Consider the following 57,671-nt stretch of genomic DNA (forward strand, 5'->3'; position numbering starts at 1 on the left):
GCAGAACACCCTGTCCGCGCTGCAGACGAACCTCGCCGACCTCGCCCGCACCGTGACCGAGATCAACCAGCGGACCGGGGGCGGCCGGGGGGGGCCCCCCCCCCCCCCCCGCCCCCCCGGCGCCCCCCCCCCCCCCCCCGGCGCTGTGTCGTCGGAGGGCCTCGTCACCGCGTGTACCAGAATGGCCGGCATGGCCACGACACCGGCGTCGCCCAACCGGACCAGCCCGGCGCGCACCGACCCGGTGGTCGCGGGCGCGAGTGAGCTCATCGGGGGCCCACCCGGGCGGCACGCCCTGCTCGGCGCGAGCCGGAGCTGGTGGACGCCGCTGCGCGTGCTGATGCTCCTGGTGACGCTCACCTGCGTGCTCGGCTACGCGCAGAAGTCCGGCTGCCGCGACACCCGCAACTGGACGGACGAGTACCAGTACACCCGGATGTGCTACTCCGACGTGGTGGCCCTCTACAGCCAGGAGGGCCTGGTCGACGGCAAGATCCCCTACCTGGACTACCCGACCGAGTACCCGCCGGTGATCGGCGGCGCGATGCAGCTGGTCTCCTCGCTCGCCGGCCTCGGCTCGGCACCGGCCGCGGTGTTCCGCACCGACGAGGCGGGCGCCCAGGTCTTCGACCACTACTCGATGGACTCCCGCTCGGCGCTGTTCTACGACCTCACCGCGCTGCTGTTCCTGGTGGCCGCGTGTGTGGCGGTCTTCTGCACGGCGCTGACCATGGCGCCCTCCCGGATCTGGGACGCGGCCCTGCTCGCCCTGGCACCGACGCTCGCGCTGCACCTGCTGACCAACTGGGACGTCCTCGCCGTGGCCTTCGCGGCCGGTGGGCTGCTCGCCTGGTCGCGGCGGGCCCCACGGCTGGCCGGCATCCTGTTCGGGCTGGGGGTGGTCACCAAGCTCTACCCGGCGCTGTTCCTGCTGGGGCTCGCCGTGCTCTGCCTGCGGACCGGCCGGATGCGGGAATGGGCGCGCACCGTGGTCTACGCGGTGGGCGCCGCGGTCGCCGTGATGCTGCCCGTCTGGCTGACCGCCGGCTACTTCGACGGCACGACGAAGGTCAGCGACGGCATCTGGTCCACCTTCTGGGGCGGCGGCGACTGGGTCGCGCTGCTGGACGGGGAGCAGGCCGGCGCGCACAACGGCCTGCAACGCTTCTTCGAGCTCAACTCCGAGCGCGGCGCCGACTGGGATTCGCTGGCCTTCGCGACGACCTGGCTGGCCGGCAAGTACGACACCGGCTGGTTCGCGCCCCTGCACCTGGTCGTCCTCGCCATCGGGCTGACCGCCGCCGGCGCGGCCGCCGCGCTGGCGGTGCGGCGCTGGCCGTGGCTGCGCGCGCAGGTCATCGGCACCGCCGTCGCGTGCTGGCTGGTCCTGGCCGTGGCCACGCCGCTGGTCCTCGGCGCCGTGCGCGACCACGGCATCCCGGTCGGGACGCTGAACGTCCTGACCGCGGTCGGCCTCGTCCTGGCCGTGGTGGGCATCCTGGCGCTCGCCCTGCTGGCGCCGCGCCGGCCACGGGTGCCCCAGGTGGTGCTCCTCCTTGTGATCGCCTTCCTGCTGACCAACAAGGTCTTCTCACCGCAGTACACGATCTGGCTGCTGCCGCTGATGGCCCTGGCCCGGCCGCGTTGGCGGCTGTTCCTGGTCTGGCAGGCCTGCGAGATCTGGGTGCTGTTCACCCGGTTCATGCACTTCATCTACAACGACACCTCCGGCGCCGACGGGATCGACCGGGGCTGGTTCGTCGGCGCCGTGGTGCTCCGTGACCTGATGCTCTGCGTCGTCGCGGCCTTCGTGGTGCGCGAGATCCTCCGCCCCGAGCTGGACGTCGTCCGCGACGGCGGCGTGGACGACCCGGCCGGCGGGATCCTCGACGGCGCCCCCGACGTGCGCGGCGGGCGCCTGGGCCTGCGGCTGCCGTCCCGGCCCTGGGGCCGCGCGGTGCCCGCCTCGGCACCGTTGTCCGGCACCGAGGCAGGCACCGATCGGGACGAGCTTTCGTGGCCGGAGGGTCTGGCGGGCCCGGTGGGTGACGAGCCGCGCGTCGCGGCGCCGGAGGCGTCAACCGCACCCCACTCCCCGCGGCCCGTCGACGGGCGGGAGCAGGGATGACGGCGGACGCCCCGGCCGAGCCGCACGCCGGGCGTCCCGTCGAGTCGGCCGGACACGCCGCTCCCGGTGGCACCGATCCGGTGTGGCGGGTCTGGGCCCGGCTGCCTGACGCCGTGCAGGCCTCGCTCCCGGTGTGGTTCGCCAGCCGGGTGGCGGTGGTGATCGCGTCGCTGGCGGGGGCACGCGCCCTCTCGGACGGCCCGGCCGGCGACGCGCCCGGCCTCACCACACTCTGGGACCGCTGGGACGTCGGCCTGTTCACCAAGGTGGCCCGCTACGGCTACCTCTCGCCGTCCTACATCGACCGGACGGAGGTCGACTTCCCGGGGCTGCCGCTGGCCATCCGCCTCGTCCACGTGGTCGTCCCGGACTGGATCGCCGCCGGACTGGTGGTCTCGTTCCTCGCCGGCACGCTCGCCGCCGCCGCGTTGTGGCGGCTGGCCGCCGACGAGGTCGGGCGGGAGGACGCGCGGTTCGCGGTCGTCGCGCTCGTCTGCTTCCCGTACGCGGTCTTCCTGTTCGCCGCGTACTCCGAAGGTGTCTTCCTGGGCTTCGCGGTGGCCTCCTGGCTCGCCGCGCGGCGTGACCGGTGGCTGCTCGCCGGCCTGCTGGGCGCCGGCGCCGCCTCGGCGCGGGTGACCGGTATCCCGTTCTGCGCCGCCCTGGTCGTGCAGTACGTGCTCGTGCGCCGCGCCGCGGGCCGCCCGCTCTTCGCCCCGCCGGCGCTGGCGCTCGCCCTGCCACCGCTGCCGATCATCGGGTACGTCCTCTACCTGCGCGCCCGGACCGGGCGGTGGGACACCTACACGGAGGCGATGCGCGCCGGCTGGAACCGCGGCGTCGACTGGCCGTGGCGGGGGTGGTCGCGCACGTGGGAGTCCGCGTTCGACGGGAGCGGGGCGTCGACGTTCGTCTGGTTCTGGCGCGGGGAGCTGCTCGCCGTCGTGATCGGCGTGCTGCTGACGGGCGTGCTGCTGTGGAGCAGGCGCTGGGGCGAGGCGACCTTCGTCGGGCTGATGACCGTCCTGATGAGCTTCTCGAACTACTACGCCTCGGGGATCCGCGGGATCCTGGTCGCCTTCCCGCTGTACCTGCTGCTGGCGCGGGTGGCCGCGCGCCGGCCGTGGGTTCGCGGCGCCTACGTCTGGCTCTGCACACCGGTCATGGTGGTCTTCGTCGTTGCCTTCACCCAGGGCAACTGGGTCGACTGAGGACGGCGACACGACCATCGGGATCGGATGTCGGTCCGGGCGGCCGGCGCGTGCGCGAGAATGGGGCCGTGGCGGCAGACGACGTACGGGTGGACGGGCCGGGGCCCTCGTCGCGGCAGCCGCCGGGCGTGATGGCGTCCGCCGCCGTGGCGGGCCTGCTGGCGCTGGTGTTCCTGGTCCTCGCGGTCGTCGTGCCCGATCCGTCCCGGCACGCCCACGGGCTGCTGGTGGTCGTCGACCTGGTGGGCGTGGCCGGGGTCGGTGCCGTGTGGATCCGGGTGGTCCGCCTGGTCGGCCTCTCCGAGGACCGTCGCCGGGTCGAGTAATCTCGTCCAGACACACCGTGTGCCGACGTTCCAGCTCGCATCCACATGATCGTGTGGTCGAGCTCGCCCGGCGGGGAGCGCGCCCTGGAGGCGTGCCGTACCCGCGGGGCGGACATCCCCGGCATGCGGTCCCTCCTGCCACGGATGATCCGTGGCCGCTAGAGTCCACAGGAGGTGGGTTCAGCCTTGCCACGCCACTATGAACTGATGGTGATCCTCGATTCCGAGCTCGAGGAGCGCACGGTCGCACCCTCGCTCGACCAGTACCTCAACGTCGTCCGTCAGGGCGGCGGCGTGGTCGAGAAGGTCGACGTGTGGGGCCGCCGCCGGCTCTCCTACGAGATCGCCAAGAGCTTCGAGGGCATCTACGCCGTCATCGACCTGCACACGGAGCCGGCCGTCGTCGCCGAGCTGGACCGCCAGCTCGTCCTCAACGAGTCCGTGATCCGTACCAAGGTGATCCGGCTGCCCGAGCCCAAGGCGCCACGGCCGAACCGCCGGGCGGCGGCGTGACGTGCTCTGCCCGGCCGGCGCTGCGCGCGCTGACGCGGGCCCCTCGACCGGAGGAGCGTGATCATGGCCGGTGAAACGGTGATCACGGTCGTCGGCAATCTGACGAACGACCCCGAACTGCGTTTCACGCCGAACGGCGCCGCGGTCGCGAGCTTCACGGTCGCGTCCACCCCGCGCACGCTCGACCGCGGAACGAACGAGTGGAAGGACGGCGAGGCGCTCTTTCTTCGCTGTTCCATCTGGCGGCAGGCTGCCGAGCACGTCGCCGAGTCCCTCACCAAGGGTGCGCGCGTCATCATCCAGGGGCGTCTCAAGCAGCGCTCCTTCGAGACCCGCGAGGGTGAGAAGCGGACGGTGATTGAACTGGACGTCGACGAGATCGGCCCCTCGCTGCGTTACGCGACCACGAAGGTCACCAAGGCGGCCCGCGGTGGCGGCTTCGGTGGTGGCCAGGGTGGCGGCGGCTTCGGCGGCGGCCAGGGTGGCCCCGGCGGCCCGAGCGGGCCTGGTGGCCCCGGTGGCCAGCCCGGTGGCGGCTACAACGGCGGATCCCCACAAGGCGGTGGCTCCGGCTATGCCGGCGGCGCCGTCGACGACCCGTGGTCACAGCCCGCGGGTGGTTACTCCGACGAGCCGCCGTTCTGAGCGGCCGGGTGTCATCTTCGCGCGACCGGAACTCGGGCGCAAAACGAGGTAGGAGCTCATCCATGGCCAAGGCGGCCGTGCGCAAGCCCAAGAAGAAGGTTTGCGTCTTCTGTAAGGACAAGGTCCACTACATCGATTACAAGGACACTTCCCTGCTCCGGAAGTTCATCTCCGACCGGGGGAAGATCCGCGCCCGCCGGGTGACTGGCAACTGCAGCCAGCACCAGCGTGACGTCGCGACCGCGGTGAAGAACAGCCGCGAGATGGCGCTGCTGCCGTACACCTCGACGGCCCGCTGAGGAGGATGAGATGAAGCTCGTCCTCACCCAGGAGGTCCCGGGGCTCGGCAGCCCGGGGGACATCGTCGACGTGGCCGACGGCTACGGCCGGAACTACCTGGTGCCGCGCCGGTACGCGATTCTCGCGACCCGCGGCGCAGAGCGTCAGGTCGCCCAGATCAAGCGGGCGCGTGACGCCCGGGCGGTCCGCGACCTCGACCACGCCAAGGAGATCGCCGGCCAGCTCTCCGGTCTGTCCGTCCGGCTGGTCAGCCGCGCGGGCAAGGAGGGCCGGCTGTTCGGCTCGGTCACGGCCGCCGACGTGGTGTCCGCGGTGACCGACGCCGGAGGCCCCGCGCTGGACCGGCGCCGGGTCGAGCTGAGCACCCCGATCAAGTCGCTCGGCTCGCACACCGTCGCCGTGCACCTGCACCCCGAGGTCAGCGCGAAGCTGACCGTCCAGGTCACCTCGGCCTGACTGCGGACGCAGGCCAGGGTCGCGCCGTCCGTGGCGCGACCCTGGCCTGCTCTTGTTAGCAGCGCTCGGGATCCGGGACCGCAGGTCCGAGGGCTGGGATCTTGGGATCCAGCTCCGAGGTGTCGGGACTTGGGAACCCGGGTCCGAGGGATCGGAACCCGTCCTGGAGCGGGTCTCACGGACCGCACCCCCGCTGACGCCGGTTCCAGCACAACCGTGGCGGCTGATTGAGTCCATGGACACGCTCGTTCGCCACGCATCAGCCGGTGGCTTCCTGGCCGCGCGGAGCTTCGGGGTTCGGCGGCTTGGCGCCCGGTGACTTACTTGGACGACGCGACCACATCCAGATCACGTCTGTGTCCGCGTGTGAGTGGGTGGTGACGCTGCGGCTCGGGCAGAATGATCGTGGGCATATCGCGGGGAGATCAGATCCCCGGACGGTATAGCTCAAAATGATTAGTCAGACCGCGATCTCGGGGTTGCGCCAAAGATTTTTTTGTCCACAGGTGTCGTATCCCTGTAGCCCCTTCTGGCACTGCGGTTCCGGGCGCTCGCGGCGCCGTCATCCACAGCGTCGCCGCCGCTCGTCCCGAGGCGTTCCCCAGAATCCCGCTCGTTACCAACAGGTTGTCCACAGGTGGGTGTGGATAACTTTTTGGCGCCTCCCCGTGGGGGCCTCTACTGTCGAGCCCTCCACACTGGCCATGTACCCGTGGGAACGGGATAGTCCAGACGGGTGAGGTGGGCGTGATCTTCGGATCGGTGGGCGGGCGGGCGAGTTGACACCCTCCAAACTGCAGTCGAACATATGTTCGATAGTGTCGATGGGATCGGGTTCGATGAAATCGGGTCCGGTGGGATCGGGTCCGATGGGATCAGGTCGGGAGCTTCCGGCGCACGGCGCTGCTCCGATCGCCCGGTCGCGGCGGTGCGCCGGTGGGCCGGTCGACATCCGAGAGGGGGAGGCTTGAGCGTCGCCGACATCGCGCGCGGGCCTGGATCCGCGGTCGAGTTCGATCGCACCCCGCCCCACGATCTTCCTGCGGAGCAGAGCGTGCTGGGCGGCATGCTGCTCTCGAAGGACGCGATCGCGGACGTCGTCGAGGTCCTCCGGGCGAGCGACTTCTACCGGCCGGCGCACGCCACCGTCTACACCACGATCGGCGACCTCTACGGCCGTGGGGAGCCGGCCGACGTCATCAGCGTCGCGGCCGAGCTGGGCCGGCAGAACCTGCTGGAGCGGGTCGGCGGGCCGGCCTACATGCACACGCTGATCTCCAGCGTCCCGACCGCGGCGAACGCCGGCTACTACGCGCGCATCGTCGCGGAGAAGGCCGTGCTGCGCCGGCTGGCCGAGGCCGGCACGCGCATCGTGCAGCTCGCCTACGGCCCGGCGCCCGACGTCACCGACGTCGTCGACCGGGCCCAGGCGGCCGTCTACGAGGTGACCGAGCGGCGCACGAACGACGACTACACCCCGCTCGGCGAGTTGCTGAACCCGGCGCTGGAGGAGATCGAGGCGATCCAGGCCCACGACGGCGCCCTGACCGGGGTGCCGACGGGGTTCACCGACCTCGACGAGCTCACCAACGGCCTGCACGGCGGCCAGCTGTGGATCGTCGCGGCCCGGCCCGCGGTCGGCAAGTCGACCCTGGGCCTGGATTTCGCCCGCGCCGCGTCGATCAAGAATGGGATGACCTCGGTCGTCTTCTCGCTGGAGATGAGCCGCATGGAGATCACCATGCGGCTGCTCTCCGCCGAGGCCCGGGTGTCGCTGCAGAACATCCGCACCGGCCGGCTGACCGACGACGACTGGGGTCGGCTGGCCCGGCGGATGGGGGAGGTCGCCGAGGCACCGCTGTACATCGACGACAGCCCGCACCTGACGATGATGGAGATCCGGGCGAAGGCGCGGCGGCTCAAGCAGCGCAACGACCTGCGGCTGGTCATCCTCGACTACCTGCAGCTGATGTCCTCGCCGAAGAAGGTCGAGAGCCGCCAGCAGGAGGTCAGCGAGATCTCCCGGTCGCTGAAGCTGCTCGCGAAGGAGCTGGAGGTCCCCGTCGTGGCGATCTCGCAGCTCAACCGGGCCTCCGAGCAGCGGGCCGACAAACGGCCCCAGGTCTCCGACCTGCGCGAGTCCGGCAGCCTCGAACAGGACGCCGACGCGGTCATCCTGCTCTACCGGGAGGACACGGTGGAGAAGGAGTCCGCGCGGGCCGGCGAGGCCGATCTGATCATCGCCAAGCATCGTAACGGCCCCACGGGCACCGTCACGGTCGCCTTCCAGGGCCACTACTCCCGGTTCGTCGACATGGCCAACTGATCCACGCCGTGATCCGGTGGGAGGGCGGCCGCCCGCTGCGGTCGGGTCGACTGGCCCGATCGGACTGGTCGGCGGGCCGACCGGCCTGAAGAGCCGGCCCCGCGGTGACAGACTGGGCGACATGAGCGTTTCCGGTGTTCCCCCGCGCGACTCCGGGGTCGTCGAGGTCGCGCGGTTCGACGTGTTGCCAGGGTCCGAAGAGGAGTTCGCCGCGGCGTACCGAACCGTCCGGCACGAGCTGGTTGCCACGCCCGGGTGCCGCTCCGCCCGGATGACCAGGGGGGTCGAGTCCCCGTCCAGCTTCGTGCTTCTGGTCGACTGGGACAGCCTGGAAGCGCACACCGAGACCTTCCGCGGTTCCGACCGGTTCACCCGGTGGCGGGCGGCGCTCTCCCCGTTCTTCGCGGCCGCGCCGTCGGTGGAACACGTCGTGGCGATCACAGACCCCGTCGTGCCGGCACCGGCGTCGGCGGACCGGCCGGCCAGCTCCTGAGCCCGCCGGCCGTCGCGCGCCTCCGCCGCCATGATGACCTTCATCGGGTACCTTTTTCTGGCGCCCCTCTCGGCCGCGTTCTTCGGCTTTCTGGTGTGGCTGCTGCCCGCGATCGCGATGCGCGACGTGATCGGCCGAATGCGGATCCGGCCGTTCACGTTCTTCGTGACCGGCTACATCTTCATCGGCCTGATGAGCTTCTACCTGCTGGTCTTCTACGAGGACCATGAGGTCGCCCCGTTCCTCGGAACGGTCGCGTCGCTGGGCCTGGTGTGGGCGGTCCGGCGGTGGTGGCGGTCGCGGCGCGGCTCCCGCACGGTCGCCGGGTTCAACCGGCTGACGGGCCCCCAGCAGCGCCCGGGAGCGCCCGGGAGCGGGCCCGGCATCCCCCACCCTGACCAGCACGGCGTCCAGCCGGGCCAGTGGGGGGTCCAGTCGGGGCAGTACGGCGCCCAGCCTGGTCCGCACGGCACCCACCCCGGCCAGTGGGGCGTCCAGCCCGGTGAGCACCCCGGTCCGTACGGCGGGCCCGGGTATCCGGGCGTGCCCGGGCAGACCACTCCGCCGGGATATCCGGCCCCGCCCGGCCAGGGGGGACATCCCGGCCATCCGGGGGCCGCGGCCACGGGCGGTCCGCCTGGGTCCGTCGGCCAGCCGCCCGCGGATGGTGTCCAGCCGGGGGGTCCTGGCTGGACACCCGGCCAGGATGGCGAGCACCTGGATACGGCGGGCGCCGGCGAGCCACCCGCGCCGGGCAGGACCGGCCGGATCGCCGGCTATCCGCTCGCGGCGCCGCCGCCGGACTCGCCTTCCGGTCCGCCCGGATACCCGCCGCCGGAGCGCCCGGCATCCGGCGGACCGGCGGCGACGACACCGAAGGCATCGGGTGGACCTGTGCCGAATCCACCGGCGCCAGGCTCATCAGCGCCAGGCTCGCAGGTACCCGGTTCACCGATGTCGGGTGGTCCCACGCCGGATGGTCCGGTGTCAGGTGCGGGCGGACCGGTGTCGGGTGGACCGGGCGCGGGCCCGCCGGCCTGGAGCGACGAGCCGGACATCGACCCGACCTGGCTGGAGTTCTTTGCCAGCGAGCCCGGCGGCCTGGGCACTGACGGTCCGGGCGCCGGTGGCCCGGGGGGAGGCGCCGGTCCGGCCGGTCCGACCGGTCCGGCGGGTGCGACCGGGCGAGGTGGTCCGGGCGGTCCGGTGGATTCCGCGGGACCCGTCGATCCCGAGGAGCCGGACGGGCCGACCTCCGGTCCTCCCGGCGACCGGAGGCCCTGACCTCCGAGAGCGTCGCGTGGTCGGTTCTCCGAGTGGTCTGCTCGGGCCGCCAGGTGACGTGGTCGGTTCTCCGGGTGGTGTACTCGGGCTGGCGGGTGGCGTGGTCGGGCGGGTGCGGGCGAGGCGTAGCCTGATCGGTGGCGAAGCCTCCGGATCGGAGCGCGCCCGCGTGCCGCCTGTCGACTCGGGAACACCCGCCGACTCGGGAGCAACGACGTCGGAGACACCGATATCGGGAACACCGAGATATCGGAACACCGACGTCCGCTTCGTCGTACCGACGGCTGTTCGCCCGCCCGCGTCCGGCACCCCGACGCACCGCCCGTCTTCAACGCCCCACAGCCCAGCTCAGAGGTCGAGATGCCCGCTCTGCGTTCCCGCACCACCACCCACGGTCGCAACATGGCCGGTGCCCGCGCCCTGTGGCGGGCGACCGGCATGACCGACGACGACTTCGGCAAGCCGATCGTCGCGATCGCGAACAGCTTCACGCAGTTCGTTCCCGGCCATGTCCACCTGCGGGACGTCGGAAAGATCGTCGCGGAGGCGGTGGCCGGGTCGGGCGGGGTCTCCAAGGAGTTCAACACGATCGCCGTCGACGACGGCATCGCGATGGGCCACGGCGGCATGCTGTACTCCCTGCCGTCCAGAGAGATCATCGCGGACAGCGTCGAGTACATGGTGAACGCCCACTGCGCCGACGCGCTGGTGTGCATCTCGAACTGCGACAAGATCACCCCGGGGATGCTGCTCGCCGCGCTGCGGCTCAACATCCCGACCGTCTTCGTCTCCGGCGGGGCGATGGAGTCCGGTCAGGCCGTCGTCACCGGTGGCATCGCGCGCTCGCGGCTCGACCTGGTCGACGCGATGACCGCTGCGGTCAACCCCGACGTCAGCGACGCCGACCTCGACACCATCGAGCGGTCGGCCTGCCCGACCTGCGGCTCCTGCTCCGGGATGTTCACGGCCAACTCGATGAACTGCCTGACCGAGGCGCTCGGCCTGGCGCTGCCGGGCAACGGCACGACGCTGGCCACCGCGGCGGCCCGGCGCGGCCTGTTCGTCGAGGCCGGCCGCCTCGTCGTCGACCTGGCCCGCCGCTACTACGAGAAGGACGACGAGGCCGTCCTGCCCCGCTCGATCGCGAGCGCGGCGGCGTTCCGCAACGCGTTCGCGGTGGACGTCGCCATGGGCGGTTCGACGAACACCGTCCTGCACCTGCTCGCCGCCGCCGTCGAGGCCGAGGTCGAGGTGACCCTCGACGACATCGACCAGGTCTCCCGCTCGGTGGCCTGCCTGTGCAAGGTGGCGCCCAGTTCGACCGACTACTACATGGAAGACGTCCACCGGGCCGGCGGGATCCCGGCGATCCTCGGTGAGCTCGACCGCGGCGGCCTGGTGGACCCGAACGTGCACAGCGTGCACGCGGCGAGCCTGCGCGAGTTCCTCGACCGCTGGGACGTGCGCGGGGCGGACCCGTCCCCGGACGCGATCGAGCTGTTCCACGCCGCGCCTGGCGGCGTGCGCACCGTCGAGCCGTTCGGCTCGACGAACCGCTGGGACACCCTCGACACCGACGCGAAGAACGGCTGCATCCGCTCGGTCGAGCACGCCTACTCGGCCGACGGCGGCCTGGCCGTGCTGCGCGGCAACCTGGCCCCCGACGGCGCCGTGGTGAAGACGGCCGGCGTCGACGAGAGCCAGTGGACGTTCCGCGGGCCCGCGCTGGTCGTCGAGAGCCAGGAGGCCGCGGTCGACGCGATCCTGAACAAGGTCGTCAAGGCGGGCGATGTGATCATCGTCCGGTACGAGGGCCCCCGCGGTGGGCCCGGCATGCAGGAGATGCTCTACCCGACGGCGTTCCTCAAGGGCCGCGGCCTCGGGCCGAAGTGCGCGCTGATCACCGATGGCCGCTTCTCCGGTGGCAGCTCGGGCCTGTCGATCGGCCACGTCTCCCCGGAGGCGGCGCACGGTGGCCCGATCGCGCTCGTCCGGGACGGTGATCTCGTCGAGATCGACATCCCGCGGCGGCGGATCGACCTGCTGGTGCCGGACGCCGAGCTCGCCGCGCGGCGGGCCGAGATCGAGGCGAACGGCGGCTACCACCCGGCGAACCGGGAGCGTGTCGTGTCGGCCGCGCTGCGCGCCTACGCGGCCATGGCGACGTCCGCCTCGACCGGTGCCGCCCGTGACGTCCGGCTCATCACGGGATGAGATCTCGCTCGGTAGCTGAATCAATCGCGGTGTGTGTGCGAAGGTGGAGCTTGTTCGCTTGGCGCGACTCCAAGTAGTCACCTGATCGCCTAGTGGTTGGGTGGGCGCGGGTGGTCGTGGCCGGGGCCGCGGGGGGCGCGACCGTTCCAGGAGATCCGCCTCGCCATGGCTCGTCACAGACGTTCGGACCGCCGCTTCGCTCGCCGCGTCAATTCAGCTCGTCCTGCCGACAGTGGGATGAGGTTTCCCGTGAATCCTCGCGTCCACCGGCGGTCGTGCTCGCGTTCGCACCCGACCCGGCTGCTGCTGGCGGTGGTCGCCGTGACGGTGGTCGGGCTGGGAACCCTCGGCCTGGTCGCGGGCGTGGACGGCTCCGGGGGGTCCGGATCGAGTGACGGGCCGGCCCGTCTCGGCGTGGCGGAGATCCCTACCGGCCTGGACGGATCATCCGGTCCGCTGGCGGCTTCCGGCACGGCCGGTTCCAGCACCGCTGCGACCGGCACGGCCGGTTCCAGCACCGCTGCGCCAGGAGCCGCCGCGGGCGCCGCTGCGTCGGGTGCTGCCGGGGCGGACTCGGAGCAGGGCACGGCAGGTGGCACGGAGCAGGGCACGGCGGGAGGTGGCCAGGCCACGGGCGCCACGGGTGGGTGGGAGCCCCAGATCCCGGGATCAGGCGTGGCAGGCGCGGTGCCCGCGGCGCCGGGGAGCGCGGCCACCAGCACGCCCCAGCCCGCCGTCGAGCGGGCGATGACGCCCTCGAAGAGCGCCTCGACCAGCTCCGCACCGGTCTCCGGGGGCGACGACGGCGCGGGCCTGCTGTGGTCGGACGAGTTCGGCGGCGTGGCGGGCGCGGCCCCGGACCCGGACACCTGGATCACCCAGACCGGCTCCGGCTGGGGCGACCGGGAGATGCAGTGCTACACCCGCGACCCGCGGAACCTGGCGACCGACGGCCGCGGCCACCTCGTGATCACCGCGCGCAGGGAGCCGTCCTGCGACGGCACGCGCTTCTCCTCCGCGCGAATCGAGACGCTCGGCAAGCGAGCCATGCGCTACGGCTACCTGGAGACCCGGGCCGTGCTGCCGACCGGCCGCGGCGCCTTCCCGGCGGTGTGGCTCCTCGGCTCCGACATGCCGGCCGTCGGCTGGCCGGCGAGCGGCGAGCTGGACGTCGTCGAGGCGGTCTCGACGGCGCCCACGACCGTGCACACGAACGTCCACGGCGTGGACACCGCCGGCGCTCACTGGCAGGCCACCTGGGGCAACGGCGGGATGTACGACGCCGGGGCCGACCTCGCGGCGGCCTTCCACACCTACGGCCTGGAGTGGACGCCGTGCGCGCTGCGGTTCTACTTCGACGGCCGGCTCATCCGCACCGTCACCCGTGATCAGGTGCCGGTCTGGCTGTGGGACCGGGAGCACTACGTGATCCTCAACGTCGCGGTGAACTCGGAGGGCGCGAGTGCCACGGCCGCTGACTACCCGCAGCGGATGGCGGTCGACTACCTGCGGGTCTACGTCGCCAAGCCGTGATACGCCGACCGCCCTGGCACCCCAGCCGCCCTGATGCCACCGCGCAGGCCCCGGCCGCCGCGCCTCGGCGCGGTCGGCCCGGTCGGATCAGGAAGGGACGGCCAGGGTCAGGGCGAAGTCGCCGTCCGGGTCCGTCCACTGGTGGCTGACGGAGAGTCCGGCCGCGGCCAGCTCGGCGGCGATCGAGTCGAGGGTGAACTTGGCGCTGATCTCGGTGCGCATCTGCTCGTCGGCGTCGAAGCGGGCGACCAGATCCAGGGCGCGGACCCCGACCTCCTGCTCGCGGACGCTGCGCAGGCGCATCTCGATCCAGGAGTTCTCCGCGTCCCAGGCGGCGACGTGGGCGAACCCGCGCAGGTCGAAGTCGGCCCCCAGCTCCCGGTTGATCACCGAGAGAACGTTGCGGTTGAAGGCGGCTGTCACGCCGGCGCTGTCGTCGTAGGCCGCGACGAGACGTCGCGGGTCCTTCACCAGGTCGGCGCCGAGGAGCAGGGCGTCGCCGTCGGCGAACTGGTCGCTCAGGGCGCGCAGGAAGGCGGCGCGCGCCGCGGGCCGCAGGTTGCCGATGGTTCCGCCGAGGAAGGCCACAAGCCGCCGGTCGTCGCGGCCTCCACCGTGGCCGTCATCAGCACCGGCAGCACCGGCGGCCGCCGCCGCGCCCGTGTCCGCGGCGGGCCGGGCGCCAGGGAGAAGGCCGAGGTGGCGCTCGAAATCCCCGACCACCGCGTGCACCGAGATTCCCGGATACGCCCGCAGGATGTCCTGTCCGGCCTGGAGCAGGGTCTCCTCGTCCACGTCGAAGGGGACGAAGCGGCGTAGCACCCCGGTGGCGCGCAGCGCGTCGAGGAGCAGGCGGGTCTTCTCCGAGGTGCCGGAGCCGAGCTCGATGAGGGTGCCGGCCGGGCAGACGGCGGCGATCTCGGCGGCGTGCGCGGTGAGCACCGCGTGCTCGCGGCGGGTCGGGTAGTACTCGGGCAGGCGGGTGATCCGGTCGAACAGCAGGCTGCCGGTGGCGTCGTAGAACCACTTGGGTGGCAGCTCACGAGGGCGGGAGGTCAGGCCGGCGCGCACGTCCGCGGCGAGCGAGGCGTGCCGTTCGGTGGCGGCGAGGTGGCGGTCCACGGTGATCTGCGGGGCCTGGTCCGTTCGGGCGGGTTCGTCGGGCCTGCCCGACGGGGCGGACCCGCTGGTGGCTGTGGCGGGATGCGGCTGCCTGCCGGGCACGGGAATCGTCTCCGGGGCGGTAGCCGGTGTCCTCGATGTCATCGTGGTGCCCTCCGTCTGCCTCGTACGACTCACCGTAGTCGTTCTAAGAGATCAAACTACTAAGAGTAACTTTGTGTGTGTCGGCCACCAGGAGATATTGGTCCGGTACGTCGACCCAACCGGATTCGTCATCATCTGGCTCACTGGCGACGACGATCCCGTCCACCTCCTCGCGGTAGCTGAGGGTGTCCCGCCAGGTGCTCGCCACGAGCTGCGTGCCGTCGGTCACCAGCAGGTTCAGCCGGGACGGCGTCCCGTCCGGCTCGCGCAGCCCGCCCAGCGTCAGGACGACGTCCGCCACGGCCCGCGGCAGTGGCAACCGGGACGCGCTCTCCCACAGCAGGGCGGCCACGATGGCCGAGTCGCAGCGGGAGTCCGGCACCGGCGCGCCGGGCCGGGCCGCCAGCTCCCGCAGCGCGCCGTCGGTGTGCACCCGCCCGTTGTGGCTCAGCAGCAGCCGGCCTTCGGCGAAGGGGGCGGTCGCGGTCTCCTCGACGGGCATCCCGACGGTGGCGCTGCGCACCGCGGCAAGCACACATCCCGAGGTCACGGCGCCGGCGAACGAGCTGTAGGAGGCGTCCGTCCACATCGGCACCGCGCGCCGGTAGCGGGCGGGTTCGGGGCGCAGGCCGGGCGCGTACCAGCCGACACCGAAGCCGTCGGCGTTGACGGTCCCGTGCCGCATCCGGCGGGGCGCCCACGACTGGCGCAGCAGGCTGGACGGCCGGTCGAGGGTCAGCGCCGCGAGCGTGCGCGGGGCACCGAGCCAGGCCAGGTGACGGCACACGGGCAGGCGTGACCTTTCTGCACGCGGGCCTTGGCACCACGCTCCCGGCAACCCACCGCCCCGCCGCCGTCGCGGCGCCGGGCCACGGGTACAGGTGTGGACGCCGGTACCGGTACGGGCGGGTGCGGGTGCGGGTGCTGGTGCTGGTTCGGGTGCGGGCCTGGAGCGGCGGGGTCAGGGGGTCTCGGCGTCGCGGGCGAGCCGGAACCCGGCGAAGATCTGCCGTCGGATCGGAAAGTCCCAGTTGCGGAACGTGGAGCGGACGGCGCTGGGATCGGTCGCCCAGGAACCGCCGCGCAGCACCCGGAACCGGGCCGGGGCCGCATCGCGAGGATAGAAGACCTCGCTGTACTCCCGATACGGGAACGACGCGAAGCCCGGGTAAGGGGTGAACCCGCCGCCGGTCCATTCCCAGACGTCCCCGATCATCTGTTCGGCGCCGTACGGGCTCGCGCCGGCCGGCCTGCCGCCCACCGGCGCGGGCCGCGCAGTGCGGTGTCCCAGGTTCGCAAGCTCGGAAGTCGGGTCGGTGTCGCCCCATGGATACCGTCGTGAACGCCCGGTGACGGGGTCGTGCGCACACGCCTTCTCCCACTCGGCCTCCGTGGGCAGCCGTCGTCCGGCCCAGCGGGCGTGGGCCTCGGCTTCATACCAGCACACGTGTTGCACGGGCTCGTCGAGAGGCACCGGTTCGACCCGCCCGAATCGGCGGCGTGTCCAGACGTCGCCGTCGCGTGACCAGAAAAGCGGCGCCGTCAGGTCCTCCTGGCAGCGCCACGCCCAGCCCTCGGTGGACCAGAGCCGCTCGTCGGCGTAGCCGCCGTCCGCGATGAACGCCAGGTGGGCCCGGTTGGTGACCGGGTAGCGGCCGAGGCGGAAGGCGGGCAGGAACACCCGGTGCGCCGGCCGCTCGTTGTCGTACGCCCACGGCTCGGTCGACGTGCCCATGGTGAACTCGCCGGCCGGCACCAGGACCTCGGCCGCCTCGTCCACCGGCCCGGCCGGGGACGGCGGCGCCGGCCGCGGGTCGGCCAGGACGGGCGGGCCCGCGCGCAGCTGCAGCGTCGCGAGCATCGTCTCGTCGTGCTGGTGCTCGTGCTGGATCACCATGCCGTAGACGAACGACCCCGACAGCAGCCGAGCACGCCGGTGGACGGCCGCGCCGCCGTCCCGCTCACCGTCCCCGTTCGCGGCCTCGTTCCTGCTCTCGGCCTCGTTTCCGTTCCCGGCCTCGGGTCCGGCGACCTCGCCGGCCGTCTCCGGGGCGTGCAGCAGGTCGGGGTCCAGCCCGGTCAGGACGTCCATCGCCCGCCCGCGGACGTCCCGCAGGTACGCGCGGGCCTCGTCCGGGCCGAGCAGCGGCAGGGCGGTCCGGCTGGCCCGGCTGTGCCGGAAGGCGTCGTAGACGTCGTCCAGGCCGGGGCGCAGCTCGGCCGCGCCGGTCAGGGCGCGCAGCAGCCAGATCTCCTCGTAGTTGCCGATGTGCGCGAGATCCCAGACCAGCGGTGACATCAGTGGCGAGTGCTGGCGCAGGAGGTCGTCCTCGGTGAGGTCGGTGTAGGCGAGCGACCGGTCCCGGGCCGCCGCCAGCCCCGCCGCCAGCGCCTCCGCGTCGAGGGCGGGGGCGGCCGTCGGGCCGGCGGGGGCGGCCGGCCCGGGAGCGCCGGCCCGGCCGGCAGCGGCCGCCGCGGTGGCGGCGGCAGAGTCACGGGTGGTGGTCGGGTCGCCGGTCACGGCACCGGAACGCACTGGGACGCCTCCTCGCGCAGCAGCTCAGCCGGCCCGCGCGCCTCGAAACGCGCGTTCAGGTCGTCGGCCGGGGAGCGCCCCCGCCGCGTGTAACGGTTGGCGAAGGCCTCCACCGCGGCCCGCAGCCCGGGATCGGCGCCCGTCCGGGCGAGTGCGTCCAGGGCCAGGTCGACGCACCGCACCGCCGCACGGTGCAGTGCCGGGTCCCGCAGGCCGAGCTGGGCCGCCAGCCGCCCCTGCCGGGCGACCGGGAGGCACGCGGCGAGCGCGGCCCGGGCGGCGGCCGGCTCGTCGAGGAGCACCGCCGGCACGGCGACGGCCACCGGCCACAGGTCGGACGGCTGAGCGTCCAGGTAACGCAGCTCCAGCCAGCCACGTGGCCGGACGGGCGGGAACAGCGTCGTCGCGTGCCAGCCGAGGTCCTGGGCGGTCGGGGGGCGTGCCACCGGCCCCGCCCCGGCCATCCAGTCCCCGAAGGTCGTCCGGTTCCGGACCGGCTGGTACCGCCCGTCCGGCTCGCCGACCATCATGAGGTCCGCGTCGTGCAGGTAGCGGGCCCAGAGCCAGGCCAGCTGGGCGTCTCCGGTGGGCGGCGCGCCGGGGGCGTCGCCACGCCCGCCCGGGCCCGCCTGGGCGAGCCACGCCGTCGCCGGCGCCGCCGGGTCGGGCAGGACCGGCCCGGTGCGGCTCGCGTCGATACCGGCCCAGACCGCCTGGCGACCCGACTGCCAGGAGATCTGCCGGCCGTGGGCCATCGGCGACGCGGCGAACATGGCGATCAGCACCGGCTCGAGCGCGTGCGCGAGCCGGAAACGCTCGACGGCCTGCGCCGTGTCCGTGCCGATGTCCAGGTTGACCTGGACGGAGGCGGTCGAGCACATCATCGTCCGGCCGTCGTCGCAGTCCCGGGCCAGGAAGTGCTGCTCCATGGCCACGTACCGGGAGGCGGTGGTGTGGCGGACGGGCGTCCGCAGCGGGTCGACACCCATGCCGACCAGGCCGAGCCTGCGCCGGGCGAGGGCGCCGCGGACGAGCGTGAGGTCGGCGCGCATCGCGGCCACGGCGGCGGTCAGGTCCAGCGGAAGGCCCGAGAGCTCGAGCTGGCCGCCCGGCTCGAAGGTGAGCCGGCTGCCGCCGGGAAGCCGCGGGGCCGAGTCGGTGCCCGGCGGGCCGCCGTCGCGGGCCTGGCCGTTCTCCCGGCCTCGGTCCGGTTGCCGGCCCTGGTCACCGGGGGCGAGGACGCTCTCCAACGCCGCGGCGGTCTCGTCCGCGGGGACGGGCCGGCGCGGGTTCGCGACGTCGACGACGAACCACTCGGTCTCGATGCCGACCCGGTTCGTCGTGGCCGCGCCCGGAGCCGGTGAGCCCGGGATGGCGGGGGTCACGTCCCGGGCGGCGAGGCGCAGGAGATCGTCGAAGGTGGCGATGGGAGTCGCGGCTCCAACCGCGGTTGGAGCCGCAGTGGGAGTTGGAGCCGCAGTAGGAACAGTGGTCTCTGTGTGATCTGCTATGTGATCTGTCTCGCTGATCAACTCGGGTCGAGCGGCCGGTGCCTCCTCGCCGGTCGTGCCCCGTCGTCGGCGTCCAGAAGCCTCAGGTGTCACGCAGGGTGGCATCGAGTGGCTCCTCTCCCGGCGCCTCGATCCTCAGAAGGCGCCTGTCGTGAGGGCGTTCTCCCCACGGCGGCGGCCCGGCTACCCCTCGTGGGGCCACCGTGGGCTGATGCCCACCCGACACAACCCGTGGTGATGGCTTCCACTTCCCCAAAGGTAGGACGTGGGACCTCCGTGGTTCTTCCGGTTATTCCACGCTTCAGGGCTGTTGTGGTTGTGAATTGGATGGAAGTGTGACTCTGATGGGGGAGATTCCCGGTAGCGCGCGGTGACCAGGGCACGGCAGACTCGCAGTCACCCCCCTGCGGTCCGCCGAAGCGCGGCGGCGATATAGACCTGACGGGAGGTGGTGACCGCGGACACGTCCGATCGCGTGTCGGCCGGTAGGTCGGCCATGGCCGAATACCTGCGCCGAAGACAGTTGTACGCCGCCGAACGCGGCGACAGATCACGACGAGTGATGATCACTGCGGCGGCGGGCGCCATCGGTGCCGCCGTGCTCGTGGGGCTCGTGTGCGGTGCCGCCGGGCTCGCGGGCGGGACGGTCGCGCAGGTCGCGGTGCTCACCGGGCTGGCCGTGCTCGGTGTCCTGGCCGCCCGGCACTACCGCGTGCCGCCGGAGATCGAGGCCTGGCGGGTGGACGCGGAGGCCGAGCGCCGTACCGCCCGCTCGCTGGACCGCCTCACCCGCGCGGGCTACACCGTCCTGCACGACCGCCAGCTCGCCGACTCGGCGGGCAACATCGACCACCTGGTCATCGGGCCGTCAGGCGCCTGGGTGGTGGAGACCGACGCCCACCGCGGGCCGGTCCGGCAGAACGCGGCCGGGGTGTGGGCGGGCAAGGTGCCGCTACGCGCCATGCTCGGCCTGGTCGCCTGGATGGGCGAGGAGGCCACCGGCCAACTCGTCGCCGAGCTCCCCTCCGGATGGCAGCTCGAGGCACAGTCGGTCGTCGCCTTCGCCCGTACCGAGGTGCCGAACGGCCTGGCCCTGGTCGACGGTGTGCTGCTGCTGCCGATGGCCGGAGTCGCCGACTACATCCTCTCGGCCGGGGTGGTGCTGCGCCCGATCGATGTGGCGATGCTGGTCGACGTCGCCGAGCGGGTGTTCCCTCGCTACGAGGTCGCCGGGCCGCCCCCGTCGTGGCCGACCCGCTCGCGGCTGCGCGGCCTGCTGCGCCGGTAACGGCGCCAGGCCTCTGGCGCGGCGCGCCGGGCTCACCCGGTCGCGCCGCGACCGGGTCTGCCCTGGCCTTCGGCTGGCGCGTCGAGCCGGGTTCAGCCGGCGGTGTCGGGCCCGCTCGTGCGGCCGCCGCGGCCGTGGTGCGGCGGCGAGTCGATGATGTGCGGATCTCCCACCTGGATGTGGTGGAAGCCGTCCCCGGCGAGCGGGGGCGCGGACCAGCGCGGCTGCCCGGCGACGAGGTTCTCCTCGACCTCCTCCGCCGGGTCGTGCCCATACCCGTAGCCACTGTCGTGGTAGCCACTGTCGTGGTGACCGCCGTCGTGGTGGCCGCTGCCCGGGCCGGGCCGGTCGCCGGCGGGCGTGCCCGGCGGCGGGTCTCCCAGCGGATGTCCGGTCTCCAGCGCCGGGGCGGCGGCCCGCCGCACGAAGGCCGGTGGCCCCGGGGGGTCGGTCCACGCGCGGGGGGTGAGCTCGGGCGGGTCGAGCTCGCTGGGGTCCAGGTCGTCCGGCACGAGGTTGGTGTCGTCGACCTCACCGTGCATCTTCGAGCCGTTGAGGACGACCGGGATCTCCAGGTCGCCGACGACGTGCTCGACGTAGAAGGCGCGGTTCTGGATCAGCCACAGCGCGTAGCCCGGGTCCAGGCGGGGGAGCAGGTCGGCGGCCACGTCCGTGAGCCCGAGGGCCTCCTGCGTGTCCGCGATCTGGTCGGACGCCTGCTTGTACAGGATGCGGATCGCGGTCTCGGCGAGCAGGCCCTTGGCGATCTCCACCGAGTCGGGGGAGGCGGAGAGCAGGTCGGAGATGCGGTGCGCCACGATCGCGTTGGCACAGCCCCACTGACGCGCCAGCTTCTGCTGGGCCGACAGCCGGCGGACCAGCCCGGCGAAGCGCATCAGCCGCCAGCACTCGTCGTAGACCACGTAGCGCTGCACGCCGTCCTGGCGCATCAGCGCGGCTTCCATCCATGCCTGCGCACAGGTCATGATCAGCGCGATCATCTCGTCGCTGCCCTGGACCCGCTCCAGGTTCAGCACCGCGATCGGCCGGTCGAAGTCCAACGGGGACGTCGTCGGGCCGTCGAAGAGACCACCGAGAGCACCGTGCGTGAGCCGGCGCAGGGTCAGCGTCGCGTCCCTGGACGCGTCGCGCAGCTCGGTGGCCGTCATCGGCAGCGCCGAGCAGTCCTCCTCGCTCGGGTCGGTCATCGCCTCGAGGACGTGCGGGAGCAGAGGGGTGGCCCAGCGGTCCGGTGTCGCGCCGGTGATCTGCCGGGTGACGACGTCCAGCGCGAGATCGACGGCGGTGTGCTCGGCCGGGGTGAGCGGTACCCCCTTCGCGGTCTCGATCAGTGACGAGAGCAGGGACGAACGCGCCCGCTTCACCTCGCGCGCCCAGTCGGCGTCCGCGATGCCGCGCGGGCGCGGAGGGGCGTCCAGCGGGTTGAGCCGGGTGGACATGCCGGGCCCGATGTATGTCGGCTCGCAGCCGAGCCGGCGCGCGAGCCGGGTGTACTCACCCTTCGGGTCACAGGGGACAGCGGCCTGGTACCCGAAGGCCGAACCCCGCGAGATCAGCGTCTTCAGCAGCGCGGACTTGCGGGAGCCGACGGCCCCGAACACCGCGAAGTTCGGGTTCTCGATCACCTGCTGCCGGTAGAGCTCGAAGACATCGAAGTCGAACGAGTTGCCCGACCAGACATGCCGGCCGATGTACATGCCGGGCGCGTCGAGCCCGGAGTCGACGACGAACGGATAGATCCCGGCGATCTGGGCCGTGGTCTCCATATGGGCTGGCAGGCGCAGCTTGTGATACGCCCGTCCGGCGAACGGGCCGAGCAGCTTCGGGGGCTGCGCGCCGCGGCGCAGGGCGGCCTGCGCGCGGCGCATCGCGGCCCGTTCTGCGTTGGCCGCGGCCCGCTCGGCTCGCCGCGACCGGCGGTCGTGCGCCGCCGCGGCCTTCGCGCCCCGGCGGCGGGTGCGCGGGCTGCCGCCGAGGTCGACGAACCCGTCGGCGTCGCGGCCGGGATCATGGCCCGGGTCGATCTGGTCGGCGTCGGCGTCGTCGTAGTCGTAGTCCGCGTCGTAGTCGTCGCTCGCGCCGGCGCCGCTACCAGGGGCGTCGTAACGGATCGGGTCGCCCCAGGCGGCGCCGCCCCCCACCGCGGGCGGGCGGGAGGTCACGCAACCCCCACGGCGAGCGGCAGCGCGCCGACGCTGAAGCCCTGGTCCTGCTCGCCGACGAGACGGACCATTTCGAGGCGGCTGCGCGAGGCCAGGGTCTCGGCCTCACCGCAGGCGTCCGCGAGCGACTCGAGGTCGTCGGCGGAGACGGTGACGAACCCGTGGAACCGGAAGGCGCCGAAGCCCGCGATCAGCTCCTGCTCACGGCGTTCGACCTCGTCGGCCTCGGCCACATCCCGCTGGGTCGTGACCTTGCCGACCTTGTCCCGCATCTGCTGCTCACCGAGGTGCGCCATCCGGCGCCGGTTGACCGCCTTCTCCGCCTTCCGGCCGGGCAGCGGCTCCACGACGAGCGACACCGTGCGCCGGCACGTGGTCTCCATCAGTAGCGGCGCGAGGAAGGCGGCCGGCGAGGGAACCCGGGGCCAGCCGTTGATCCAGTACGTGGTGTGGAAGCCGGAGTCGGTGCGGTAGTGGTCCCAGGCGTTGACCGTCCGGACCGGGCCGGCGATCGCCGGGTCGATGCCGGACGGCAGGCCCTTCAGCCCACCCGCGAGGTCGGTGCTCGCCCCACCCCGGGCATCGATCATCTCGATCGAGTACGGGTCGTAGGTGGTGCGGATGACCGCGGCCAGCGCCCGCGGTGGCAGCCAGCCGACGGTGCTGATCGACGCCCTGGCGAGTGCCGCCTCCATCGTCCGCAGCTCACCGAGCAGGACGGCGCACGCGGCCTGGTCGCCACCGCCGGCGCGTTGGATCGCCCGGCGGGCGTCCTTCGCCCGGAGCTGGAAGGAAAGGTAGGTCTCGTGCCGCTGCGCCACCGGCCCGGCCGCGTCGATGACCTGCTCGTACGCCTGCGACGCCCACGAGTCGTCGTGATGACCGCGCACCCGCCAGTGCCGCTGGAGCTGGTCGCCCGAGTCCGGCAGCGTCCGCTCCAGCCACTGGATGCGGGACAGCTTGCCGCCACCACCGGTGAGACCGGCCAGCAGTTCGCCCCAGGCATCCACCCGGGCCTGCTGGTCCCCGGACTCGAGCAGCGCGAACTGGCTGCCCTTCACCTGGAGGACAGCGGTGTAGGTCTGCTTCTTCACGTCCTTGACGACAGCCACGTACCGGCTGCCACCGACCGGAACCGACAACATGACCAGGCTCGACAGCGGCCCTGGCAGGACCGTCCTGGTGATCCGGTCGTCGCCGGGACCGAGCCGGAAGAACCCTCCACGGAACACCGTCTCGCCCGTCACCTTCTGCATCGTGAAGCCGAACACGATCGGCACCCACTGGTCGAGGTTACGATCCTCCACCCGGACGAACGCGACGAAGGCGAACCCCGCGGCAAGCAGCAGCCACACGGGCACGAATACCAACGGCGAACGCAGCGCTCCCAGAACACAGAGCATCACGCCGATCAGGAGCGCGAGCTGAGGCCAGCGCATGCCGAGGAGCACACCGCCGCGCTCCAGCGGCCCGAAGCGGTAGCTGCGTTCAGCGGCCATGAGCTGCTCACCCACCCCCGGTACGCGCCGGCGGGGTGACCCGCGGCTGTGGTGACGGCGTCACCGGGGGCCTGCCGGCCGAGGCGCCCGCCGATCCGCTCGGCGCGGACGCGGTACTGCGCCCGCCGCCTGACGTGCCCGAACGGGGCGCGCCGCCGCCACCTGACGTGATCGCCCGTGCTGTCTGGGGCCGCGCGGTGGACGTAGCCCGGACCGAAGCGGTCGCCCGCGTGCCACTGGACGCCGCCTCGCGGCCGCCAGCCACAGCCGGGGCCGCGCCCGAGCGGGTGACCCTGGCACGAACGCCGCGGACCGCCGCGGTTCCGGCGGTTCCGCCAGCCGCTCCCGCGGCGGCCCGGGCCGGAACTCCGAGCGGGGAGCCGACGCCACCGCGACCCGGGCGAACACTCGGGCGGGCCGTCGGTACACCGGCGCCCGCGATGGCACCGGCGTCGCCGAGCATTCCCCGGTTCCGGGTCTGCAGACGCGAGCCGATCCCACGGAACGTCTCCCGGGACGAGGAACCGAGCAGAGCACCCGCTCCGTGCCCGAACGATGCGGCGCTGCGGCGCCCGGCCGATCCGACCGCGCGCATGAGCTGGACGTCGGCGAACCCGAGCAGGTGCATCAGCATGAACGGTGAGAACACCGCCGCGATCATCACAACGACACCACTGAGAATGCTCAGCGTCTGGTCAACGGCTGATCCACTGGGATCCTGGGCGATGCCCGCCCCGAGGGCGAATATTGCGTAGATCACCGGCTTCGCAAAAATCAGCGCCACCAGCATCTCGGTGGCCCGCTTCATCCAGGCACTCGTCGTCATCGTCGGTTGGCCCGCCAGGTACAGCGGGATGAACACAGCCACGACGATGATCGCGACCTTGCGGATGTAGAGCACCACGAACAGCGCGAACGAGAAGATCGCCACGAGCAGCGACAGCACCAGGTCGAGGGCGAAATTGCCCTGTTCGGGTAGTTGTCGCAGCTGCCCGACCAGGTCGGCGCCCAGCGCCTTGTTGTCGCCGAACGCATCCGCCATGCCGTCCGAGGCGGCGAGGACCATCTGCAGCAGCGTCAGGGCGATGAACGACCCGATGATCGCCGTGCCGGTCGTGGCGAGGGCCCGGAAGAAGACGTGCGGATCGCCCCGCAGGGCCGCCACGGTGCAGGAACAGAGGAAGAGCCCGGTGACGATCAGCACCGACATGCCGAAGACGATGTTGTAGTTGTCGACGACATACTGCGCGTTCAGGTCGACCGCTGTCTTCTGCGCCGCAAAGCTGAAGACAGACGACGACAGGTCGGCCGCCATGTTACAGAAGGCTTTACCAACCGAACTCAAAAACTCGTCAGCCGCACCACCAGCTAGGCCCGCGATTGCATCGCCAATGCCAGATACTGGATTTGGAACAGCCAGGATCTCCACTGTAGGAGTGGCAGTCATGATGTCACCCCCGAAAGAGCGAAGCGCTCGAAGGTCTCTGAGCTTCGCTCAGTCATAGCGTGTCCTTCTACTCCACCTGAGACGTCACGAAGCTTCCAATCCGAGCCGTCCCAGTTGATCGTACATATATCGGTGCCCCAATGCATGGCGGGTTGCAGATCGGGGCTTTCTCCGCTTACTCCAGCAGCAATAGCAGAAAGTACTTCGACTTTACTTTCGCCGCCATTGAAATTGCTGACACGATATCCAATGACTCGATGATTCAAGGTGAATTGTGGAGAGATTACCGAGGGAACACCAAAATTTTTTGCTGTCTCCGCGTCGATCCCGGAGAGCAGGTCGGAAAGCCTCTTTGCAGTCTCTTCGTCTGAGATCGAAAGAATCAAGTCATGTGATCTCGTGTGCTCGCGGTTGCGTGCCATGCTGGTCGCCGCGATGTAGTTTCCGCAGGCGCTTATTGCGCCGGCTTCTGTGTGGGGGTAGCCGACGGGTACGCCGAACTGGTTGACCCGGGTGGGTGCTCCGATCGGGCTGTCGCCGGCCGCGGGCGCCGCGGGCGCCTCGCTGCTCGGCGGCACCACCACGGCAGGCGTCCCGGTCGGGGGCGCCTCGGTGGGCACGTCGGAGACGGGCTCCGGGTCGGCCGAGGCCTTGGGACCGTCGTCCGATGAATTTCGTCCCATGAAGAAGCCGAGCGCTCCGGCCCCGATCGCGCTCACCGTGGCTGTCGCGACGATGACGATGATCAGGCGCCTGATCGCCCACTCTGCCAGGCTCACCAACGCCTACTCCCCTCCCGTGCCGGCAGGGTCATCATCGCAATGTCGGGGCCCAGATACCCCCGGAACCGCTTAGAAGCCTGTGGACGGCAGCTCATGGACCACGTCGGGGTCATCGACGACGTCTTCGGCGGGCTGGGGGGTAACAGTCTGGACCACGGCGGGTGGGCGCATGCCGTTCGTATCGTCGGTGCTGTTGGATGCCGAGGCGCCCGTCGCCAGGAAAAAGTTGACGAAGGCAGCGGCGGCGCCCACCAGGAACGCCAGGCCGAAGCCGGCCAGTACGCCGCTCTTGCCCACCATCGAGGCGCGGTCGAGGCCCATGCGCTCGCCGAGCGCCCACGCGATTCCGCCGAGGAGCACGGCGGCCACGGCGGCGATCACGGCGTAGGCCGCAAGTCCGTTGACCAGGTCTTTCAAGGCATTGATGCCGGGCGCCTTCGAGTCGTCCGGGTTGACCTCCACGGCCAGAATGGCCGCTGCCGAGGCCGCGGCTGCATCGACGATCATCGTGGTTCCCTTCCTGCGGGCGGTTGGCCGCCCGGACGATCCGGCCCGGACACCCGCGTGGGTGTGCTTCCGTGCCGCAGGTCGCCAAATGATACGCCTGACACCTCTGCGTGATCAGTATCGGCGTTGCGTGGCAACACCGGAGCGGTGCGTATCGGTCGTTCGAACTGCGGTTGAAAGGAGGGATGTTCTCCGCCGGCCGGTGTCCCGACATCAGCGTCGGCGATGCCGGCGAGCGCGTCGACGGTCTCGGCCGCCAGCCGGAGGTAGGACCTCCTGGTCGCCCACCGCAGCCGCGGGATGCGGACCGGGGTCCCCCTGCTCGGGTCGAGCCGCGGGTCGTACGGGACCCGCACGATGCCGTCGACGTGGCGGGCCAGCCGCGCCGTGGCGGTGCGTGTGCGTGGTGACGGGCGGCCGCGGCGGGGCGACACGACGGCCGCGATCACCGCGGGACCCGTCCGCTCGTGCGGCGGGTGGCCAGGGCCCTGGCCTGACGGGATGCGCTCCCGCGCGCTCACGCCGACCTCCGCGAGTGAGCCCTGGGGATCGCGCAGGTCAGCGAGGGTGGCCTCGAGGTCGGACGCGGTCGCGAGGGTCACGAGGAGGATCACATCGGCGGCGCGGATCGCTTCCGGGGTCAGCGGTGCGGTCGCGGGGGCGTCCATCAGGATCAGCGGGTACGCGTGACCGAGCGCGCCCAGGGCGGAGCGCAGCATGGCCGGGGTGATCGGCTCGTCGACCGGCACCAGCGCGTTCGTGGTCTCCTCGTCGCCGACCGGGCGGTCGACCGGCAGCACGTCAAGGTCGAAGACGCTGCCGGACCGCCGCGCGCCGACGAGCGAGCGCAGCTCGTCGGGCGTCGTCTTGGCGGCGGAGCGGCGCTGGCGGGCGATGTCCGCAACCGTGGTGGTGCCTCGGCTGCCGACCCGCGCGACCAGGTTGTCGCCCCGCGACTCGTCGATCTCGGCGCTCTCCGACGAGGTGGGCGGCACGAAACCGGGCGTGGCGGCCCCGGGGTAGAGATCGATCGCGAGCACCGGCTCGGCACGCACACCGGCCAGGGTAAGTCCGACGACCCCGGCCAACGTGGTGGTGCCGGAGTAGGGGAACAGGGAGGTCACGGCGATCCGCCACGAGCCCGGCAGGGCCACCGCGGCCCGGTCCGAGAGAGTGATCCGTAGCGGGATCTCCTCCCAGGGCTCGAGGTCGTCGAGGTCGGCCCAGGGCTCCTGCCAGGGCCACAGGCCCCGGCCTGGGCCCTGGTCGGTCAGTGCCGGCGCGCGGTCGGCGCCGGTGCCCGGCCTCGGGAGGTGACCGGCGGGAACCAGCTCGGTCGAGGGCCGCGGGGGCACGTCGGACGTCCGCTCGGGTGCCGCGACGCCGTGACCAGCCCAGGCCGCGTCCGTGGACGCGGCCTCGTCGGCGGGCGGCGCTCCGCCTGTTGACGGGCTTCCGGCCGCGGCCGAATCGTCGGTCTCGGTCTCACTGGGCGGGGCCGCCTCGCCCTGCTGGGCGGGCTCCCCGAGGCTGACCGGTTCGCCGGCCTCCTGCCAGGCGTCGACGGCGCCCCATACGGGAGCACCGGTTGACTCGTCGTTCCCGGCATCCGGCGCCGGGCCCGGCGCCGGATGGGGGGCCCAGGGGTCGTAGTAGGACCCGCTGCCCGGCTGGTCGCCGCTCGGCGAGCGGCTTTCCATCGGGAGACCACCGAGCTCCACGGGGAGACCACCAAGCTCCACCGGGGGGCCACCGAGCGACGGATCCACCAGCGGGACGTCGGCCTGCCCGTAGCCCTGCGAGGGCCACGCCGGGGCCGGCGAGCCAGCTGCCTCGCCGGGCGCGAGCGGCTCGGACCGGTCGTACGGCCCTTGCGCGTCGGACGGATGGCGCGGGTCGGGCGCCCCGGGCGCGCCGGTGGTCTCGGGCGAACGGAAGGCATCCGGGGCGTGGAAGGCGTCGGCGGGGTGCCGACCCGTGGGCGCGTCGAACGGCCCTGGCCCCATGCCCGGCGTGGGCTCGCCGAACGAGCCGCCGGAGGCGGGACCAGCCGGTGGTGAACCCGCCGCCGGGTGGTCCGCCTGTGGCGATCCCGTGGCCGGGGCGGGCCATGCGGTCGATCCCGTCTCCGGCCCCGCCGGCGGGGGGCTGGCGGCGGGGGTCCTGGGCGCGAGGGCGGACGGGCGCCCGGGACGGCGCGGGCCGGCCGACGTCGGTCGGCGGCTGGGCGGGGGCGCGCTGGTGCCGCCCGATCCGCCGGCCCGCCGGACCGGCGCCTCCGGCGCCTCGGGACGCTGAGAACGCGAGGCTGCGGACCCACCCGAGCCGGCGGCCCGGCCGGTTCCACCGGACCGCGCGCCACCGGACCGCATCGCGCCCGAACCACCGGCACTCGAGCTACCGGCACTCGAGCTACCGGAACCCGAAGCACCGGAACCGGGCCCGCCGGCACCTGACCCGCCGGAACCAGGCCGGGCCGCACTACCGGGCGTGCTCGAGCCCGCGTACCCACCCGAGCCGGCTGGCGAGCCCGGGCTCCCGGCGGCTCCGGCGCTGCCGGGGGTGCCCGGAGCGGCCGTGCCAGCGGCGGCCGCGGCCGCCGCGGCCGAGGTCGCGGGCGGGAAGCTCGGGTCCTTGCGGCCCATCGGCGCCGGCGGCGGGACGGCGCGGGGTGTGGCGGCCCGGCGCAGCATCGGCCGGCGCGGCGGGGCGGAGCCGTCGAGAGAGCCGTCGAGGGTGCCGTCGGGCGAGTCGACCGCCGCCGCGGTGCCCGCGTCGAACCGCCGTGCCTGGTCAGCGGCCCTGGGCGATTCGGGGCGCGGCGAACGGGGCGGCACGGCGCGGCCGCCGCGGGCGGCGCCGCCGGGCGGAACGGGCGTGCCGGGTGGAACAGACGACCTCGGCGGGACGGGCCCGGCTGCCGGCGGGGTGCGCGGCAGGCGCCGTCCACGGCGCTGCCCGGGCTCACGTGGCTCCGGGGCGGTGCCGCGGGTTATGCCCGTCCGGCCTGATCCCGATATGCCGGACCGGCCTGCGAGGGGCGGGTCGCCGGACACCGCGTCCTCTAGATGGAACGCTTGGTCCTGCCACGATCCGTCACCATCGTCGGTGGCGGAGGCATCGTCGGGATCGCCGCGCCGACGGTTCCGGCGGCGGGCCGCTCGGGCCGCCGAGCGGTCGTCGCTCTCGCCGTCGCGAGCCGGGAGCTTGGCCGCGGATGGCGTAGGTGAGGGGATTCGCGCACCTATCAACGAAACGGGCCGCGCGTCCCCTTCCTCGCCGTACGGTGCCTGTGGCACATCGCTCACGCGCCGTCGCCCTCCTGGCAGGTCTGGGCTGATTGCAGGTCTGGGCTAGTTGGTGCCAGTTACGGTTACTTACTGTTACTTGCTCTCGGCTGCGGTCGGATCGATGTAACACGAGCCGTTCAAGTATGACAAGCGCCAGTTGGGACTCGCCAGGGCGGGCATTGCGGTGTTAGCCTCCCTCGCCGGTGCGTACCGGCTGGCGATCGCCGGCTGAGAAAGGGGCCCTGGGTGGTGCAGGACGGCTTCTCGGTGGCCTCGTCGCGCCCGGCGCGGATGCCCGCGCGGCCTGTCTCCAGGACCGCGGAGCCGATGGCCCCGCCCACCGCGTCGGGCGCTCCACCTGCGACGACGCCCCGCCCGCCGCGTCATGCGGACGACGACGACGTGCTGACCGTCGACGAGTTGGTCTCCTGGCTGCGGCTGTCCGAGAGCACCGTGCTCAAGCTCCTGTCGGAGCGCGCGATCCCGGCACGCAAGGTCGGGCATCAGTGGCGGATCCGCCGCGGCCGGGTTCGTGACTGGTTGGACGGCCACGAGTGAGACCACGCGGGAACGAGAGAGAATCACCGCATCGGCACTTTGGTTGCTCTCGGTCTAGGGCACCCGCGGCCTCCGTGATTTTGATCTCGTCGCTGCTGGTGGTCACGGCCGGGTGCGGGGCGATCGGCGACGCCACCCAACCACCGCCACCCTCGGCGACCACCGGGCCTCCGCCGGGCGCCAGCCAGGCCCCCGGCCCCCCGCTCGCCACCGCGACGGCCGACCCTCAGGGCACGGTCGATCCCACAGACCCGGTCTCCGTGGCGCGGGACTGTTTCACGAAGTGGCAGTCGTTCGACGCGCGGACCGACTCCGGCCCGTCGGCCGGGGTCGAACGCGCCCGTGACTGTCTGACACCGGATTTCGCCGCGGAGCTGAGCGGATCCGGCGCCGGCGCCCCGGCCTCCGGCGAGCCCGGCACCGGCGGTCCGGCCGCCGACCCGCAGGCCGGACCCGCCTGGGACAAGCTGCGTGCCGCCGGCACGCGGTCGACCGTCACGGTGCTCGCCGCGACCCCCGTCGGCGGCGTGGACACGACCGCATCCGGGCAGGTGTCGCTCCTGCTCAACGTGCGCCGGGAGACCGTGACCGGTGACGGGCCGCCCGAGGCCACCGTCTCCACGCCCACGGTGACGATGCTCGTCGGCACCGACGGCACCTGGCGCCTCGCCGGCGCCGACCTCGCGAACGCCGCCGGCGACGCGCCGGGCCGGTAGCGGCGAGACGGACGAGGGCGGCTGGGATGGCGCTGAGATCGGGCCGGCGGAGAAGCTGGCTGGTCTGGCTGGGCGTCGGCGGCTTCGTGACCGTCGCCGGAGCGTTCCTGCTGATCTCCGTCCTGATCCTGCTGATCGCCGCGCCTTTCCTGGACGACAAGAACATCGGCGGCCGCACGATCGTCAACTCCGAGGGCATCCCGGCGGAGTACGTCCAGATGATCATTGACGCGGCCAACGCGGCGGGGTGCCCCGAGGTCACGCCCTCACTGCTGGCGGCGCAGCTGCGCCAGGAGTCCGGGTTCAACGCCCGGGCGCAGTCGCCGGTCGGCGCGATGGGCATCGCCCAGTTCATGCCGGGCACCTGGGCCTCGCACGGCACCGGCGACGTGTGGAACCCGGTGGACGCCATCCCGGCCGCGGCGCGCTACGACTGCGCGGTGGCTGCGTCGGTCGCGTCCGTCCCGGGGTCGGGGCAGGAGAAGATGCTCGCGGCCTACAACGCCGGGCCCGGTGCCGTGCTCGCGTACGCCGGTGTGCCTCCCTACCCGGAGACGCGCAACTACGTGCGCACCATCCTGGCGCAGGCCCAGGTGTACGGCGACGCCCTCGACACCGGGGAGACGGTCTCCGTCGAGGCGCTGGGCCCGGTGATCGAGTTCATGCGCTCCCAGATCGGCAAGCCCTACGTCTGGGGCGCGACCGGACCGGGAGCATGGGACTGCTCGTCGCTCGTCCAGGCCGCCTACCGGACGATCGGCCTTTCCATCCCACGGGTGACCACCGATCAGCTCGCCTTCGGCCCGCGCGTGTCGGGAGTCGACCCGCAGCCCGGCGACCTGCTGTTCATCCCCGGTTCGGACGGAACGGCCCTGGCTCCGGGCCATGTCGGCATGTACGTCGGGAACGGGCAGGTCATCGCGGCGAAGGGAGCACGGTGGGGGGTCGTGCTCTCGGAGCTGTCGGACTGGACGACGGTCGTCGCGGTCACCCGTCCGCTGGCCCGCGACTTCTGACGGGAACGGGGCGGGTCAGACGGCCACGTCGGAGACGAAGTTGCTGAGGCCGTCGGCCACGGAGCCCAGCGCGCCGACCGCGCTGTGGATCACATCGGCTGCGTCTCCCGGCGAGTTGACCAAGTAGAACAAGACGAAGATGGTCACACCCCACGGCCAGATCAGCTGCTTCATGTGGGTCCTCCCGAGGAGCTGTGGGCAGCCGGCGGCGTCGGCGACCGGTGCCGTTGGTAACCGTCGGTGGTTACCGACAGCACAGGTGTACTGACTTCGAGTAGCGGTCGCAAGAGGAACCGCCGTGCCACGGCGGGGTCCGCGCCGGGCCTACCGGTGGTCCTCCGGTGCCTCGATGTGGCGTCCTCGACGGGGGTGCGGCCTTCGTCCGGCCGCCGCCGGACCCGGCTGGCGTGGGCGGCGCCCGGATGCCGGGAACGCCTGTCGTCGCGCGAACACCGCCATGTGTCGGAAGACACAGAGTGGACAGTGGTTAGACCATCCGTAGCCAGTAGTCGGGCCGGAGGATCAACGGGTGTACTGATCCATGTCGCTCCGGGCAGGTTGACGTCGACTCCCTGCTCGGAGCGACAGCCAGCCGTCCCGTCCGATTACCTGGAGTAACGATCGCTCGGGTCGATCAGGCGGGAGGGATGCTCTGGGCGAAGCGGAAGACGTTGTCCGGGTCGTAGGCGCTCTTGACCGACCGCAGGCGCGGCAGGTTCGCCCCGTAGTACGCCTCCGCCCAGTTCCTGAGCTCCGGATCGATGTAGTTCTGGTAGGCCGATGCCGACACATGGGGCGCCATGGCCGCCACCGTGGCCCGCAGCCACTCGGCGTTGCGGCGGCGCAGGTCGGCGCTGTCCCGCACGTCGTAGCCGGCGATGTACTGCGCGCTGGCCAGCGCGTCGCGGTGCACGAACGCCGTCTCCCCCGCCCCGACCCGGCCGATCGCGCCGCCCCAGGAGTCGAGGATGACCCCGCCGGAGCGCAGACCGGCCTCCCGCTGACGGCTCTCGATCGCGCCCAGCAGCGCCTCCGACCCGGCCGCGGACAGCGGCTCGGTGAGGAAGTTCGAGGCGGCGAGCTGGGCGACCCGTTCCAGGGCCCCGCCCGGGCTTCGCCCGGCGAGACGGCACTGCGCGACCGTCCGCCCCGAGCAGCCGGCCTCGATCAGCATCGCCTCCAGCGGATCCCGCTGGGCGGCGAAGGTGGACGTCGACGCGCTGCCCACGGCGTCGACCAGCTCCGCCAGCAGCGCCCGGGCCCCGGAACCGCCCGTCGTGCCGGGCGGTTCGCTGATCACGCCGCTGATCCGGATCCTGGGCGTCCCGGTCCCGTCGGGCGTCGGCGCGGTGGTGATGACACAGGTCGACCACAGTCCGTCCGGTGCGTCCGGGCGCAGGTTCCACTCCTGCCAGGCCGCGACGACGGCGGCGGCCGCCGCCCACGGCCAGCGGTAGGTGAACAGGGTCAGCGGGGTCGCCCGGTGGGTGGCGAAGGTGAAGGACGTGACCACGCCGAAGTTGCCGCCACCGCCGCCGCGCAGCGCCCAGAACAGGTCGGCGTCGCGTTGGCCGTCCACCTGGATGATCTCGCCGGAGGCGAGGACCACCTCGGCGGCGAGCATCCGGTCGCAGGTCAGGCCGTGGCGCCGGCCGACGACCCCGATCCCGCCGCCGAGCGTCAGCCCGGCGATCCCGACCGTCGGGCAGGAGCCGGCCGGTAGCGCGGCGCCCGCTGCCGCGAGCTGGGCGTAGACGTCCACGAGCTGGGCGCCGGCGCCGATCGTCGCGATCCCGGAGCCGGGGGTTCCGGTGCCGCCGGTCGCGCCGCCCATCCCCGACCGGATTCCCGGGTGCACCGCGTTCAGGGTGGAGACGTCGAGGACCAGGCCGCTCGTCGTCGAGTAGCCGCCGTAGCTGTGCCCGCCCGCGCGGGCGGTGAACGGGATGCCGGTGGACCTGGCGAAGGCCACACCGGCGGCCACATCGGCCGGGGAGGCGCAGTAGGCGATCGCCCGCGGCCGGATCCGGTCGAAGGCCGGGTCGAAGAGCTGGCTGGCGGTGGGGTACTCGGCGCCGCCGGGCCGGACCAGCCGGCCGGAGAGCCGGTCGCCGAGCCGGCTCCAGTCCCGCTCGGTCGGCTCGCCGTCGTCGTCGCCGCCGCAGCCGGCGAGGCCCGCGCCGAGCCCACCCGTACCGAGCGCCACCAGGCCCGCCCCGGCGAGCCGCAGCGCCCCGCGCCGATCGAACATCCTGCCTGTCTCGTCCATCCCCGCCCGGCCCGTAGCACCTCGCCCGGACTGTTTACTCCTCCGCCTGCCGCAGAACGGTCGTCACGGTGCGGTCGAGGGCGATCCGCCGGACGACACCGTAGCTGCCCTCGCTCACGTACACGGCGCCGGACGTGTCGACCGCCAGCCCCGTGGGGGAGGAGATGCGGGTCTCGGTGGCCAGGGCGCCGTCCGCGTCGTCCGCGGTGGACTCGTCGCTGCCGGCGAACGTCGTGATCTTACCGTCCGGAGCGACCATCCGGATCACGTTGTTGTACGTGTCGGCGATGTAGAGCTCGCCTGCCGGGCCGAGGGCCAGGTCCTGCGGGGAGGCGAGCAGCGCGTCGACCGCGGGTCCGTCGTCGCCCTCGTACCCGGACTGCCCCGGCTTGCCGGCGACGAGCGTGATCTTTCCGTCCTTCGTGATCCTGCGGACGGTGTGGGCGCTGCTGTCCGCGACGTAGAGGGTGCCGTCATCGGCGAGTGCGAGCCCGGACGGCGAGGTGAGGGTGGCGTTCACCGCCGGCCCGCCGTCGCCGGCCGTGCCCGACTCGTCGGCGTTGCCGGCCACCACCGAGATCAGGCCGTCGGTGGTCACCTTGCGGACGCGGTAGCCGGCGGTGAGGTAGAGGGTGCCGTCATCGGCGGCGACCATCGCCGAGGGACCGGACAGCTTCGCGCCGACGGCGCGGCCCGCTCCACCGCCGAAGCCGGTGCCCGGCCCCGCGCCGGCGATCGTGGTGATGGTCGTGTCGTCGTTGACGCGGCGGACGCGGCCACCGTCGCTGTCGGCGATGTACACCTCGCCGCCGGGGCCGACCGTGACCCCGGCCGGCCCGATCAGGTTCGAGGCCACGGCCGGGCCGCCGTCGCCGAGCACGGGGGTGGGGGACGGGGACGGGCTGGCGCTGCCGGTGGCCGTCGCGCTGCCGGTGGCCGTGGCGCTGGGCACGGGAGCGGGCGGGCCGACCCCGGCGATCCGGGTGACCACGCCGTCCGTGCCGAGCCGGAGCACCTGGCCCTGGCCGGACGAGCCGCCGCCGTCGACGACGTAGAGGGAGCCGTCCGGACCGACGTCGATGCCCTCGGTGGTGTAGAGGCCCCTGACCTCCGCGGCGGCGCCGTTCCAGGCAGGGCGGTCGGGATCGTCGCCGGACCCGGAGACCCAGAACCCGATGCCGATCGCCGTGGCGAGGACGGCGAGGGTGGCGACCGAGGCGATCAGCGCCGTCGGGCGCCGCGGGCCGCGCCGGCCGTCGTTCGCGCGCCGCCGTCCGCCACCCGCCCGCCGGCCGCCGGCACCGGCGCCGGCCTGATCGACCGCGGTGGGTGCCAGCGTCGCGTAGGGACCGGAGCCGCCCCGGCCACCCGGCCCGGATGGCCCGGATGGCCCACCTGGCCCGGATGGCCAGCCAGGCCCGCCCGGGCCAGACGAGAAGTGGCCCATGGGGCCGGTGGGTGGCGGGCCGCCCCGGCCGGCCTGAGGCCGTCCGAGGTGCGCGGCGAGTTCTCCTGGGGTGGGGGTGGTCCCCTGGGTGTGGCCGGCGGCGGCGAGGATCTCGTCCGGCAGCCGCACCGGCACCTCGCAGGCCGTCAGCCAGCCTGGTCCGAAGACCGTGGTCGCCGCCGTGGCGAGCGCGAGCGCGAAGTCGCGGGCCGTCGGCGGGCGCCACCCCGGCTCCTTGGCGAGCGCCGAGAGAATCACCGCCGCCAGCGGCGGGGGCGCCTCGACCAGTGGCAGCGGGGCCACCGACAGGTGGTGGTGCAGCAGCGCGGGGACGGTCAGTCCCGACGGGAACGGGGTCCGTCCGGCGAGCAGCTCGTAGAGGACGACGCCGAGCGAGTAGAGGTCGGTGCCCGGCCCGAGGCGGCTCCCGGTGATCTGCTCCGGCGCCATGTAACGCGGGGTGCCGACGAGGCCGGTCGTGGTCGCCGCCGTGGTCTCGAGGATCTTGGCGATGCCGAAGTCGGTGACCTTGGGGATGCCGTCCCCGGTGAAGAGGAGATTGTCCGGCTTGATGTCGCGGTGCAGCACGCCCCGGTCGTGCGCGGCGGCCAGCGCGCTCGCCGCGGCCAGCCCGATCGCGCAGACGGCCCGCGGGTCGCGCATGGCCGGGCCGCGGTTCTTCAGGCTGCCGCCGGTGAGCTGCTCCATCACGAGCAGGCACAGGCCGTCGCGCTCGACGTAGTCGTAGATCCGCACGACGTGCGGATGGTCCAGCCCGGCGAGGACACGGGCCTCGGCGAGGAACCGCCCGCGCAGGTCGCCATCACTGCCGCCGTCGCCGTGGCCGCTGTGGCCGTCGCCGCCCGGCTCCAGCAGGACCTTGACGGCGACGTCGCGGTCGATCAGCCGGTGCCGGCCGGCCAGGACGGCACCGAAGCCGCCCCGGCCGAGCTCGCCACCGAGCTCGTAGCCGGTCAGGGCCGCGGCGACGCGGTTGGTGTCGACGAACGTCACGTGACGGCCCCCCGCCGGGCCGCGGGCACTGCTCGCTGTCGGGTCATCTCCGCGCCGCCCTACTGCGCGACCGTCGTGATCGTCCCGTCCGGAGCGATGCGGCGCAGCCGGTTGTTGCCCGAGTCGGCGATGTAGAGCGCGCCGTCGGCGTCCTCGGCGACCGAGCTGGGCTCGTTGAACTGGGCGGCCGTGGCCTGGCCCCCGTCGCCGCCGGAGCCCTCGGCCCCGGTGCCGGCGATCGTGGTGATCGTCCCGTTCGGGTCCACCTTGCGGACCCGGTTGTTCCCGTAGTCGGCGATGTAGATCTCCCCGCCGTTGCCGAGGGACACCGACGGGACGGAGAGCTGGGCCGCGGTGGCGGGGCCGCCGTCGCCGGAGAAGCCCTTCTGCCCGTTGCCCGCGACCGTGGTGATGATCCCGTCCTTGGTGATCTTCTGGATGGTGTTGCTGCCGAGGTTGGCGATGTAGAGCGTTCCGTCGTCGCCCAGCTCGACGTCGTTCGGGCCGTCCAGCTTGGCCGCGGTGGCGGGGCCGCCGTCGCCGGAGTAGCCCTGGAGGCCGGTGCCGGCGATCGTGTTGATGATCCCGTCCGGGGTGATCTTCCGGATGCGGTGGTTGTCGTAGTCGGCGATGTAGATCGAGCCGTCCGGGCCGATGGCGACTTTCTCCGCGCTGTTGATCTGGGCGGCCGTGGCCGGGCCGCCGTCGCCGGAGAAGCCCGCGGTGCCGGTGCCGGCGATCGTGTTGATGATCCCGTCCGGGGTGATCTTCCGGATGCGGTAGTTCTGGGCGTCCGGGATGTAGATGTTGCCGTTCTTGTCCAGCACCGCGGAGCCGGGGCCGTTGAGCTTGGCGGCCGCGGCCGGGCCGCCGTCGCCGCTGTATCCGTCCGCGCCGGTGCCGGCGAGGTCGGAGACCTCCCCGGTCCTGGTGACCTTCTGAATCCGGTCGGACGACAGGCTCGTGATGAACAGCGTGCCCTGCGGGTCGATCGCGACGCTGTACGGGCTGAGGCCCTGCACCGTCACCGGCGTTCCGGTGTAGGCGACACCGGGGACCGGGAGCACCGACACCTGGTCGCGGCTCGAACCGCTGTCGTCGTCGCCGCTGCCGCCGCCCGACAGGCCCACGATGAGGCCGATGGTCAGCACCACGACCACGGCGGCGGCGACGGCGGCGAGGATCAGCGTCCGGTTGTTGCGGTTCGGAGGTCCCGGCTGGGGGCGGTGGCCGCCCATGGGTGGCCGGGGCGGGGCCTGGTGCGCGGGCGGGCGGGGCCCGGAGCCCTGCCAGCCCTGGCCACCGAAGTTCTGGGCGCCGGTGGGCCGCGGACCGCCCGGCCCCGGCTGGCCCGGGCCGGGCTGCCTGGGCTGCCCTGGCTGGCCGCCGTAGCCGGGGACGGGCCGCGGCGGCGGCGTGGAGCTGGGCGGGCCCATGGGGCCGGGAGGCCGCGGCGTCGAGGCGGGTGGCGTGAGCGGCATCGGCTGCGGGGTGGCCCCACCGGGCTGGCCGTAGCCGCGCCAGCCGCCAGGGGGCGTTCCGGGAGTCGGCCCGGGCCGGCCCTGCCCGCCCGGCACACCCTGCCCGGGCATGACCGGCGTGGCACCGGGGAAGCCCGAGGTGGGCGGATGCCCGCCGGTCGGGCGCATCTGCTGGTTGGGCCGGGGCCCGCCGGGCCCGAAGCCGCCGCCGACGGGCTGCTGCGGGCCGGAGCCCGGCACCGGGCCGCGGTAACCGGGGCCGCCCGGCTGCCCGGGCGCGTAACCGGGCCCGCCAGGCCCGCCAGGCCTGCCTGGACCACCTGGACCCGGATAGCCGCCCGGGCGCGTGGCGGCCGGGAACCCGCCGGAGTTCCCGGAGGTGGTCGAGCCGCCGATCACGCCGCGGATCTCGTCGTCCACCCGCAGCTTGACGTCCGAGCGCGCCACCCAGTTCGGCCCGTACGAGTTGGCGCCGGCGCGGGCCAGCTCGAGGGCGAACTCGGAGGCGTCGGAGAAGCGGGCGCCCGGGTCCTTGGCCAGGGTCCGCATGATGACCGCCGAGATCGCCGGCGGCACCGTCGTGAGCGGGTCGGGCATCACGGTCAGGTGGTGGTGGGTCAGCGGCTGCACCGCCATCGGACGTCCGAACAGCGGCCGCTCGGCGAACATCTCGTAGAGGACGCCGGCCAGCGCGTACAGGTCGGTGGCGGGGAACAACCGAGCGCCCATGATCTGCTCGGGCGCCATGTAGCGCGGTGTGCCCAGGATGGCGCTGGCCGTCGTCTCCGCGCCGTCGAAGATCTTCGCGATGCCGAAGTCGGTGACCTTGAGCAGCCCGGCGCCGTCGAACATGATGTTGTCGGGTTTGATGTCGCGGTGCAGCACGCCCTGGCGGTGCGCGGTGGTGAGCGCGGCCGACGCGGCGACGCCGACGGCGCAGATCGTCTCCGGGGAGAGCTTCCCGGCGGTCATCCGCTGCTTGAGGGTGCCGCCGGAGAGCAGCTCCATCACCAGCAGGCAGGTTCCCTCGTGCTCCACGTAGTCGTGGATGCGCACGATGTGCGGATGGTCGAGCTCGGCCAGGACGCGGGCCTCGGAGAGGAAACGGGCGCGCAGGTCGGGGTCGTCGGTCGTGTCAAGGAGGATCTTGATCGCGACCTTGCGGCCGATCAGCCGGTGCTGCCCGGCGAGAACGAGGCCGTAGCCCCCCTTGCCGAGGTCCCCCTCGACCGCGTATCCGGGGAGCGCCGCCTCCACGAGAGATCTGTCGATAAGCAAGGTCGGTTCCGTCCGTCACCGGCTGCCGGGCCGTCACCACGATCACCACGCGGTGGTGACATCCCGAGGGCCACATCGTGCGGGTCGTGCGTGGGCTGTCCCGCGTGTTGTTCGTACTCGTCGCCGCGCTGGATGGCGCTGGTTCCACCTCGGTTCATCGGGCGGTTCATCGGGCGAGACGCGGTCGCGTGGGTGCACCGCGGTCTTTTGGTGTTCTTCGTCGTGTTCTCGGCGATCCTACGGCCTGTTCCCCCACATTCCGCCCCTCGCAGGGACCCGACGGGCGCGTCAGATGCGCGACTGCACCATGCTGGTCGTCGTCGACAGGTGTTCGGCCGTGTGGGCGCGCGGACGGCGCGGCACACGACAGCACTCCTCCGAGGAAGGGCCTGGCAACGTCATGGCGAACACCGAGTCCACCGCCCTCGCCGCTGGAACGGTCGTCGACCGGACCCCGGAGTGGGCCGCGCTGGCCGCGCACCACGCGGAGCTCTCCGGGGTGACCCTGCGGAAGCTCTTCGCCGATGATCCGGGTCGCGCCGATTCGTTCACCGTCGAGGCGGACGGCCTTCGGCTCGACTACTCCAAGAACATCGTCACGGCCCGGACGGTCGAACTGCTGCTCGCGCTGGCGCGTCGCGCCGGCCTCGGCGCGCGCATCGAGGCGATGTTCGGCGGCGAGCGCATCAACGTCACCGAGAACCGGCCGGTGCTGCACGTGGCGCTGCGGGCGCCGCTCGGCACCGCCATCCAGGTGGACGGCGTCGACGTGGTGCCCGAGGTGCACGCCGTGCTCGACCGGATGTCGGCGTTCTGCGACCGGGTCCGCTCCGGGGTGTGGACGGGGGCGACCGGCGAGCACATCACGACCGTCGTCAACATCGGCATCGGCGGCTCCGACCTGGGGCCCGCGATGGCCTACCAGGCGCTGCGGGACTACTCCGACCGCTCGATCGCCGTCCGGTTCGTCTCGAACGTCGACCCGACGGACATCTGGGAAGCCACCCACGACCTCGATCCGGCCAGGACGCTCTTCATCGTCGCGTCGAAGACGTTCACCACGCTGGAGACGCTCGCGAACGCCCGCGCCGCGCGGGCCTGGCTCACCGCCGCGCTCGGCCAGGACGCCGTCGCGCACCATTTCGTTGCCGTGTCAACGAATGCGGAGAAGGTGGCCGAGTTCGGCATCGACACGGCCAACATGTTCGAGTTCTGGGACTGGGTGGGCGGCCGGTACTCGATGGACTCCGCCATCGGTCTCGCTCTGATGGTCGCGATCGGCCCGCAGCACTTCCGGGAGATGCTGGCCGGATTCCACGCGATGGATGTTCATTTCCGGAACACCCCGTTCGAACGGAACCTGCCGGTTCTGCTCGGCGTGCTCGGGCTGTGGTACCGGGACTTCTTCGGCGCCCAGAGCCACGCCGTGCTCCCTTACAGCCAGTACCTGGACCGCTTCCCCGCGTACCTGCAGCAGCTGGACATGGAGAGCAACGGCAAGTCAGTTGATCTGGCCGGCCGGCCCGTACCGGTGCCCACCGGCCCGGTGGTGTGGGGCACCCCGGGAACCAACGGTCAGCACGCCTACTTCCAGCTCCTGCACCAGGGGACGACGGTCGTCCCGGCCGACTTCATCGGCTTCCTCGCGCCCAACCACCCCGGTGTCGGCGACGTCGACCAGCACGTCCTGCTGATGGCCAACTTCTTCGCCCAGACGGAGGCCCTCGCCTTCGGCAGGACGGCGGAGGAGGTCGCGGCCGAGGGAGTGGACGCCGCCCTCGTCCCGCACCGGACGTTCGCCGGAAACCGTCCGACGAACACCCTGCTGGCGCCGAAGCTGACGCCCTTCGCCCTGGGCCAGCTGGTCGCCCTCTACGAGCACAAGGTGTTCACGCAGGGCGTCGTGTGGGGGGTGAACAGCTACGACCAGTGGGGCGTGGAGCTGGGCAAGGTGCTGGCCGGACGGATCATCCCCGAGCTGACCGACCCGTCGGCGCCCCCGCGGCACGACAGCTCCACCAACGCGCTGATCAACCTGTTCCGGTCGGTCTGAGCCGCGACGCCCGGTCCAGTCCGGTCGCGGGCTGGGCTGGGCGTCGTCAATTAGTCATCAAGGTTTAACGATTCCTTGATCTATGTTACTCTCTGTAATCAACTCACGGGGCGGTGCCCGTGCTGCGACGGATGGAGATCCCGGGGGGCGCACGCATGCGGGTCGACGCGACAGCCACGCGGATGACGGTGCGGCGGACCGGGGACGACGTCGTGATCGAGCTCGGGGGTGAGTTCGACACGGTCGGCAGGCTACGTTTCCGCGAGCAGGTCGGCGAGCTGCTGGGCCGGGGCGGCGGAGTGGTGACGGTGGATGTGGCCGAACTTCGGGCGATCGACATCGCGGGTCTCGCCGCCCTGCTCCGGGCGGACCTCCTGCTCCGTCGCGTCCACGCCGAGCTGCGTATTCGCGCGGCCGCGCCGGCGTTCGCCGAGCTCGTCCGCGAGACCGGGCTCGCCGGCCGGCTTCGCGTCGAGGAGGCCGGCCGCCACCGAGGCCACTGAACCGCCGTCCGATGAGCGGCCGTCGAAGCCTTCGTTCGAGCCGCCGTGCAGGCCGCTGTTCGGGCCGTCGCCGCCGCCCGGCGTGATCCCCGCCGCCAGCGCGAGCGGCGGGCCCGCCTCGGCGATCGTCCGCGCGGCGCGGCCGGTGACGGTGAGGCTGCGTTCGACCCGGCTCATCATCAACATCCCGGCCATCGCGAGAAGCGGGAAGCCGAGCATGATCAGAATCGCGGGTGATGTCAGGTCCACCAGTGCCCCCAGTGGTCGGGCCGTCGGGGATCCGGATCGGTGTCCCCGCAGGTCCGCCTACCCGAACCAGTGGTCGCCTCACGTGCGGGGGGCGGTGCGGATCCGGACTCACCCGAGCCGGGTAATCACCCACCCGGTGCGTCAGGTCGCCAGAGTGTGGGCTATCCGGTGCTGTGCTCCCAGCCCAACTCCTCGTACCCTTCCTTCACCATGTCTGTGCGACGCGCCGATCTCTCCGCCGGCGGGGGAGGTCCGACCGTCAGTACCGAGGACATGCGCGCCCGCCTCGCGATGGTCACCGAGCAGGTGGATTTCGCCCTGGCGGAGGTCGCGTTGCGCGGAGCGGCCTACCGGCGCGCGGCCCAGGACGCCGCCGACTGGCAGTGGCCGCCGGAGTCGCCGCAGAATCTGGCCAGGCCGGTCGTCGCCCGGGCGCTGTTGGCGCAGCTCACGGCGGTCGCCCGCCTCCGCCTGTGGGCGCAGGAGCTCTACTGGCTGCAGGAACAGGTCCGGCTCAGGGCAATGGTGCCCTGAGCCGGACCTGCTGGATCTGGCGCGCGCCCCGCGTCAGGCGGACGAGCAGTCGATGTTGGACGGCCCCGACGACGCCCCGCTGACCTGGTTGTCGCAGCTGACGATGTTCTGGGTGTCGGCACCCTCGTGGATGTAGATGCCGTAACCCTTGGCGTTCACCGGGAGCCGGTTGCGGCGGAAGGTGTTCTGCCGGCCCCAGTTCTCCTGCTCGACGTGGGTCTGGAAACCGTCCTCCAGAGTGCCGCCGCCGATGCCGGTGTTGTCCTCGATCAGCCAGCCGTTGCCCTTGATGTCAATCCACGAGTCGGCCTCGACGAGGGAGTCCGACGACAGGGTGTTCCCCCGAATCACCCCGCCGCTCGTGCCCTCCTTGATGTCGATGTTCTCCGAGGTCGTGCCGGCGATGTCGTTGCCGATGACCGAGTTGCGGTCGCTGCGGTCGGGCCCGCAGTCGGTGTACTTGCACCAGTTGCTGTGCGCGCTCCCGACGTAGACACCCTCGCCGAACTTCTCCCGCCGGTTTCCGGTGTCGCGGATGACGTTGCCGACGACCAGGTTGTCCGAGCTCGCCGTGCGCAGGTGGATCGCCTCGTCGCCGATCGTGTTCACCTGCAGCTGGGCGATGATCGAGTGCTGGACGCGGTCCGCCATCACGCCCTTCTGGCCGTTGCGCACGGTGAAGCCGACCAGCCGTACCCAGGACGCGCCGTCCAGGTGCAGCACGTAGTCCGTGTCGTCCTCGCCGTCGAGGACGGCCTTGGGCGAGCCGCACAGCCAGATCGGCGCGGCCTCGGTGCCCGAGGCGGCCAGCTTGTAGCCCCCGGTGTAGACGCCGTCGGTCATCCGGATGATCGCGCCCGGCTTCGCCGCGGACAGGGCGCTGCGCAGGTCACCGCCGTTGTTGACGGTGGTCCCGCCGGCGGGGCACTCGACCGGCCGCTGCGCGGCGACGGGCGCCGCCGTCGCGAACGGGTCGGCGGCCGCGGTCGCCGGGGCGCTGGACGGGGCGGCCGTCCCGGTGCCGGCGGACGGCGTGGCGCTGGGCTGCGGGCCTGCACCGCCGCCGCCGGAGCCGCAGGCGGTCAGGGCGACCGACGCCGCCGCGAGCGTGCCGGCCGTCAGCAGCACCGCGGCTCGTCGCCGGGATCGTCCCGGCGAGATGGTCCTCACCTGTTGTTTCCCCCTTTGGAACGGCGGCGGCGACCTGGCGCCGCGCCCACCGGATCGGTGATCTCGAGGTTCCCGTCGCCGTCCGGACCGGGCCCGGACATCGCCGGCGGAGCGCCGTGATCCGCCATCGGCTGGCGGGTGTCCGGGATCGGGGCACTGGTGATCCGCCCGTCCGACCACTGGCCGTCCGGGCCCTGGTCGCCGGACCAGTAGGGGTCCGGCTCCGGCGCCTGCTCCCATTCGGCGCGCGGCCACTGGGCGGGACCGGCGGGGTGGTCGGCGCCGTCGAACGGCCGTGTCGTGATCTCGGTCGTGACCTCTCCCGCCGACATGTCCGGTCCGACCGACAGGTCCCGGGGGGTGCGGTAGAAACGCAGGCCGCGCAGGGTCGGGTGGGCGTCCTCGCTGATCGGCGCGGCGGCCGGAGTCAGTGTCGCGGCCGGCGACAGAGCGGTGCCGACGTCGTCGGTGCCACTGCGGTCGCCGTCGAGGTCGCCGGTACCGGAGCGACCGGTACCGGAGCCATCCGTACGGAGCGCGGCCGTGTCGTCGGAGCCGGCCGTCGCGGACCGTGACCGCTTCGCCGGGGATCGACCCGGCTCCGCCGCGCCGGCGCGGCGGCGGGAGCCGGACCTGGCCCGAGCGCCGGGGGCTGGCTGGACGTCCAGCGCACCCCCCGCCGGGCTCGCCGCGGTGAGCCCGGGTGCCGCGGGGGCCAGGACGCCCGCGTCAGCCCTGGCCGGGGTCGGCCGCACTCGGCCCGGCGTGGGGTAGCGCTCCGCGGGCACCCGGGGAAGTGCGGTGCCCGCGGGCGAACGGGCCGCCGGGGACTCCGTCCGCTGGTCGGGGATGCCGGAGAAGGCGGGATCGGGGCGCATCGTGCCCCCGGTCAGGCGGCGGACCAGCAGCTCGGACTCGGGGTAGGGGTGCTGCGGCGGACGGCGCCGGGCCCGCCGCCGCGCCCACCAGCCAACGAGCGGGAACAGCGCCACCAGGCCCCACACGATCAGGGCGGGATGGCGGCGCAGCAGCGTGTACCAGTGCGTCTTCGTGCGGGACACCCAGGCGTCGGAGTTGTTGCTGTGCACGTCGCGTGAGCGGATCCCCAGCGCCTTGCGGGTGTCGACCGCACGCCAGCCCTCGCCGGCGAGGGTGTTGTGCTGGATCGTGCTGCCGTCCGACACGCCACGCAGCGTGATGGCGAAGTCGGTGGCGCCGCTCACCTGGTTGCGGCTGATGATGGTGGTGAGGGCGTCCTGGGTGAGCACGCCGAGGCGGCCGTCGGCGAGCTTGTTGTCGATGATGGCGGTGCGGCGGGCGTCCGGGCCGATCTGGATGCCGGCCTCCTCCGCCCCCGTCACCTTGTTCCCTGTGATCTGGGTGCCGTTGGCACCGCTCTTGACGACGATGCCGAGCTGGCCGCCACTGATCGTGTTCGTGCGGACGACGGTGTTCTCGCCGCCGACGACCCGGATGCCGTACCGGCCGTTGCCGGAGACGGTGTTCTCCTCGATCAGGGTGTCCTTGATCTGGTTGACCTGGACTCCGGTCGCAGTAGCGACCACGCCGAGGCCACGGCCGTCCAGCGAGATGCCGTCGCCGCTGTTGTCACTCACGGTGCTGCGCATCACCCGGGAGCCCGAGGCGCGGTCGATGGTCATGCCGTCGCCGTGGTTGCGGGCCGCCGTCACCCCGGACACGAGCGTGGTGATGGCGTCCCGGTGCACGGCCAGGCCGGAGCGCTCGTTGTCGGTGAGGCGCACACCGACCATCTGGATGCCCTCGCTGCCGGAGACGTACGCGCCGTAGATGTTGTCGCTCAGGGTCGAGTTCGCCGCGCCGCCCGTGCTCGGCTCGCCCTTGCTTCCCGTCCAGGCCACGCCGCCGGTCCGGCCGTTCCAGAAGCCGAGGTGGTTGGCGCTGGTGTTGCGCATGATCAGCTCGCCGCCCATGGTGCGGATGTAGGCGCGGCCGTCCACGGTGAGCTTGTCCGGTTCGAGGTTCTGGACGTCCCAGCCGACCACGGTCAGCGGCTGCTCCGGGGACCGCCCGGCGAACTCCAGCCCGCCGCGCCAGGTGGCCACGGAGGCGAACCCGGACGCGCCGCTGGCCAGCCGCAGCGTGCTGATGCTGGGATCGATCACGAGCCGGGCCTGCGGGCCGACCAGCACGTTCGCGGTGAACAGCACGGCGCCGTCGACCTCGCGGCGCCCGCCGCCGGCCGCGACGACGTCCCCCGCGGTGTAGGGGGCCTGGCGCGCCGGCAGCAGCAGGGTGGGCAGGCTGCCCGCGACCTCGACGAGCGTCGGCGCGGTCAGCACCCCGAAACGTTCGAACATCGAGCGCAGCCGGATGTCCTCGGCGTCGACCAGGTTCGACTGCTTCTTCGCGTCCGCCGAGCTGACCGGGGGCAGCGGCGCCACCGGTTCGGCGTGCGCGGGCAGGGCGGTGAGCAGGCCACCGCTTCCGATCGCGGCCACGACGAGGGTGGTCAGCCCCGCCCGCCGTATCCAGGTTGGGAGCGGGGCACTCATCGGACACCGCCCGTCGCCGTCGCCGTCGCCGGGCGTGGGCCCGCGGCCGGGCCGGTCCGGGTCGAGGCGTCGGTCTGCCCCTCCCCGCCGATCATGTCGGAGCGCCGGGTCAGCCAGCCCTGCTTGTTCATCGACACGAACGCCCAGGCCTTGATGGGCAGCGCGACGACAATGATCATCAACACGGTGAGCGGGAGGATGAAGACGTCCCGCGGGTGCTCCTTGAGGTGGGAGAGCCCGCGGATGAACCGCCCGAGCAGCAGCCAGGCGATCGCGATGATCGGGGCGTTCGCCTCCGGCCGGAACATCCACAGCACGAAGTAGGTCATCGCGACGCCCATGGTCACCGGCGTGAGCACGATCTGCAGCACGCTGACCTGGGTGATCAGCGGCTGCCGCCACAGCCAGCCCTTGTAGATGGCTGTCAGGTAGGTCCGGTAGGAGTTCCGGCTCCAGCGCACCCGCTGCTTGACGAAGGCCTTCAGGTTGTCGGGGAACATCGACATGGCGTGCGCCGTGTGCTGGTGCATGGTCTTGTAGCCGGACGCGAGCACCAGCCAGGTCAGCCGGCCGTCGTCACCGGCGATGCACCGCCGGCCGAGGAAGAACTCGTGCTCCAGGTTGTGCAGCACGGGCAGGATCGCCGAGCGCCGGTAGGCCGCCGTGCGCCCGGACAGGCAGGCGACGGCGCCGACCCGGCCCTGCGCCGGCACGTAGTCGAGGTAGCGGATGTCGACGAGCCAGTTCGCGACCCGCCGCCACACGCTGCTGCGCGGCTCGTAGACGTTCTGCCGGGTTCCGACTCCGCCGACCTGCGGGTCGACGAACGGCATCTGCACCGCGGCGAGCAGCCCCGGCTCCCACGCGGTGTCGGAGTCGCAGAGCACGACGATGTCCTTGGTCGCCGCGGACAGTCCGACCCCGAGCGCCGAGCGCTTGCCCTCGTGGACGAACGGGATCACGCGGACCGTCGGGTCGGCGCGCTGGGCGAGCCTCGCGATGAGCTCGGTGTCCTCCACGTCCGGGATGATGATGATCTCGTCCGGCTGCTGGGAGAGCCAGGTCTCCAGGCACCGGATGAGGACGTCGGGGTCTTCCCGGAACGATGGAACGATCACCGAGGTGCTGGCTCGGAAGTTGTTCCGGACGGGGCGGTACCGGGTGGAGAGCAGGCGGCGAGTGAGCCACACCACCCAGGAGACAACGCCCGCGATCCCGAGCGGGACCAGAGAACGATGGTCGCGAACGAAATCGAACGCGACGCCGAACCACTCCATCTTGTGTGTTGCCCCCCAGCTGCAGGCCACCGAGAACGCCAGGGTCATGGGGAAGCGTGTTGGGACGTGTACGAACCATCCGGCGCGCCAGCCGGATGGCTCAGGTCCCCACCGCACCCCCGCCGGTGGTCGCTGATGTCTATCCATTGATAGACGAAACAGACACTAGCAGTGGTCGGGACAGGGCGTAACTGATCACCGTACCCGGACTCCGGCAACGGCAAACCATCAACGTTAGGTAGCCAGCCGACTACCTGTCGCGGCGTCCGCCTCGCCCCGGCACCCCGCCTCATCTCCCGGAAACACGAGCGGTCCACAATGCGCTCCGCGGCCTTGCAGCCCGACGTTGAGTGGGGGGATACACACAATGAGCACACCAGAAGCGGGGAGCCCGCTCCGGATCAGCGTTATAGGCACCGGATATCTCGGGGCCACACACGCGATCTGCATGAGCGAGCTCGGTTTCGATGTTGTCGGCGTCGACGTCGACCAGGACAAGGTGCGCCGGCTCGCCGACGGCGAGGTGCCCTTCTTCGAGCCGGGCCTCGAGGAGCTCCTGCGCAAGAACCTCGAGACCGGCCGGCTGGCCTTCACGACCTCCTTCGCCGACGCGGCGAGCGCGGACGTGCATTTCCTGTGCGTGGGCACCCCGCAGCGCGCGGACTCGGGCGCGGCCGACATGAGCTATGTCGACGGCGCCGTCGAGCGGCTCCTCGCCGCCCAACCGAAGGCCGGATCCCTGCTGGTGGGCAAGTCGACCGTCCCGGCCGGGACGGCCGTGCGCCTCGCCGACTGGCTCGCCCGGGAGGCACCCGAGGTCGATCTCGCGTGGAACCCGGAGTTCCTGCGGGAGGGCTTCGCGGTCGAGGACACCCTGCGCCCGGACCGGCTCGTCTTCGGCCTGCCCGCCGACGACGAGTGGTACGGCGTGGCCGACCGCACCGACCAGGGCAACCACACCGGTCGCCGGGTCCGGGTCGAGGCCAGGCTGCGGGAGGTGTACGCGACCGCGCTGGCCGCCGGCACGCCGGCGGTCGTCGCCGACTTCGCCACCGCCGAGCTGGTCAAGGTGGCGGCGAACGCGTTCCTGGCCACGAAGATCTCCTTCATCAACGCGATGTCCGAGGTCTGCGAGGTGGCGGGCGCCGACGTCAAGACCCTGGCCTCGGCCCTCGCCTACGACACCCGCATCGGCGGGCGGTTCCTCGGCGCGGGGCTCGGCTTCGGCGGTGGCTGCCTACCCAAGGACATCCGCGCCTTCCAGGCACGCGCCGAGGAGATGGGCGCCGGCCCGGCGCTCGGCTTCCTGAGCGAGGTCGACCGCGTCAACCTGCGCCGCCGCAGCCGGACGGTCGAACTGGCCATCCACCTGCTCGGCGGCGGGGCGGCCGGGCGGCGGGTCGCCGTGCTCGGGGCCGCGTTCAAGCCGAACAGCGACGACATCCGCGACTCACCGGCGCTCGACGTCGCCGACGCGCTGCGCAAGGCGGGTGCCCGCGTGACGGTCTACGACCCCGCGGCCATGGCGAACGCCGCCCGCAAGTTCCCCGACCTGCGCTACGCCTCGGGCGTCTCCGAGGCGGTCACCGACGCCGACGTCGTGCTGCATCTCACCGAGTGGGCCGACTTCCGCGAGATCGAGCCGTCGCTGCTGACGTCGCTGGTGCGCCGCCCGGTCATCATCGACGGCCGCAACACCCTCGACCCGCAGCGGTGGCGGGCCGCCGGCTGGATCTACCACGCGCTCGGCCGCCCCAACGTATGAGCGGTCCGGGCAGGCCGGGGGAGGCCGGTCCGGACCGGCGCGGCTGGACGAGGCGGGCCCTGCTCGCCTCGTCCCTCGGCGCGTTCGCGCTGGCGGGGACCGGCTGCGGCCTGGTCTCCGACGACCAGCCGTTCGACCCGGCCAGTGAGATCCTGCCGCCGGACACGGCGGCGCCCGTCGCCGCGCCCGCGACCACCGCCGCCGCGCGGCGCACCCTCGCGGACCCGGCCGCGGCGAAGGAGTTCTTCGGCAAGGACCTGGTGGCCCGGAGCCGGTCGAGCTTCGGGCTGGACCGGGCGGAGGTCATGGCATCGGACGATCCGCGCTTCCCGAAATTCCTGCGAATCTCACTTCCGGTTGACGCGATGAACCCCGCGGACGCCAGAATCTACGGCGACGGGCCCACGTACGGCGGGACGCAGGTCTTCGTCGATCACACCCTTAGATCACCCTACGAGCTGTACATGCGTTACTACCTGCGGTTCCCGGAGGGTTTCGCCTTTGGTAAGGGCGGTCGCCTGCCGGGATTCTTCGGCACCATCGTCAAGAACCGTCAGCGTACGGAGACGTTGCGCAGCGGATTGGCCACCCGTTATGCGTGGCGGGACGGTGACGAAGGAATCGTCTATGCGAACACCGCGCGCTCCGATCACCCGATCAATGTGATCGGCAAAGGCGCGTGGCACTGGCCGGCCGGCCGCTGGATCTGCGTGGAGCAGGGCGTCAAACTCAACTTCGAGGGTTTCGCGGACGGCGTCCTGCTCGCCTGGCTGGACGGCCAGCTCGTCCACAAGGAGCAGAGCTTCAACCCGAGGATCTCCAACGACCTGCGGATCGGTGGGATTCTCGTCACAGCGACCTTCGGTGACGGCGGGACCTCGTTCGCCCCCAACTCGCCGCAGACCATCGACCTGGCCGGGTTCACCTACGGCACCGCACGGCTCAACCCGCTCCCGAAACCCGAGGCGACCTGAGCCGGTCCTGGATCTGAGCCGGCCCTGGACCTGTGCCGGCTCAGGTCAGCCGAAGCGCTCGGCGTCGAGGGTCTCGAACAGCCGTCGGCTGGTGGCCGCCGCCGCCCGGTTCCCCTTCTGCAGGAACCGGGCGCTGGCCGCCTCCAGGCTCTCGGCGGCGTCGTCCTTGCGCCCGGCCCGGTAGAGCACCTCGGCGCGGGCGAGCAGCGCGTTGCCCTGCCCGTCGATGTCGTCGGTGCGGCCGGCCAGGTCGCACGCGGTGTCGGCGAAGCGCAGCGCCTCGGCGTCCCGCCCGGAGATCGCCAGCAGCTTGGCATGCACCGAGCACCAGCCCGCCTGGGCGGGGAGCTGGTCGCCGGCGGCGGCGTCCCGGCACCGGTTGACGTACTTCTGCGCCTCCTCCAGCTTGCCGCGCCGGACCAGCACGTCGGCCAGCAGGGCGGCGCGGGTCGCCAGGTGCGCGCGCTCGCCCATCCGGGACAGCTGGCGGCAGCTGCGGCGCAGCTCGCGCTCGGCGATCTCCGGCTCGTCGGCCAGCAGGGCGACCCGGGCCACCACGAAGCCGCTGTGGAACGGGTCCGTGCGGGCGCCGCGGATGTCCCCGACGATCTCCTCGGCGTCCTTGAGGTGGGTGCGCGCCGCCTCCAGGTCACCGGACATGGCGTTGAGCAGCGCGAGCTGCGCGAGCACCGCCCGACGCAGGCCCCGGTCGTCGCCGGCCGCCTCCAGCGCCCTGGCCGCCTTCGCGATCGCGTAGGGCACCGGGCGCGGCACGAGGCTCAGCAGCAGGACCTGCTCGCGCCGCAGCGAGTGCGCGGCCCTGGGTACCCCGGACTCCTCGGCGTGGCGCACCGCGGTCTCCATGGCCTTCTCCGCGGCCGCGAACTGGCCGGCCGCGCCGTACGCCGCCGACTGGCTGCGGCAGGCCAGCGCCGCGCCGACGTCGTCACCGTCCCGGACGAACGCGGTCAGCGCCGCCGTGGCCTCGGTGAGCGTGCTGGCGACCAGGCCCTCGGGGTCGGTCGCGAACAGCACCCGCAGCTGGGCGAGCCTGGCGTGCGCCCGCAGGCCGTCCTCGCCGGCGCGCCGCGCCCGCTCGGTGACCTGCCGCAGGATGCGCTCGGCGTCGGAGAGGCGGCCGAAGGAGTACAGCGCCCAACCGAGGTCGATCTCGGCCCGCAGCCGCAGCGGGTCGGTCTCCGGCAGCAGCGTGATCGCGCGTTTGAGGAGCTGGGCGGCGCCGGTCTCGTCACCCTGGCGGACGCGGTCGGCCGCCTCGATCAGGCAGGTGGCCGCCGCCCGGCCGAGTTCGATCATCTCGTTGTCGCGCTGCCCGAGCTCGACCCGGTAACGGTAGGCCTGCTCGAGGTGGTAGCCCACCAGTTCGTCGTGCTCGCCCGGCCCGCCGACCATCCGCGCCTGCAACCAGCCGGCGAACCGCTGGTGCAGGTCGGCGCGCTGGCGCTTGGACGTCGCCTGGTACGCGCAGTCGCGCAGCAGGACGTGCAGGAACCGGTAGGCGTCGACGCCGGGCAGGTCCGAGCGGTCCGGGTGGACGAGCTCCTTGCGGACCAGCGACAGGCAGTGCTCGGTGACGTACGGGCGCTCGGCCGGGTCGGAGAGCTCGGCGACGGCGTCCAGGTAGAACCGCTCGCCGACCACGGCGGCGCGCTCGAGTACCCGGCGCTCCGGGGGCTCGAGGCGGTCGAGTCGGGCGGCCAGCAGCGCGGAGATCGTCGGCGGCACCGTGACCCCGCGCAGGTTCCCCGTGGCGATCCAGCGGGAGCCCTCCCGGCGCAGCAGGCCGTCGTCGACCAGCGCGGCGACCATCTGCTCGACGAACAGCGGGTTGCCCGCCGCCGAGGTGGTGATCCGCGAGACGAGCGCGGGGTCGAGGTCGTCCGAGCCCATCAGGGTGCGGATCAGCCGGTGGCAGCGTGCCTCGGTGAGCGGCGCCAGCAGCATCGACGTGGCGTTCAGCTTGCCGCCGCCCCACTCGCGCCGGTCCTCCAGCAGCTCCGGGCGGGACAGGCACAGCAGCAGGATCGGCGCGTCGCGCGACCAGTCGGCGACGTGCTCGATCAGGTCCAGCAGGGTCGGCTCGGCCCAGTGGACGTCGTCGAACCACAGCACCAGCGGGCGCTTCTCGGCCAGGGCCTGGAAGAAGGTGCGGACCGCCCAGAAGCTCTCCTGGGTGCCCAGCTCCGCGCCGCCGAGCCCGACCAGCGGGGCGAGCGCGTCGACCACCTCGGCGGCCTGCGGGACGTCCGCCAGCAGTTCCTTGAGGCGGAGCCGTCCGTCCGGCGCGCTCTCGTCGGCGGACATGCCGGTGGCCTGGCGGACCATCTCCATCAGCGGCCAGTAGGCGATGCCCTCGCCGTAGGACAGGCAGCGGCCGGTGAGCACGGTGGCGCGCGACGCGGTGGCCTGGCAGAACTCGCCGACCATCCGAGACTTCCCGATGCCGGCCGGGCCGAGCACGGTGAACAGGTGGCAGGTCCGCTCCTCGACGACGGCCTCGAAGGCGTCCTGGATGCGGCGGCGCTCCCGGTTTCGGCCGATCACCGGCGCCGCGAAGCCCTGGGTGGGGGCCCGGCTGCCCGGGCCCGCGGTCGGGTCAACCAGCCCGATCAGGCGGTGCGCCCGCACCGGCTCCCGCTTGCCCTGCACGACCAGCGGGCCCACCGAGCTGACGGTGACGCTGTGCCGGATGAACTTGTAGGTGCTGTCCCCGATGAGGATCTCGTCGGGTGGCGCCGCCTCCTCCAGCCGGGAGGCGACGTTCACCGGGTCGCCGGTCGCGCCGCCGCCGGCGACGGTCACCTCGCCGGTGTTGATGCCGATGCGCACCCGCAGCCGCAGGCCCCACTCGCGCTGGAGGTCGGCGTTGAGCTCCTCCATCGCCGCGCGGATGTCCAGGCTGGCCCGCACGGCGCGCAGCGCGTCGTCCTCGTGCAGCACCGGGATACCGAACACGGCGAACACCGCGTCCCCGATGAACTTCTCGACCGTGCCGCCATGGGCGTGGATGACCTCACGCACGGTCGTGAAGAACCGCCACATGACCTGCTGCAGCGGCTCGGAGTCGATCTTCTCGCCGATGTCCGTCGAACCGGTTATGTCGACGAACATGATGGTCACTGTCTTGCGCGACCCGTTGCCTGCGACGGGCAGCGGGTTCCCGCACTCGGAGCAGAAGCGCGCTCGCTTCGGGTTCTCCTCCGCGCATGTCGGGCACGGCACCATGTGCGGGATCGTAGGCCGATCGCGGTGCGGCGCGGCAGGGGATGGGGACACGCGCCGCGCCGGCAGTGACCTATGCCACATCACGGATTCGGTTGGTCCCTTGTTCAGGATGGCAGGTCCCGGTGCAGTGAGGCGCTCGCGGCGGCGGTGAGAACCACCGCCCACGAGATCGCGGCGAGCAGGGACGAGACATGAGTCTCGCTGGTGGGCCAGAGCAGGACGCCCAACGGTGCGGTCGCCGGGCCGTGGAAGCGCGCCCCGTCGAGCACGGCCTCGGCCAGCCCGGACAGGGCGATGGCGCCGGCGGCCGCGGGCGAGCCGCGGGTCAGCGTCCCCACCCCCACTCCGGCCACCCCGGCCGCGCACACCATGACGACCACGATCACATAGGCCGACAGCAACTCCGCCGGCCGGTCCGCGCGCATCGCCGCCGCGCCGTGCCGGGCCGCCCCGCGTGCCCACCAGGCGGCGAACGTCGCCGTGCTCAGCGCGGCGCCGATGGCGAGCACGGTGAGCACCTGGGCGCCCAGCACCCGGGACCGCCGCGGGGTGAGCAGCCAGGTGTGGGTGACCGTGCGGTACCGGTACTCACCGGTCACCAGGATCACCCCGAAGAACATCATCGCGTAGGCGAGCAGGAACCCCGAGCGCGAGCGCAGGCTGTTCCAGGCGACAAGCGGTTCGGCCTGGGCACCCCACAGCAGCAGCAGTGGGACGTGGATCGCCAGCGCGACGCAGAGACCGACGAGCTGCCACCGCCCCGTTGTGATCTTGAGTAGCTCGGTGGCGACCAGCCGGCCCGTGCCCGGCCCCGTGCCCCGGTGCCCGCGGGAGCGGCCGGAACGGCGGACGACCTCGACGGTCGGGCGGGCCTCGGTCACCGCCACCCGCCTCCGGCCCGCTCGCGCGCCTCGCCGCCGGCCCCGCCGTGTGTCTCGTCGTCGGCCCGGCTGGTCAGGTCGAAGAACGTCCGCTCCAGGTCGGGGCCGGTCGTGTGCAGCTCGACGAGCGGGATCCCGTGGGCCGCGCAGAGCCGTCCGACCTGCTCGGCGAGGCCGTGTGGCAGGCGCAGGCCGTCGGGACCGGTCCGGACGACGTCCACACCGGGCTCCCGGACGAGCAGCTCGGCGAGCCGGTCCGCCTCCGGGGTGCGGACCTCGACGTGCCCGCGGCCCACCTCGGTGGCGGGTGCGGCCAGGACCACCTGGCCGCGGTCGACGATGACGACGTGGTCGACCGTCTGGGTGACCTCGGCGAGCACGTGGCTGGACAGCAGCGCGCTGCGGCCGCTCGCCGCCCACGAGCGCAGGAACCGGCGCAGCCAGCGGATGCCGTCCGGGTCCAGCCCGTTCGCCGGTTCGTCCAGGACGAGCAGCTCGGGATCCCCGAGCAGGGCGCCGGCGATGGCGAGCCGCCCGCGCATCCCCAGCGAGTAGGTGCCGACCGGGCGGTCGGCGGCGGCGGTGAGGTCGACGGCGGCCAGCGCCGCGTCCACGGCCGGGCCGCGCCGCCGCCGGGGCAGGCCGAGCGGCAGCGCCAGGCAGCGAAGGTGGTTGCGCCCGGTGCGGGCCGGGTGCGCCGCCGGCTCGAGCACGGCACCGACCGTGCGGGCCGGGGCGGGCAGCTCGCGGTACGGCCGGCCGTTGATCAGGGCGTGCCCGTCGGTGGCGGCCACCATGCCCAGCAGAATTCGCAGCGTTGTCGTCTTGCCCGACCCGTTGGCGCCGAGGAACCCGGTCACCGTCCCGGCGGGCACGGTGAACGAGACATCACGCAGTGCTTCCACTCGCCCGTACCGCTTCGTCAGCCGGTGGACGTCCACCACCGCCGGCGCGGTGTCGGCACCGGCACCGCACCAGGCGCCGGGCTCGCTGTCCGCAGCGGGGCGCGCACCGTCGGCCCGGCCGCTGGTGGGGCGGTCGCCGCCGCGGCGCGGGGTTTCACCCACCGTGAGAGCTCCGGTTACCGTGGCCTCCTCGGGTTGGCGCGCCCAGGTGCTCACCTCACGGTAACGGCACCGTGTTAACGGCAGCCGCGTTGTCCCGCACCTGCGCCAGGAGCCGGCCCAGAGTGGCCCGATCGTCCGCCGACAACCCGTCGGTGAAGCGTCGGACGGCGGCCGACGCGCAGGCACGCCCGGTCTCCAGCGTGGTCTTTCCCTTCGGCGTCAGCTCCAGCAGGATCGCGCGGCGGTCGGCCGGGTCGATCTGGCGGCGCACGAGGCCGTCGGCCTCCAGCCCGTCCACTGTCTCGGTCATCGTCCGGGGTGCCACGGAGACGGCGCTCGCCAGGTCCCGCAGTCGTAGGGGGCCGGTCTCCGCGACGAGCCGCAGAACCTTGAGTCGGGGCAGGGTCAGGCCGGCGCCGGCCCGCAGCGACTCGTTGACCCCGCGCCTGACCTGGTGGCCGAGGGCGAGGATGAGGTCGACGACCTCGTCGCCGGTGTCGGGTGGGGGCATGGGCCGGCCGTCCTCTCTGCTGGCGATGCACGGCTGCACGCGGTGCGCGGCTGCTGGTGGTGGTGGTGCGGGCCGCCGGAGGTGCGCGGCCGGCAGCCCGGATTTCTGAGCCTCATCTATTATGAGGGAACCTCAGTGAAATGGGAAGGGCTCGCCCACGGAAAGTGAGCGATCGGGAACCTGGCGTGCGCGGCGCCGATCCGGGTCGATCCTGGCCAAATTAGATCAAATTGCAAACGCGTGGACGCGAACCCGAACCCGAACCGAATGGAGCTGCTGTGGACGCCCTCGACTGCCTGATGACCCGACGTACCGCGACCCGGCTCGTGGAGCCCGGCCCCACCGACGAACAGCTCGCCGTCATGCTCGCCGCCGCGACCACCGCGCCGGACCACAAGATGCTGCGCCCGTGGCGGTTCGTGGTGGTGCGCGGCGAAGCCCGCGAGGTGCTGGCGAACGCCATCACCGCGGCGGCCGAGGCGGTCGGCGGCCTGGCCGAACCGGTCATCCGTAAGGCGGCGGGCAAGGCGACCCGCTCGCCGGTCCTCATCGCCGTGATCGCCTCCCGGGTGCCCGGCGCGCGCGTCCCCCGCGCCGAGCAGGACGCGTCCGCCGCTGCCGCGGCGCAGAACCTCTGCCTCGCCGCGCACGCCCAGGGAGTCGCCTCGGCGTGGAAGTCGACGCCGCTGCCCGACAGCGACCAGGTCCGCGCGGTGTTCGGCCTGACGGGCGGAGAGGAGCTGCTCGGCTGGGTGGAGCTGGGGACGCTCTCGGACGCCATCCCGCTGCCGCCGCGTGAGCCGGTCGCCCTGTCCGCGGTGGCCTCCGAGCTGACCACGGGCGGCCAGCTCGCCCCGGTCGAGTGGGCGGCCCAGCCCGTCCCCGTCGACGCCTACTGACCGGCCCGCCGGCTGGTACGCGGGCGATCGCCCGGGCTCTCCCGCCCGGGCCGCCCGGCCCCGGCGGCACCAGAAGACATGGCACCAGGAGACACGGCACCAGGAGACACGGGTCGGCACCACGAGATGGCGGACTCGTCGGCACCCGTAGGAGGAACGTGGGCCTCAAGGGGGTAGGACACCCCCGCGGTCGGACGCCCGCGCCGATCCGAGCCGGATGGAGGAGCTTCCGGGGGAGCGCCGATCGCCCGGCCTGGAATCACATCCAGACCACTAGCCATCAGCAACGGAACGACGGTCTCGGGCCCGGACAAACGGCCCGTTCCGGCCGCCGCCCGGCGCCCGTTCCGGTCAACTGGCCGCATTCGGTGCCAGCGGCTACCTAAGCTGGATCGAGGCTGTGGGCAGGACCTGCGAGGGGAGGGATGCCGTGACCGGTGATCGTCCGTTCGGCGTGGCCTCCCGCGGCACCTCGTCGGGGCACTTTCGGG

At 72.7% G+C, this 57,671-nt stretch carries 43 protein-coding genes; 22 read left to right on the forward strand and 21 right to left on the reverse strand.

The features are described from left to right. The first annotated feature begins 181 nt into the window (after positions 1-181). From MXD62_RS11670 to MXD62_RS11725, 12 genes are all read left to right on the forward strand, one after another. A complete protein-coding gene (locus MXD62_RS11670; protein ID WP_248829365.1) occupies positions 182-2,128 on the forward strand; it encodes a glycosyltransferase family 87 protein in 1,947 nt (648 codons plus the stop codon). Continuing rightward, positions 2,125-3,339 carry a glycosyltransferase family 39 protein gene (locus tag MXD62_RS11675; RefSeq protein ID WP_248829307.1) on the forward strand — a complete coding sequence of 405 codons (1,215 nt, stop codon included), beginning with the start codon at positions 2,125-2,127 and terminating at the stop codon, positions 3,337-3,339. The genes MXD62_RS11670 and MXD62_RS11675 overlap by 4 nt, the downstream gene beginning before the upstream one ends. 68 nt (positions 3,340-3,407) lie before the next feature. Further along, positions 3,408-3,665, forward strand: coding sequence for a hypothetical protein (locus MXD62_RS11680; RefSeq protein WP_248829308.1), 258 nt, complete (start codon positions 3,408-3,410; stop codon positions 3,663-3,665). 186 nt (positions 3,666-3,851) lie between these two features. Further along, positions 3,852-4,178, forward strand: a complete 327-nt coding sequence (gene rpsF / locus MXD62_RS11685; protein WP_020464685.1) for a 30S ribosomal protein S6 — start codon at positions 3,852-3,854, stop codon at positions 4,176-4,178. Positions 4,179-4,241: 63 nt separating this feature from the next. After that, positions 4,242-4,823 carry a single-stranded DNA-binding protein gene (locus MXD62_RS11690; RefSeq protein ID WP_112108089.1) on the forward strand — a complete coding sequence of 194 codons (582 nt, stop codon included), beginning with the start codon at positions 4,242-4,244 and terminating at the stop codon, positions 4,821-4,823. A 62-nt stretch (positions 4,824-4,885) separates the two neighbouring features. After that, positions 4,886-5,122, forward strand: a complete 237-nt coding sequence (rpsR, locus tag MXD62_RS11695; protein ID WP_006543269.1) for a 30S ribosomal protein S18 — start codon at positions 4,886-4,888, stop codon at positions 5,120-5,122. Positions 5,123-5,132: 10 nt separating this feature from the next. Further along, positions 5,133-5,579 (forward strand): 50S ribosomal protein L9, encoded by a 447-nt coding sequence (rplI, locus tag MXD62_RS11700; protein ID WP_020464683.1) that lies wholly within the window; start codon positions 5,133-5,135, stop codon positions 5,577-5,579. A gap of 967 nt (positions 5,580-6,546) precedes the next feature. Beyond that, on the forward strand, positions 6,547-7,905 hold the full coding sequence (gene dnaB / locus MXD62_RS11705; protein WP_020464682.1) for a replicative DNA helicase: 1,359 nt from the start codon (positions 6,547-6,549) through the stop codon (positions 7,903-7,905). 121 nt (positions 7,906-8,026) lie between these two features. Further along, the gene (locus MXD62_RS11710) at positions 8,027-8,398 is read left to right on the forward strand and encodes an antibiotic biosynthesis monooxygenase (RefSeq protein ID WP_248829309.1); all 372 of its coding nucleotides are present in this window, start codon (positions 8,027-8,029) and stop codon (positions 8,396-8,398) included. 30 nt (positions 8,399-8,428) lie between these two features. Next, complete coding sequence (locus MXD62_RS11715) at positions 8,429-9,682, forward strand: hypothetical protein (RefSeq protein WP_248829310.1); 1,254 nt, start codon at positions 8,429-8,431, stop codon at positions 9,680-9,682. A 360-nt stretch (positions 9,683-10,042) separates the two neighbouring features. Continuing rightward, positions 10,043-11,896 (forward strand): dihydroxy-acid dehydratase, encoded by a 1,854-nt coding sequence (ilvD, locus tag MXD62_RS11720; protein ID WP_248829311.1) that lies wholly within the window; start codon positions 10,043-10,045, stop codon positions 11,894-11,896. 249 nt (positions 11,897-12,145) lie between these two features. Beyond that, entirely contained in the window at positions 12,146-13,429 is a 1,284-nt protein-coding gene (locus tag MXD62_RS11725; RefSeq protein ID WP_248829312.1) for a family 16 glycosylhydrolase, read from the forward strand. Between the two features lie 87 nt (positions 13,430-13,516). Here the strand turns inward: MXD62_RS11725 and MXD62_RS11730 are convergent, their stop codons facing one another. The 4 genes from MXD62_RS11730 to egtA form a co-directional block, all read right to left on the reverse strand. Then, entirely contained in the window at positions 13,517-14,695 is a 1,179-nt protein-coding gene (locus tag MXD62_RS11730; RefSeq protein WP_248829313.1) for an L-histidine N(alpha)-methyltransferase, read from the reverse strand. A 43-nt stretch (positions 14,696-14,738) separates the two neighbouring features. Next, positions 14,739-15,482, reverse strand: coding sequence for an ergothioneine biosynthesis protein EgtC (gene egtC / locus MXD62_RS11735; RefSeq protein ID WP_248829314.1), 744 nt, complete (start codon positions 15,480-15,482; stop codon positions 14,739-14,741). A 174-nt stretch (positions 15,483-15,656) separates the two neighbouring features. After that, a complete protein-coding gene (locus tag MXD62_RS11740) occupies positions 15,657-17,072 on the reverse strand; it encodes an ergothioneine biosynthesis protein EgtB (RefSeq protein ID WP_368862396.1) in 1,416 nt (471 codons plus the stop codon). 140 nt (positions 17,073-17,212) lie between these two features. Continuing rightward, entirely contained in the window at positions 17,213-18,616 is a 1,404-nt protein-coding gene (gene egtA / locus MXD62_RS11745) for an ergothioneine biosynthesis glutamate--cysteine ligase EgtA (protein ID WP_248829315.1), read from the reverse strand. Positions 18,617-19,238: 622 nt separating this feature from the next. On the opposite strand from egtA, the gene MXD62_RS11750 reads away from it, so the two are divergent. Then, positions 19,239-20,030, forward strand: a complete 792-nt coding sequence (locus tag MXD62_RS11750) for a nuclease-related domain-containing protein (RefSeq protein ID WP_248829316.1) — start codon at positions 19,239-19,241, stop codon at positions 20,028-20,030. A gap of 92 nt (positions 20,031-20,122) precedes the next feature. Here MXD62_RS11750 and MXD62_RS11755 read toward each other — a convergent pair whose 3' ends face one another. The 6 genes from MXD62_RS11755 to MXD62_RS11780 form a co-directional block, all read right to left on the reverse strand. Next, positions 20,123-22,213 carry a conjugal transfer protein TraC gene (locus tag MXD62_RS11755; RefSeq protein WP_248829317.1) on the reverse strand — a complete coding sequence of 697 codons (2,091 nt, stop codon included), beginning with the start codon at positions 22,211-22,213 and terminating at the stop codon, positions 20,123-20,125. Further along, positions 22,210-23,712: a PrgI family protein gene (locus MXD62_RS11760; RefSeq protein ID WP_248829318.1), complete on the reverse strand. Its 1,503-nt coding sequence runs from the start codon at positions 23,710-23,712 to the stop codon at positions 22,210-22,212. The genes MXD62_RS11755 and MXD62_RS11760 overlap by 4 nt, the downstream gene beginning before the upstream one ends. 7 nt (positions 23,713-23,719) lie before the next feature. Beyond that, the gene (locus MXD62_RS11765; protein WP_248829319.1) at positions 23,720-25,027 is read right to left on the reverse strand and encodes a hypothetical protein; all 1,308 of its coding nucleotides are present in this window, start codon (positions 25,025-25,027) and stop codon (positions 23,720-23,722) included. Between the two features lie 128 nt (positions 25,028-25,155). After that, positions 25,156-25,938 carry a hypothetical protein gene (locus tag MXD62_RS11770; RefSeq protein WP_248829320.1) on the reverse strand — a complete coding sequence of 261 codons (783 nt, stop codon included), beginning with the start codon at positions 25,936-25,938 and terminating at the stop codon, positions 25,156-25,158. Between the two features lie 72 nt (positions 25,939-26,010). Continuing rightward, positions 26,011-26,448, reverse strand: a complete 438-nt coding sequence (locus MXD62_RS11775; RefSeq protein ID WP_020464668.1) for a DUF6112 family protein — start codon at positions 26,446-26,448, stop codon at positions 26,011-26,013. After that, positions 26,445-29,285 (reverse strand): hypothetical protein, encoded by a 2,841-nt coding sequence (locus tag MXD62_RS11780; protein WP_248829321.1) that lies wholly within the window; start codon positions 29,283-29,285, stop codon positions 26,445-26,447. Before MXD62_RS11780 ends, MXD62_RS11775 begins: the two co-directional genes overlap by 4 nt. 699 nt (positions 29,286-29,984) lie before the next feature. Here MXD62_RS11780 and MXD62_RS11785 point away from each other — a divergent pair. The 3 genes from MXD62_RS11785 to MXD62_RS11795 all read left to right on the forward strand — a co-directional run bounded on the left by MXD62_RS11785 (position 29,985) and on the right by MXD62_RS11795 (position 32,028). Continuing rightward, the gene (locus MXD62_RS11785; RefSeq protein ID WP_248829322.1) at positions 29,985-30,296 is read left to right on the forward strand and encodes a helix-turn-helix domain-containing protein; all 312 of its coding nucleotides are present in this window, start codon (positions 29,985-29,987) and stop codon (positions 30,294-30,296) included. Between the two features lie 74 nt (positions 30,297-30,370). Beyond that, a complete protein-coding gene (locus MXD62_RS11790) occupies positions 30,371-31,012 on the forward strand; it encodes a hypothetical protein (RefSeq protein ID WP_248829323.1) in 642 nt (213 codons plus the stop codon). 26 nt (positions 31,013-31,038) lie between these two features. Continuing rightward, positions 31,039-32,028 (forward strand): NlpC/P60 family protein, encoded by a 990-nt coding sequence (locus tag MXD62_RS11795; RefSeq protein WP_248829324.1) that lies wholly within the window; start codon positions 31,039-31,041, stop codon positions 32,026-32,028. Positions 32,029-32,043: 15 nt separating this feature from the next. Here MXD62_RS11795 and MXD62_RS11800 read toward each other — a convergent pair whose 3' ends face one another. The 4 genes from MXD62_RS11800 to MXD62_RS11815 form a co-directional block, all read right to left on the reverse strand. Further along, positions 32,044-32,202, reverse strand: coding sequence for a hypothetical protein (locus tag MXD62_RS11800; RefSeq protein ID WP_198145431.1), 159 nt, complete (start codon positions 32,200-32,202; stop codon positions 32,044-32,046). A gap of 460 nt (positions 32,203-32,662) precedes the next feature. Further along, complete coding sequence (locus MXD62_RS11805; RefSeq protein ID WP_248829325.1) at positions 32,663-34,297, reverse strand: FAD-binding oxidoreductase; 1,635 nt, start codon at positions 34,295-34,297, stop codon at positions 32,663-32,665. Positions 34,298-34,331: 34 nt separating this feature from the next. Continuing rightward, complete coding sequence (locus MXD62_RS11810; protein WP_248829326.1) at positions 34,332-36,758, reverse strand: serine/threonine-protein kinase; 2,427 nt, start codon at positions 36,756-36,758, stop codon at positions 34,332-34,334. A 59-nt stretch (positions 36,759-36,817) separates the two neighbouring features. Continuing rightward, the gene (locus MXD62_RS11815) at positions 36,818-39,517 is read right to left on the reverse strand and encodes a protein kinase (RefSeq protein WP_248829327.1); all 2,700 of its coding nucleotides are present in this window, start codon (positions 39,515-39,517) and stop codon (positions 36,818-36,820) included. A 400-nt stretch (positions 39,518-39,917) separates the two neighbouring features. On the opposite strand from MXD62_RS11815, the gene pgi reads away from it, so the two are divergent. From pgi to MXD62_RS11830, 3 genes are all read left to right on the forward strand, one after another. Continuing rightward, the gene (pgi, locus tag MXD62_RS11820) at positions 39,918-41,570 is read left to right on the forward strand and encodes a glucose-6-phosphate isomerase (RefSeq protein WP_248829367.1); all 1,653 of its coding nucleotides are present in this window, start codon (positions 39,918-39,920) and stop codon (positions 41,568-41,570) included. Positions 41,571-41,725: 155 nt separating this feature from the next. Further along, on the forward strand, positions 41,726-42,073 hold the full coding sequence (locus MXD62_RS11825; protein WP_248829368.1) for an STAS domain-containing protein: 348 nt from the start codon (positions 41,726-41,728) through the stop codon (positions 42,071-42,073). Positions 42,074-42,532: 459 nt separating this feature from the next. Next, complete coding sequence (locus MXD62_RS11830) at positions 42,533-42,856, forward strand: hypothetical protein (protein ID WP_241831719.1); 324 nt, start codon at positions 42,533-42,535, stop codon at positions 42,854-42,856. Between the two features lie 33 nt (positions 42,857-42,889). Here MXD62_RS11830 and MXD62_RS11835 read toward each other — a convergent pair whose 3' ends face one another. From MXD62_RS11835 to MXD62_RS11845, 3 genes are read right to left on the reverse strand one after another with little or no spacing between them, the layout of a single operon-like run. After that, positions 42,890-44,026, reverse strand: coding sequence for a hypothetical protein (locus tag MXD62_RS11835; RefSeq protein WP_248829328.1), 1,137 nt, complete (start codon positions 44,024-44,026; stop codon positions 42,890-42,892). Continuing rightward, complete coding sequence (locus MXD62_RS11840; RefSeq protein WP_248829329.1) at positions 44,023-46,560, reverse strand: right-handed parallel beta-helix repeat-containing protein; 2,538 nt, start codon at positions 46,558-46,560, stop codon at positions 44,023-44,025. Before MXD62_RS11840 ends, MXD62_RS11835 begins: the two co-directional genes overlap by 4 nt. Then, positions 46,557-47,837, reverse strand: a complete 1,281-nt coding sequence (locus MXD62_RS11845; protein ID WP_248829369.1) for a glycosyltransferase family 2 protein — start codon at positions 47,835-47,837, stop codon at positions 46,557-46,559. Before MXD62_RS11845 ends, MXD62_RS11840 begins: the two co-directional genes overlap by 4 nt. Before the next feature lie 367 nt (positions 47,838-48,204). Between MXD62_RS11845 and MXD62_RS11850 the strand changes: the two genes are divergently transcribed. Together MXD62_RS11850 and MXD62_RS11855 are read left to right on the forward strand one after the other, a co-directional pair. After that, positions 48,205-49,602, forward strand: a complete 1,398-nt coding sequence (locus MXD62_RS11850) for a UDP-glucose/GDP-mannose dehydrogenase family protein (protein ID WP_285224045.1) — start codon at positions 48,205-48,207, stop codon at positions 49,600-49,602. Beyond that, entirely contained in the window at positions 49,599-50,576 is a 978-nt protein-coding gene (locus MXD62_RS11855; protein WP_248829331.1) for a polysaccharide lyase, read from the forward strand. The genes MXD62_RS11850 and MXD62_RS11855 overlap by 4 nt, the downstream gene beginning before the upstream one ends. 45 nt (positions 50,577-50,621) lie before the next feature. On the opposite strand, the gene MXD62_RS11860 is transcribed toward MXD62_RS11855, so the two are convergent. The 4 genes from MXD62_RS11860 to MXD62_RS11875 form a co-directional block, all read right to left on the reverse strand. Next, positions 50,622-53,822: an adenylate/guanylate cyclase domain-containing protein gene (locus MXD62_RS11860; RefSeq protein ID WP_248829332.1), complete on the reverse strand. Its 3,201-nt coding sequence runs from the start codon at positions 53,820-53,822 to the stop codon at positions 50,622-50,624. Positions 53,823-53,926: 104 nt separating this feature from the next. After that, positions 53,927-54,703 carry an ABC transporter permease gene (locus MXD62_RS11865; RefSeq protein ID WP_248829333.1) on the reverse strand — a complete coding sequence of 259 codons (777 nt, stop codon included), beginning with the start codon at positions 54,701-54,703 and terminating at the stop codon, positions 53,927-53,929. Then, positions 54,700-55,770: an ATP-binding cassette domain-containing protein gene (locus tag MXD62_RS11870; RefSeq protein WP_248829334.1), complete on the reverse strand. Its 1,071-nt coding sequence runs from the start codon at positions 55,768-55,770 to the stop codon at positions 54,700-54,702. The genes MXD62_RS11865 and MXD62_RS11870 overlap by 4 nt, the downstream gene beginning before the upstream one ends. 55 nt (positions 55,771-55,825) lie before the next feature. Then, a complete protein-coding gene (locus MXD62_RS11875) occupies positions 55,826-56,281 on the reverse strand; it encodes a MarR family winged helix-turn-helix transcriptional regulator (RefSeq protein ID WP_248829335.1) in 456 nt (151 codons plus the stop codon). 278 nt (positions 56,282-56,559) lie between these two features. Between MXD62_RS11875 and MXD62_RS11880 the strand changes: the two genes are divergently transcribed. Then, on the forward strand, positions 56,560-57,180 hold the full coding sequence (locus tag MXD62_RS11880) for a nitroreductase (protein ID WP_020464648.1): 621 nt from the start codon (positions 56,560-56,562) through the stop codon (positions 57,178-57,180). The last annotated feature ends 491 nt before the right edge of the window (positions 57,181-57,671 follow it).

It is taken from the genome of Frankia sp. Mgl5 (assembly GCF_023242985.1).
Lineage (GTDB): Bacteria > Actinomycetota > Actinomycetes > Frankiales > Frankiaceae > Parafrankia > Parafrankia soli.

Bases quoted from the DNA above. Each gene is read 5' to 3' on its own strand.
- MXD62_RS11670 (WP_248829365.1), top strand. From the start codon at position 182: ATGGCCGGCATGGCCACGACACCGGCGTCGCCCAACCGGACCAGCCCG.
- MXD62_RS11675 (WP_248829307.1), top strand. From the start codon at position 2,125: ATGACGGCGGACGCCCCGGCCGAGCCGCACGCCGGGCGTCCCGTCGAG.
- MXD62_RS11690 (WP_112108089.1), top strand. From the start codon at position 4,242: ATGGCCGGTGAAACGGTGATCACGGTCGTCGGCAATCTGACGAACGAC.
- rpsR (WP_006543269.1), top strand. From the start codon at position 4,886: ATGGCCAAGGCGGCCGTGCGCAAGCCCAAGAAGAAGGTTTGCGTCTTC.
- rplI (WP_020464683.1), top strand. From the start codon at position 5,133: ATGAAGCTCGTCCTCACCCAGGAGGTCCCGGGGCTCGGCAGCCCGGGG.
- MXD62_RS11710 (WP_248829309.1), top strand. From the start codon at position 8,027: ATGAGCGTTTCCGGTGTTCCCCCGCGCGACTCCGGGGTCGTCGAGGTC.
- MXD62_RS11715 (WP_248829310.1), top strand. From the start codon at position 8,429: ATGATGACCTTCATCGGGTACCTTTTTCTGGCGCCCCTCTCGGCCGCG.
- ilvD (WP_248829311.1), top strand. From the start codon at position 10,043: ATGCCCGCTCTGCGTTCCCGCACCACCACCCACGGTCGCAACATGGCC.
- MXD62_RS11730 (WP_248829313.1), bottom strand. From the start codon at position 14,695: ATGACATCGAGGACACCGGCTACCGCCCCGGAGACGATTCCCGTGCCC.
- MXD62_RS11750 (WP_248829316.1), top strand. From the start codon at position 19,239: ATGGCCGAATACCTGCGCCGAAGACAGTTGTACGCCGCCGAACGCGGC.
- MXD62_RS11760 (WP_248829318.1), bottom strand. From the start codon at position 23,712: ATGGCCGCTGAACGCAGCTACCGCTTCGGGCCGCTGGAGCGCGGCGGT.
- MXD62_RS11765 (WP_248829319.1), bottom strand. From the start codon at position 25,027: ATGGCGGCCGACCTGTCGTCGTCTGTCTTCAGCTTTGCGGCGCAGAAG.
- MXD62_RS11775 (WP_020464668.1), bottom strand. From the start codon at position 26,448: ATGATCGTCGATGCAGCCGCGGCCTCGGCAGCGGCCATTCTGGCCGTG.
- MXD62_RS11795 (WP_248829324.1), top strand. From the start codon at position 31,039: ATGGCGCTGAGATCGGGCCGGCGGAGAAGCTGGCTGGTCTGGCTGGGC.
- MXD62_RS11800 (WP_198145431.1), bottom strand. From the start codon at position 32,202: ATGAAGCAGCTGATCTGGCCGTGGGGTGTGACCATCTTCGTCTTGTTC.
- MXD62_RS11805 (WP_248829325.1), bottom strand. From the start codon at position 34,297: ATGGACGAGACAGGCAGGATGTTCGATCGGCGCGGGGCGCTGCGGCTC.
- pgi (WP_248829367.1), top strand. From the start codon at position 39,918: ATGGCGAACACCGAGTCCACCGCCCTCGCCGCTGGAACGGTCGTCGAC.
- MXD62_RS11825 (WP_248829368.1), top strand. From the start codon at position 41,726: ATGCGGGTCGACGCGACAGCCACGCGGATGACGGTGCGGCGGACCGGG.
- MXD62_RS11830 (WP_241831719.1), top strand. From the start codon at position 42,533: ATGTCTGTGCGACGCGCCGATCTCTCCGCCGGCGGGGGAGGTCCGACC.
- MXD62_RS11840 (WP_248829329.1), bottom strand. From the start codon at position 46,560: ATGAGTGCCCCGCTCCCAACCTGGATACGGCGGGCGGGGCTGACCACC.
- MXD62_RS11845 (WP_248829369.1), bottom strand. From the start codon at position 47,837: ATGGAGTGGTTCGGCGTCGCGTTCGATTTCGTTCGCGACCATCGTTCT.
- MXD62_RS11850 (WP_285224045.1), top strand. From the start codon at position 48,205: ATGAGCACACCAGAAGCGGGGAGCCCGCTCCGGATCAGCGTTATAGGC.
- MXD62_RS11855 (WP_248829331.1), top strand. From the start codon at position 49,599: ATGAGCGGTCCGGGCAGGCCGGGGGAGGCCGGTCCGGACCGGCGCGGC.
- MXD62_RS11860 (WP_248829332.1), bottom strand. From the start codon at position 53,822: ATGGTGCCGTGCCCGACATGCGCGGAGGAGAACCCGAAGCGAGCGCGC.
- MXD62_RS11875 (WP_248829335.1), bottom strand. From the start codon at position 56,281: ATGCCCCCACCCGACACCGGCGACGAGGTCGTCGACCTCATCCTCGCC.